The sequence below is a fragment of the Catenuloplanes sp. NPDC051500 genome, from assembly GCF_044454585.1.
In the GTDB taxonomy this organism is placed as follows: Bacteria; Actinomycetota; Actinomycetes; order Mycobacteriales; family Micromonosporaceae; genus Catenuloplanes.
The window spans coordinates 167,379-225,049 of record NZ_JBITDX010000014.1; the positions used below are offsets into that span (position 1 = coordinate 167,379).

At 72.0% G+C, this 57,671-nt stretch carries 39 protein-coding genes and 5 tRNA genes (2 of these 44 cut by a window edge); 26 read left to right on the forward strand and 18 right to left on the reverse strand.

All coding sequences use genetic code 11. The annotated features are described in order from the left end of the window. Nucleotides 1-158, reverse strand: partial view of a hypothetical protein gene (locus ACIA8K_RS26660; RefSeq protein WP_396063863.1) — the start only. 490 nt of this gene lie to the left of the window's left edge; the window shows 158 of its 648 coding nt (coding positions 1-158); its start codon is at nt 156-158; its stop codon lies off the left edge, out of view. A gap of 354 nt (nt 159-512) precedes the next feature. On the opposite strand from ACIA8K_RS26660, the gene ACIA8K_RS26665 reads away from it, so the two are divergent. The 6 genes from ACIA8K_RS26665 to ACIA8K_RS26690 all read left to right on the forward strand — a co-directional run bounded on the left by ACIA8K_RS26665 (nt 513) and on the right by ACIA8K_RS26690 (nt 1,468). Then, nucleotides 513-585, forward strand: a tRNA-Trp gene (locus ACIA8K_RS26665). Nucleotides 586-642: 57 nt separating this feature from the next. Continuing rightward, nucleotides 643-717, forward strand: a tRNA-Pro gene (locus tag ACIA8K_RS26670). Nucleotides 718-721: 4 nt separating this feature from the next. Then, nucleotides 722-792 (forward strand) — tRNA-Gly (locus ACIA8K_RS26675). A gap of 31 nt (nt 793-823) precedes the next feature. Further along, the gene (locus tag ACIA8K_RS26680) at nt 824-1,261 is read left to right on the forward strand and encodes an HNH endonuclease (protein WP_396063865.1); all 438 of its coding nucleotides are present in this window, start codon (nt 824-826) and stop codon (nt 1,259-1,261) included. A gap of 38 nt (nt 1,262-1,299) precedes the next feature. Beyond that, nucleotides 1,300-1,371, forward strand: a tRNA-Gln gene (locus ACIA8K_RS26685). A 3-nt stretch (nt 1,372-1,374) separates the two neighbouring features. Next, nucleotides 1,375-1,468, forward strand: a tRNA-Ser gene (locus tag ACIA8K_RS26690). A 57-nt stretch (nt 1,469-1,525) separates the two neighbouring features. Here the strand turns inward: ACIA8K_RS26690 and ACIA8K_RS26695 are convergent. Then, nucleotides 1,526-3,331, reverse strand: coding sequence for an RICIN domain-containing protein (locus tag ACIA8K_RS26695; protein WP_396063867.1), 1,806 nt, complete (start codon nt 3,329-3,331; stop codon nt 1,526-1,528). A gap of 144 nt (nt 3,332-3,475) precedes the next feature. Between ACIA8K_RS26695 and ACIA8K_RS26700 the strand changes: the two genes are divergently transcribed. From ACIA8K_RS26700 to ACIA8K_RS26715, 4 genes are all read left to right on the forward strand, one after another. Next, nucleotides 3,476-4,474 carry a LacI family DNA-binding transcriptional regulator gene (locus tag ACIA8K_RS26700; RefSeq protein ID WP_396063869.1) on the forward strand — a complete coding sequence of 333 codons (999 nt, stop codon included), beginning with the start codon at nt 3,476-3,478 and terminating at the stop codon, nt 4,472-4,474. A 386-nt stretch (nt 4,475-4,860) separates the two neighbouring features. Further along, nucleotides 4,861-5,979 carry a transcriptional regulator protein gene (locus ACIA8K_RS26705; protein ID WP_396063871.1) on the forward strand — a complete coding sequence of 373 codons (1,119 nt, stop codon included), beginning with the start codon at nt 4,861-4,863 and terminating at the stop codon, nt 5,977-5,979. A 384-nt stretch (nt 5,980-6,363) separates the two neighbouring features. Next, a complete protein-coding gene (locus ACIA8K_RS26710; protein WP_396063874.1) occupies nt 6,364-8,214 on the forward strand; it encodes a BTAD domain-containing putative transcriptional regulator in 1,851 nt (616 codons plus the stop codon). 48 nt (nt 8,215-8,262) lie between these two features. Then, complete coding sequence (locus ACIA8K_RS26715) at nt 8,263-9,273, forward strand: aldo/keto reductase family protein (RefSeq protein ID WP_396063876.1); 1,011 nt, start codon at nt 8,263-8,265, stop codon at nt 9,271-9,273. Between the two features lie 278 nt (nt 9,274-9,551). Here the strand turns inward: ACIA8K_RS26715 and ACIA8K_RS26720 are convergent, their stop codons facing one another. Together ACIA8K_RS26720 and ACIA8K_RS26725 are read right to left on the reverse strand one after the other, a co-directional pair. Next, entirely contained in the window at nt 9,552-10,547 is a 996-nt protein-coding gene (locus ACIA8K_RS26720) for a glycosyltransferase family 2 protein (protein WP_396063878.1), read from the reverse strand. Nucleotides 10,548-10,556: 9 nt separating this feature from the next. After that, on the reverse strand, nt 10,557-11,600 hold the full coding sequence (locus tag ACIA8K_RS26725; RefSeq protein ID WP_396063880.1) for a glycosyltransferase family 2 protein: 1,044 nt from the start codon (nt 11,598-11,600) through the stop codon (nt 10,557-10,559). 150 nt (nt 11,601-11,750) lie between these two features. Between ACIA8K_RS26725 and ACIA8K_RS26730 the strand changes: the two genes are divergently transcribed. From ACIA8K_RS26730 to ACIA8K_RS26760, 7 genes are read left to right on the forward strand one after another with little or no spacing between them, the layout of a single operon-like run. Further along, a complete protein-coding gene (locus ACIA8K_RS26730; RefSeq protein ID WP_396063882.1) occupies nt 11,751-12,818 on the forward strand; it encodes a glycosyltransferase family 2 protein in 1,068 nt (355 codons plus the stop codon). Then, nucleotides 12,815-13,810 carry a lysylphosphatidylglycerol synthase domain-containing protein gene (locus ACIA8K_RS26735; protein ID WP_396063884.1) on the forward strand — a complete coding sequence of 332 codons (996 nt, stop codon included), beginning with the start codon at nt 12,815-12,817 and terminating at the stop codon, nt 13,808-13,810. The genes ACIA8K_RS26730 and ACIA8K_RS26735 overlap by 4 nt, the downstream gene beginning before the upstream one ends. Further along, on the forward strand, nt 13,803-15,224 hold the full coding sequence (locus ACIA8K_RS26740; protein ID WP_396063886.1) for an aspartate aminotransferase family protein: 1,422 nt from the start codon (nt 13,803-13,805) through the stop codon (nt 15,222-15,224). The genes ACIA8K_RS26735 and ACIA8K_RS26740 overlap by 8 nt, the downstream gene beginning before the upstream one ends. Then, nucleotides 15,218-16,258: an NAD-dependent epimerase/dehydratase family protein gene (locus tag ACIA8K_RS26745; RefSeq protein ID WP_396063888.1), complete on the forward strand. Its 1,041-nt coding sequence runs from the start codon at nt 15,218-15,220 to the stop codon at nt 16,256-16,258. Before ACIA8K_RS26740 ends, ACIA8K_RS26745 begins: the two co-directional genes overlap by 7 nt. After that, the gene (locus ACIA8K_RS26750; RefSeq protein WP_396063890.1) at nt 16,258-17,199 is read left to right on the forward strand and encodes a UbiA prenyltransferase family protein; all 942 of its coding nucleotides are present in this window, start codon (nt 16,258-16,260) and stop codon (nt 17,197-17,199) included. Before ACIA8K_RS26745 ends, ACIA8K_RS26750 begins: the two co-directional genes overlap by 1 nt. An 8-nt stretch (nt 17,200-17,207) precedes the next feature. After that, a complete protein-coding gene (locus tag ACIA8K_RS26755) occupies nt 17,208-18,347 on the forward strand; it encodes an endonuclease/exonuclease/phosphatase family protein (protein ID WP_396063892.1) in 1,140 nt (379 codons plus the stop codon). Between the two features lie 21 nt (nt 18,348-18,368). Continuing rightward, the gene (locus ACIA8K_RS26760) at nt 18,369-18,731 is read left to right on the forward strand and encodes a peptidase inhibitor family I36 protein (RefSeq protein ID WP_396063894.1); all 363 of its coding nucleotides are present in this window, start codon (nt 18,369-18,371) and stop codon (nt 18,729-18,731) included. Here ACIA8K_RS26760 and ACIA8K_RS26765 read toward each other — a convergent pair. After that, the gene (locus ACIA8K_RS26765) at nt 18,725-19,174 is read right to left on the reverse strand and encodes a dCMP deaminase (protein WP_396063896.1); all 450 of its coding nucleotides are present in this window, start codon (nt 19,172-19,174) and stop codon (nt 18,725-18,727) included. The two genes, ACIA8K_RS26760 and ACIA8K_RS26765, sit on opposite strands and share 7 nt — an antisense overlap. 110 nt (nt 19,175-19,284) lie before the next feature. Between ACIA8K_RS26765 and ACIA8K_RS26770 the strand changes: the two genes are divergently transcribed. The 5 genes from ACIA8K_RS26770 to ACIA8K_RS26790 are packed head-to-tail and all read left to right on the forward strand — an operon-like array spanning nt 19,285 to nt 25,006. Beyond that, nucleotides 19,285-20,448 (forward strand): glycosyltransferase, encoded by a 1,164-nt coding sequence (locus ACIA8K_RS26770; protein WP_396063898.1) that lies wholly within the window; start codon nt 19,285-19,287, stop codon nt 20,446-20,448. 8 nt (nt 20,449-20,456) lie between these two features. Further along, entirely contained in the window at nt 20,457-22,256 is a 1,800-nt protein-coding gene (locus ACIA8K_RS26775; protein WP_396063900.1) for a WD40 repeat domain-containing protein, read from the forward strand. Continuing rightward, a complete protein-coding gene (gene ribA / locus ACIA8K_RS26780) occupies nt 22,253-22,888 on the forward strand; it encodes a GTP cyclohydrolase II (RefSeq protein WP_396063902.1) in 636 nt (211 codons plus the stop codon). The genes ACIA8K_RS26775 and ribA overlap by 4 nt, the downstream gene beginning before the upstream one ends. Before the next feature lie 7 nt (nt 22,889-22,895). After that, nucleotides 22,896-23,768, forward strand: a complete 873-nt coding sequence (locus tag ACIA8K_RS26785) for a formylglycine-generating enzyme family protein (RefSeq protein ID WP_396063904.1) — start codon at nt 22,896-22,898, stop codon at nt 23,766-23,768. After that, nucleotides 23,765-25,006 carry an MFS transporter gene (locus ACIA8K_RS26790; RefSeq protein WP_396063906.1) on the forward strand — a complete coding sequence of 414 codons (1,242 nt, stop codon included), beginning with the start codon at nt 23,765-23,767 and terminating at the stop codon, nt 25,004-25,006. The genes ACIA8K_RS26785 and ACIA8K_RS26790 overlap by 4 nt, the downstream gene beginning before the upstream one ends. A 254-nt stretch (nt 25,007-25,260) precedes the next feature. On the opposite strand, the gene ACIA8K_RS26795 is transcribed toward ACIA8K_RS26790, so the two are convergent. The 10 genes from ACIA8K_RS26795 to ACIA8K_RS26840 form a co-directional block, all read right to left on the reverse strand. Then, entirely contained in the window at nt 25,261-26,064 is an 804-nt protein-coding gene (locus ACIA8K_RS26795; protein ID WP_396063908.1) for an HAD family hydrolase, read from the reverse strand. Nucleotide 26,065: 1 nt separating this feature from the next. Further along, nucleotides 26,066-26,905, reverse strand: coding sequence for an ABC transporter permease (locus ACIA8K_RS26800; RefSeq protein ID WP_396063910.1), 840 nt, complete (start codon nt 26,903-26,905; stop codon nt 26,066-26,068). Nucleotides 26,906-26,909: 4 nt separating this feature from the next. Continuing rightward, entirely contained in the window at nt 26,910-27,728 is an 819-nt protein-coding gene (locus ACIA8K_RS26805) for an ABC transporter permease (protein WP_396063913.1), read from the reverse strand. Continuing rightward, the gene (locus ACIA8K_RS26810; protein ID WP_396063915.1) at nt 27,725-28,723 is read right to left on the reverse strand and encodes an ATP-binding cassette domain-containing protein; all 999 of its coding nucleotides are present in this window, start codon (nt 28,721-28,723) and stop codon (nt 27,725-27,727) included. The genes ACIA8K_RS26805 and ACIA8K_RS26810 overlap by 4 nt, the downstream gene beginning before the upstream one ends. Further along, nucleotides 28,681-29,967: an FAD-dependent oxidoreductase gene (locus ACIA8K_RS26815; RefSeq protein ID WP_396063918.1), complete on the reverse strand. Its 1,287-nt coding sequence runs from the start codon at nt 29,965-29,967 to the stop codon at nt 28,681-28,683. The genes ACIA8K_RS26810 and ACIA8K_RS26815 overlap by 43 nt, the downstream gene beginning before the upstream one ends. After that, nucleotides 29,954-30,199 carry a hypothetical protein gene (locus tag ACIA8K_RS26820; protein WP_396063920.1) on the reverse strand — a complete coding sequence of 82 codons (246 nt, stop codon included), beginning with the start codon at nt 30,197-30,199 and terminating at the stop codon, nt 29,954-29,956. Before ACIA8K_RS26820 ends, ACIA8K_RS26815 begins: the two co-directional genes overlap by 14 nt. Further along, nucleotides 30,189-30,719 (reverse strand): NUDIX domain-containing protein, encoded by a 531-nt coding sequence (locus ACIA8K_RS26825; protein ID WP_396063922.1) that lies wholly within the window; start codon nt 30,717-30,719, stop codon nt 30,189-30,191. Before ACIA8K_RS26825 ends, ACIA8K_RS26820 begins: the two co-directional genes overlap by 11 nt. 11 nt (nt 30,720-30,730) lie before the next feature. After that, nucleotides 30,731-31,627 carry an aminotransferase class IV gene (locus ACIA8K_RS26830; protein ID WP_396063924.1) on the reverse strand — a complete coding sequence of 299 codons (897 nt, stop codon included), beginning with the start codon at nt 31,625-31,627 and terminating at the stop codon, nt 30,731-30,733. A 37-nt stretch (nt 31,628-31,664) separates the two neighbouring features. Further along, nucleotides 31,665-34,178: a glycoside hydrolase family 3 N-terminal domain-containing protein gene (locus ACIA8K_RS26835; RefSeq protein ID WP_396063927.1), complete on the reverse strand. Its 2,514-nt coding sequence runs from the start codon at nt 34,176-34,178 to the stop codon at nt 31,665-31,667. 391 nt (nt 34,179-34,569) lie between these two features. Continuing rightward, on the reverse strand, nt 34,570-35,520 hold the full coding sequence (locus ACIA8K_RS26840) for a methionyl-tRNA formyltransferase (protein WP_396063930.1): 951 nt from the start codon (nt 35,518-35,520) through the stop codon (nt 34,570-34,572). A 204-nt stretch (nt 35,521-35,724) separates the two neighbouring features. On the opposite strand from ACIA8K_RS26840, the gene ACIA8K_RS26845 reads away from it, so the two are divergent. After that, nucleotides 35,725-37,071 (forward strand): lysine N(6)-hydroxylase/L-ornithine N(5)-oxygenase family protein, encoded by a 1,347-nt coding sequence (locus ACIA8K_RS26845; protein ID WP_396063932.1) that lies wholly within the window; start codon nt 35,725-35,727, stop codon nt 37,069-37,071. Nucleotides 37,072-37,086: 15 nt separating this feature from the next. Here the strand turns inward: ACIA8K_RS26845 and ACIA8K_RS26850 are convergent, their stop codons facing one another. From ACIA8K_RS26850 to ACIA8K_RS26860, 3 genes are read right to left on the reverse strand one after another with little or no spacing between them, the layout of a single operon-like run. Next, a complete protein-coding gene (locus ACIA8K_RS26850; protein ID WP_396063934.1) occupies nt 37,087-37,893 on the reverse strand; it encodes an ABC transporter ATP-binding protein in 807 nt (268 codons plus the stop codon). 2 nt (nt 37,894-37,895) lie between these two features. Beyond that, the gene (locus tag ACIA8K_RS26855) at nt 37,896-38,951 is read right to left on the reverse strand and encodes a FecCD family ABC transporter permease (protein WP_396063936.1); all 1,056 of its coding nucleotides are present in this window, start codon (nt 38,949-38,951) and stop codon (nt 37,896-37,898) included. Further along, nucleotides 38,951-39,988, reverse strand: coding sequence for a FecCD family ABC transporter permease (locus ACIA8K_RS26860; RefSeq protein ID WP_396063938.1), 1,038 nt, complete (start codon nt 39,986-39,988; stop codon nt 38,951-38,953). The genes ACIA8K_RS26855 and ACIA8K_RS26860 overlap by 1 nt, the downstream gene beginning before the upstream one ends. 211 nt (nt 39,989-40,199) lie before the next feature. Here ACIA8K_RS26860 and ACIA8K_RS26865 point away from each other — a divergent pair, with 211 nt between their 5' ends. From ACIA8K_RS26865 to ACIA8K_RS26875, 3 genes are all read left to right on the forward strand, one after another. Continuing rightward, nucleotides 40,200-41,174, forward strand: a complete 975-nt coding sequence (locus ACIA8K_RS26865) for an iron-siderophore ABC transporter substrate-binding protein (protein ID WP_396063940.1) — start codon at nt 40,200-40,202, stop codon at nt 41,172-41,174. Nucleotides 41,175-41,263: 89 nt separating this feature from the next. Next, on the forward strand, nt 41,264-57,556 hold the full coding sequence (locus tag ACIA8K_RS26870) for an amino acid adenylation domain-containing protein (RefSeq protein ID WP_396063942.1): 16,293 nt from the start codon (nt 41,264-41,266) through the stop codon (nt 57,554-57,556). Then, nucleotides 57,556-57,671: the 5' portion of an MbtH family protein gene (locus ACIA8K_RS26875; protein ID WP_396063944.1), read on the forward strand. Its footprint extends 97 nt past the window's final position; the window shows 116 of its 213 coding nt (coding positions 1-116); it begins with the start codon at nt 57,556-57,558; its stop codon lies off the right edge, out of view. The genes ACIA8K_RS26870 and ACIA8K_RS26875 overlap by 1 nt, the downstream gene beginning before the upstream one ends.

A 57,671-nucleotide genomic window follows, 5' to 3' on the forward strand; every position in this document is an offset into this window, starting at 1 on the left:
AGGACCTCCAGCGTGGCGCGGACGGTATCCAGCGTGGCGTGGACGGCCGCGGCCTCGGCGCGCAGGGACGCGACCTCGGCGAGGAGGGCGGCAACCCCGGCGGGCGGGAGGGCCGGGTCCCGGCGGGCGCGCATCTGCTTCCTGAGCCGCATGCTCATGATCACCGATCCTAGCAGCGGTTATCGGCGCGCTCCCGGCCGTACCGTGGGAATGGCATTTAATTGGTTGTGTGTGTTGCATGCGGTGGTTAACGTATGTCCCAGCACCGAGCAAGACGGACTGAGAGAGGAGGCGGTGATGTCGAAGGCAGTAATGTTCCAGAATGCCGCAGTGTGGCATCTGCCGCACAGTTCGTCCGTGGCGACGGAGCAACCCGTCTCATCCGTCCGAGGTCCGGTGAGTTTCCGTGGCCGGCGACAGCGGCGCAGCCTGGGGTAAGGCGACTTCCCCGGCTTCACGCGCCGCCTGAGTCCGAGACCGGACCGGGCGGCTTTTCAGTGCGGAAATCGCAGACGGGTGTAGCTCAACTGGCAGAGCAACGGCCTCCAAAGCCGTAGGTTGCGGGTTCGACTCCTGCCGCCCGTGCGTATTTTAAATGCATGCAGAAGCGACAATGGAGAATTACGCGGCGGACTGTTGAAACGGGATGTGGCGTAGCTTGGTCAACGCGTCCGCTTTGGGAGCGGAAGATCCCCGGTTCGAATCCGGGCATCCCGACGATGCGGTTGTAGCACAACGGAAGTGCGGCTGCCTGCCATGCAGTAGACCGGGGTTCGACTCCCCGTAACCGCTCTCACGACGACAAACCTGAAGGGAGGATCCGGTGGACGTGCTGGTGCTGAACGCCGACCTCGGCCCGTTGCACCGGGTCAGTCTCCGCCACGCGGTGCGGATGCTCGTGCGCCGCGTGGCAGAGGTTCACGAGGCGCACCCCGACACGCAGATAGGTGTCTGGCCGGTGCCGACGGTGGTGCGGCTGGTCAGCTACGTGGTGACGCGCTGGCGTCATTCACGCGGCCCCGGCTGGTCGCGGGCCGGTGTGCTGGTCCGGGACGGCCGCCGCTGCGCCTACTGCGGCGGCCACGCCTCGACGATCGACCACGTGCTGCCCCGCTCCCGCGGCGGCCGCAACTCGTGGGTGAACACCGCCGCCGCGTGCGGCGCATGCAACCAGCGCAAGGGTGACCGCACGCCTTCCGAGGCGCGCATGCCCCTGCGATTCCGGCCGGCCGCTCCCACCTGGGCGGCAATGGCCCTGTGACGTCCCGGGCCGTGTTGAGCGCGGCCCGGGACGCCCGGTGCGGGCTGGTGCAATCGGCAGCACATCCGGCTCTGACCCGGACGATGGAGGTTCGAATCCTCCGCCCGCAGCATGGAGAGTTGGCCGAGTGGTCCAAGGCGGCGGTTTGCTACACCGCTGCAGGGGTGCACACCTCTGCCGAGGGTTCGAATCCCTCACTCTCCTCCACACCTCTGGACAGTGCGCCACCCTGCGAAGCCGGCTGCGGAGGGGCCGGCCGCCGGGTCAGGAGACCTTGATCAGGCCCCAGACCCGGTCGGCGAGGCCGCCGGACGAGTCGCCGCCCTGGTAAGGCTGCTGGGTGACGTTCGCGCCGGTGAGCAGGGACGCGGCCTGCCCGGTGGCCACGTTGATGAAGCCGTACCGGGTGTCGGCGTACCGGCGGACGGTCCAGTTCTGGTCGTTCGTGGTGCCGCAGGTGTACTGCTGCAACCGCAGGCCCGCGGTCGTCGCGGTGGTCTCCGGCCGCAGGCACAGGCCGGTGGACGCGTTGACGATCCGGAAGCGCCCGGCCGCGTTGCCGGCCTGCAGTGTCCACCGCTGGGTGGTCGCGGTGCTGATCGCCGCGTGCGTGACGAACGCGCCGGCCGTGGCGTTCGGTACCGACATGTTCGTACCGTGCCGGCTGGTGAACGTGTATGTGCTGCCGGCCGCCGGTGCGGTCTCGGTCACCGGCGTGAGCGTGAACTGCTGGGTCAGATCACCTGTGTACGGGTACTGCGCCAGCTTCGCCGGGTGCACGCCCTGACTGGTCAGCGCGTACCCGGTCAGGTAGTTGATCATCGCGTAGCGGCCGTTGCCGACCGGCTGCAGCGCCCACGCCATGCCGTTCGACTGCTCGCAGTAGTACTGCAGTGACGTGGTGCCCTGCGCGGTCTGGCTGTAGTAGTCGTCCAGGCACAGCTGGCTGGCCACGTTGACCACCTGCCAGCCGGTCGCGTAGTTGAGCAGCCAGCGCTGCGTCTGCGCGCCGGAGATCGGCCGCTGGCTGATCTCGGTCAGCGGCGCGGTGCTGCCGTTCAGCGGTTCCATCGCGTGCCCGGTCGCCGCGTTGGTGATCACGTACGACTTACCGCCGCGCAGGTGCCCGTCGTCGTTGTCCGGCGTGCTCGCCTTGATCAGGAACTCGCTGTTCGCCGAGTTCCAGTGCGTAGCCAGGTAACTGCCGGCCGCCGGGTTGGTGTGGAAGTAGTCGTCGTTGCCACAGTCGAGCAGCCGGTCGTCGTCCTTCTCCCCGCAGGTGTAGGCGCTGACCGCGGAGCCGTAACACATCAGGTCCCACTCCTCGACGCAGTGCCCGGCCCCGTCCGCGTGCGGCGCGGAGTCGCGCACCGCGCCGAACAGGTGCCCGAGCTCGTGCGCGGCCGCGTTTGCACCCCAGCAGCCGGGGCCGACCTCCAGGTAGCGAGGGCCGAGGTTCCACCGGCTGGACGAGCCCGGTGTCTCGTCGTTGTCCGGGTCGGCGCCGCCGCAGGCCGCACTGTTCTCGTCGAAGAGCATGTACTTGCGGTCGGTGCGGTTGTAGCCCTGCGCCGCCACCGCGGCCTTGATGGTGGCCCAGTCGTTGCCGGTGAACGTGCCGTTCGGCACCGTGACGTCGCGGACCACGGCCTGGCAGCCGGTACCGGCCGTCTCGGTCACGAAGCGCACGTGCCTGCTGCCGCCGGTCTTCGCGGCGCTGTCGTTGAACGCGTCGTCGACGTTCGCCATCCAGGTACGGATCGTCGGCGCGTAGAGCGGGTAGCGGCTGGCCTGGGCGGCCTCGCGGACGTAGAGCACCTCGACCCGCTTGCCGGTGACGCCGTCGCCCTCGCAGCGGACCGCGTTTGCGGCCATCTCGGCCTGTGCCACGGCGGCCGGCAGCGGCGCTGGCGCGACGCCGTCGAAGCCCGGCGGCAGCGGCTCGCGGACCATGTCGGACGGTGCGAATGCGGATGCGGGCGGTTCGGCGTGCGCCGGGCCGGCGATGGCGGCGCCGGTGGCGGCCGTCAGCACGGTGAGGACGGCGAGTACGCGTCGCGACAACGACACAGAAATCCCCCGATTTCGTCGCTTGGTCCACGATGGACCGTCGAGGATCCTACGGCCTGTGCCGGACGCATGTCGATGCGTTGATGTGCAAACCCTGCAACCAGGGCATTCGGGATGAAACGGCGGTAGCTATATGATTGTCCAATGTCTTCTAAGCGGCCGACACTCGCCGACGTCGCCGCGGATGCGGGCGTGTCCAAGGCCGCCGTCTCCCGGGTGATCAACGATGCCCCCGGCGTCGCGGACCAGACGCGCGCCCGCGTGCGGGAGGTGATCAGCCGCCTCGGCTACCGGCCGGATCCGGTGGCACGGGCCCTGGCCGCCGGGCGTGGTGAGGTCGTGGAGATGGTCGTGGTCGAGGACGCCGCGACGTTCGGGACGAGCCCGTACTACGGCCGGGTGACCGCCGGAATACTTCAGGAACTCGCCGGGAGCAACCTCCAGCTACAGGTCCACCTGGTGGATGAGTCCGGCGTGGCCGCGCTCCTCGAGCGGATCGCCGGCACCGTGAGCGTGGGTGCGGTGCTGCTCAACGTGCCGCCGGAGCGCGCGTGCGAGTTCTACGCCCGCTGCGACCGGGTGGTGTCGATGGCGACGCGTGCCCCGGCCGTGCCGTTCGTCGGTGTGGACAACGCCGGCGGGGCCTATGCGGCGGTCCGGCACCTGTTCGAGACCGGCCGCCGCCGTATCGCCGCGCTACACGGCCCGGAGGGCAACACCGACGCTGACGGGCGGCGCGAGGGTTACCGGCGTGCGGTGCACGAGTTCGGCTTGCCGGACGTCTCCGTGACCGGCACGTTCCACCGCGATTCCGGGTACGACCTGACCGCCCGGCTGTTGCACCGGGAGCCGGCGCTGGACGCGATCTTCGCCGCCAGTGACTCGCAGGCGGCGGGCGCGATGCAGGCGCTTGCCGACGCGGGCCGGCCGGTGCCGCAGGACGTGGCGATCGTGGGCTTCGACGACAGCGTGATCGCGCTGTGCACCACCCCGCCGATGTCCTCGGTCCGCCAGCCGGTCGAGGAGATGGCGGCCGCCGCGGTCCGCGCGCTGGTGAAGCGGCAATTCGCCGCGCACTGGCGTGGAGAGTTCCCCGCGGTGCTGCAGGTGCGGCGGAGTTCCGGCCCGTCAGGTCATTCTTGATCTTTGTGCGCGCGCCCGCGTACCCCCGGAAATGAGTGTGCAGAACCGCCGGGGCATCACTGTCGAATGACTCGGCGGATGGAACTTGCAATCGACGGGAACACGCTCTCCCGCAATGTGCCGGTTAGCGGTATTGTCTGTTGCTCGGGCGGTCGGACCGTGCGGCAATCGGCGTGCAGTCCGTCCGAAGCCATCCAAGCACGGGGGCCTGGAATGGATGCAATGGGATTTGCGCTGCTCGCTGTCGCGACGACGATTGAGAGATCATCACCATCGATCACCGCGCCCGCCGGCCGGGCTGGACACGGCCCGGCCGCAACGGCGCCGCACTGCGAGGCGACGCACCCGCCTGCCACCGGGCTACCGGCGGGACACCCGGCTCGGTCATGCGCGCCGTGATCCCGCCCGGCCTGGTCACGTCACCCGCGGGGCCGCGCGCGGACGCCACCGCCCAGAACCCGTCGCCGGAGGGGAGATCGATGTCCGTCCAGGCGGGCGACAGTCCACGTCAGTCCATCGGCCGGCGAATGGAACAGGTGCCGCTGTCCCTGCTCTCCGCCGTCGACTCGCCGCGGCTGGCCGGGATCGACGAGGAACACCTGCGCCTGCTTGTGCAGACGGCGGCGGAGCTGCCGCCGATCCTTGTGCACCGGGACACCCTGCGGGTCATCGACGGCGTGCACCGCCTGCGCGCCGCGGTGCTGCGCGGCGATCAGAGCATCGCGGTGCAATTCCTGGACGGCTCGCCGGACGAGGCATTCGTGCTGGGCGTGCAGGTGAACGCGCAGCATGGGCTGCCGTTGTCGCTCGCTGACCGGAAGGCGGCCGCGGCGCGCATCCTCGACGCGTTCCCGGCCTGGTCGGACCGGGCCGTCGCGCGGGTGGCCGGCCTGTCCGCGGCCACCGTCGCGACGCTTCGCATCGTCCCGGAGGCCGGCTCCGCCGGGCGTCTCGGGCAGGACGGCCGGGTCCGGCCCACGGACATGAGCCACCGGCGCCGGCTGGCCAGTGAGATGATCGCCCGGGAACCCGGGGCGTCGCTGCGGCAGGTCGCCACCGCCTGCGGGATCTCACCGATGACGGTGCGCGACGTCCGGGCGCGGATGATGCGGGGCGAGGACCCGGTGCCGAAGCCGCAGCGCGCCCGCGAGGCCGGTGTCGCCCGGCCGGACCCGCCGCGGCCTGACGAATCGCCCCGACCCGTGCGCCGCGAGCCGGACCGGAGTCCGGAGGAGGGGACCGGCGCGATCCTTCGTGGTCTGCGCAGCGATCCGTCACTGCGGTTCACCGAGCACGGGCGCGCGCTGCTGCGCTGGCTGACCCCGCGGGTCAGCGGACCGCACGGGTGGTCGCAGTTCGACGGCCAGGTGCCGCCGCACTCGCACTACGCGCTCGCCGACCTGGCCCGGGCCTGTGCCCGGGAGTGGCTGGAGTTCGCCGAGCGGCTGGAGGAGGGGGCCGTGGCCCCCGGCGCCCGGTCCGAGGACCGCCGGACGGCGGCGTGACCCGGTGTCCAACAGCTCGGAATGAGCGCTTGTACACGGGGCCGGTCTCCGATTTACGGGAACCAGTTAATTGACGCGGGAACACAAGCATTGAAGTCACGTAGAGTACCGCATTGGTATCGGCGTTTATGTATACTTTCGGCTTGGCGTCGCTTCTCGAATGCGTCCAGCCAATCACGTTTCATGAGGTCAGCCGGGGTGCTGACGGTAACTGTTCGCATAACGCGTGAGTTGCGGCGCCCGCAATGCATCTCTTACGCGTAGTCACGTGGCGGGCCGGGCCAAGGGCGTCCCGCCGCAGTATGTCAACGGGGAAAGCGGGAGAACGATGCTTAACGCACATGACGACCGGCGGAACGGACGTCCAAGGGAATCAGGCGCACGATGACCGTCCTGCAACGCGCCGGGCTCCAGGCGGAGCCACACCCCACCGGGTCTCCGACACTACGACTGTTCGGGCCGGTCGAGGTCGACGTGGGCGGCCGCTCGCTCGACCTCGGCCCACCGCAGCGCCGCGCGGTCCTGGCCTGCCTCGCGGTCTACGCCGAGACGCCGGTGCCGATCGGCCTGCTCGTGGAGCGGGTCTGGGGCGACCACCCGCCGGACGGCGCCCGCCAGGCTCTGCACGCACACATCGCCCGGTTGCGCCGCGTCCTCTCCGGTACACCGGCCGGCCCGGCCCTGCTGAACCGGCGCAATCAGGGCTACCTGCTCGACTTGGGCCGCGACAGCGTCGACATCCACCACTTCCAGCGCCTCTTCGCCGAGGCCAAGGACCCGGCGGCCGGAGACCCGCAGCGGCTGCGGCTGCTCCGCGAGGCGCTGCGGCTGTGGCGGGGCCGGCCACTGGCGGCGGTCCCGGGCGACTGGGCGTCCCGGGTACGCGAGGGGATCGACAAGCAGATCATCAGTGCTGGCGTGCTGTGGGCGCAGACCGAGCTGAGATCCGGGCAGGCCGAGGCCGCGATCGACGGGCTCAGCCGCCTGACCAGCCTCTACCCGCTGTCCGAGCCGCTGACCGCGGCCCTGATGCGTTCGCTGTGGGCGGCCGAGCGCCGCGCCGAGGCACTCCAGCACTACGCGGCCACCCGCATCCGCTTCCGGGAGGAGTTCGGCGCGGAACCGGGCCCGGCACTGAGCAACCTGCACACCGCGATCCTGCGCGGCGAGCTGGACCCGGCCGACCCGCCCGGCTCGGCAGTCACGGTCACCACGACCGCTGCCCCACCGCGCCAGCTCCCGACCGCATCCACCGGGCTGCTCGGCCGTGCCAGGGAACTCGGCGTGATCGAGGAGGCGTTCGAGTCGGCCGGCCGGATCGGCTCGGTGGCGATGGTGGCGATCGACGGCCACGCCGGTGTGGGCAAATCGGCGCTCGCGGTGCACGCCGCGCACCGGCTCGCCGACCGCTTCCCGGACGGTCAGCTCTACGTGGACCTCGGCGGCGGTGTCGTCGGCGGGCGGGGACTGGACACGGCCGAGGTGCTGAAGCGGTTCCTGCGCGCGTACGGGGTGCTGGCGGAGGAGCACCCGGACACGCCCGCCGAGGCGGCCGCGCTGTTCCGCACCGTGACCGCGGACCGGCGGCTGCTCATGGTCCTCGACCACGCGCGCGACGTCGAGCAGGTCCACCAGCTCGTGCCCGGCACGCCGGGCAGCGGTGTCCTGGTGACCAGCCGCCGGGTGCTGGCCGGCCTGGACGGCGCGACCCACCTGCCGCTCGGTGTGCTGTCCCGGCCGGCCGCGGTGGACATGCTCGCGCAGTTGATCGGCGAGGCCCGGGTCGCCGAGGCGCCGGAGGCAGCTGCTGCGCTCGCCGACCACTGCGAGAACCTTCCGCTCGCGATCCGGGTGGCCGGCGCACGACTGGCCGCGCGTCCACAGTGGCCGGTCGACGCGCTGGTCCGGCGGATGGAGTCCGTGTCGTCGCGCCTTGACGAGCTTGAGTTCGCGGGACTGAGTGTGCGGCGCAGCTTCGCCGCCTCCCACCGCGAACTGCTCGACAGTGACGACCCGGTCGACCGGCTGGCCGCCGCCGCCTTCGCCCGGCTCGGCCGATGGGACGGCCCGGCACTGACGCTGCACGATGCGGCGGCACTGCTCGCCCGCCCGGTCTGGGAGACGGAACGACTGCTTGAGCGCGTGGTCGACGTGCGACTGCTGGACAGTGCGGAGCCGGGCGTGTACCGGATGCCGCACCTGCTGCGGTCGTACGCGCACGAACAGGCACGGTGACCCACGCGGGCGATGGTCGCCCGCGGCACGACCCGAAAGGATCTACACGTGGAGATCAGACGTCTCGGCCGGTCCGGCCTGTTCGTCAGCGAGATTTCGTACGGCAACTGGATCACCCACGGCTCACAGGTGTCCGAGGAGACGGCGCACGCCTGCGTCCGTACCGCGCTGGAGCTGGGCATCAGCACCTTCGACACCGCCGACGTCTACGGCGGTGAGGGCGTCAAGGCCGAGGATGTACTCGGCCGCGCGCTGCAGGGCGTCCGCCGCGAGTCGGTGGAGATCCTGACCAAGGTCTACTGGCGCAACGGCGACGCGCCGAACGACGTCGGGCTGTCCCGCAAGCACATCATGGAATCCATCGACGCGTCCCTGCGCCGCCTGCGCACCGACCACGTCGACGTCTACCAGGCACACCGCTACGACAGGTTCACCCCGCTTGAGGAGACCATGTCGGCCTTCGCCGACGTGATCCACTCGGGCAAGGCCCACTACATCGGCGTCTCCGAGTGGCGGGGCGAGGCGATCCGCGAGGCGCATGCGCTGGCCAAGGAGTACCGCATACCGCTGATCTCCAGCCAGCCGCAGTACTCGATGCTGTGGCGGGTGCCGGAGGCCGAGGTGCTGCCGGTCTGCGAGGAACTCGGGATCAGCCAGATCGTCTGGTCACCCATGGCCCAGGGCGTGCTGACCGGCAAGTACCTGCCCGGACAGCACGTGGCCGGCTCCCGCGCCGACGAGACCGGCGGCGGCTCGATGGCCCGCTTCATGAAGGAGGAGATCCTCACCCGTGTGCAGCGCCTGCGCCCGCTGGCCGATCAGGCCGGCCTGACCATGGCGCAGCTCTCGGTCGCCTGGGTGCTGCAGAACCCGAACGTGGCCTCCGCGATCGTCGGTGCCAGCCGCCCCGACCAGCTCCGCGAGACGGTCGCGGCCGCCGGCGTCACGCTCGACGCCGACCTGATGAAGGCCATCGACGAGGTCATCGACCCGGTCGCCGAGCGTGACCCCGACCTGACCCTGATCGACCGCGGCTGGCCGCTCCCCGAGGAGGACTGACCCTCATTCGCCGTCGAAGGCGCCGTCGACATCGGACGGCGCCTTCTTCGTCGAAACAGAACCATGAGCCACAAACGCTTTTCCCGCTTCCGGCGTGGCCACTCAGCGTTGCTCCCGCGGGCAACGGTCGTCGCTGGCGCTCCTCCCTGCCGGTGCCGTCGCCGGTCACCGAAAAGCCAGAACCGGTGGCGAAAAGCCATAGCCGGCGCCGAAATGAGGAAGCGGGAGGATCGGCACCGATCCTCCCGCTCTCCTCGGCCGCGCCGCCGCGCGGCCGGTCAGCCGGCCTGGAGGGCCGGACGGCGGGGGCGGGTCAGTACCCGCTGGAGGACGCCGAGGCCGCCGCCGATCGTGCCGGCCAGCGTGACAAGTACGTGCACGCCGCTGAAGTAGACGCCGAAGACCGGCCCTTCGGAGGCGAACGCGTGCCGGTAGGTGCCCGCGTCCAGCGCGACCCCGGTGGCCGCGAGGGCCGCCGAGGGGATCGCGCCGACCGGGCCGAGCAAGGCCGGCAGCGGCAGTGCGGCGACCGCACCGACCAACAGCACGCCGCCGATGGCGCGGGGGAGCGAGTCGCCGGGCAGCTCACCCTTGCGCCAGGCGATCGTGCTGGCCCGGGCGCGGATGAACACTTTCCGCAGGATCATGCCGACCCGGTGGTCGTGCTCATGCCGGCCGCTGACCACGTCCGTGATCTTGACGGGGTAGTTGTCCGCGAGCCGGTTCCGGTAGTCGGCGGACTCGATCTCCCGCAGGTTCTCGTTGAAGCCGCCGATCTGCGCGTAGACCTTGGCCGGCACCGCGATCAGGCACGAGTGCAGTTCAAGGGTCGGCCGGTGGGTCGGCATCCACCACTTGTACATCTGCACGGCCCGGTACCGGGCCGCGGGCGTCCGCGAGTGCAGCGACTCCGGCCGCAGGATGCCGCCCACCGCCCCCAGCTCCGGGTGGTCGCGCAGCATCGTGACAGTGTTGCCGACCGCGTCCGGGTCGAGCGCGATGTCTGAGTCGACGAACAGCAGGATGTCGCCCTTGGCGTGCTCGGCGCCCCGGTTCCGCGCGGCGGACGGGCCGCGGTTCACCGGGCTGTGCACGACCGTGGTACCCATCGACGCGGCGACCTGCCGGGAGTCGTCGGTGCTGGCGTCGTCGGAGAGGATCACCTCGATCGGCGCGTAGTTCTGCGCCGCGAGCGCCGCAAGCGTGATGCGCAGCAGGTGGGCGCGGTTGTAGTGCGGAAGAATGACCGAGACCAGGGGATTGTCGCTGCTCATGGACGTCTCCTACTTCTGCGCGACCGCGATGCGGCGGCGGCCGGCGGGTTTGACGGGGACACCGGCGCGGTGGCCGCCGGTCAGCAGGTACTGCAGGATGCCGGTGCCGGCGGCGACTGCCGTGGTGAGGACCACGGCGATCCGGACCGCGGTGAAGTACAGCCCGAACAGCAGGCCGCCGTCGGTGAACGCGTACCGGTACATCCGCGGGTCCAGCCCGATGGTCAGCAGGACCAGCAGCGGGGTGGCGAGCGCCCCGAGCGGGCCGACAAGCAGCGGCAGTGGCAGCGCGAGCGCGGCGGCGAGCGCGGTCACGCTTGACAGCGCACGGTTCGGGGCGGCGGCACCACCGGGCAACTGCCGGAAGTGGGTCCAGAGCTGGATGCCGAGCCGGGTCCGCTGCCACACCTTCCGGAAGATGGTGTAGAGCGTGCGGTCGTGGTCGTGCCGGCCGTGGATGTCGCGGCTCACCCACATCTCGTACCGCTGAAGGATCCGGATGCCGTATTCCATGTCCTCGGTCCAGCGGAGCCGGGTGTTGAACGGGCCGATCGCGCGGAACGTCTCCTTCCGGGTCGCGAAGATGGCGCTGTAGAGGCCGCGGATCGGCCCGGCCTCGATCTCGTTGAACCACACGCCCTGCTCGATCGTGCGGTACCGCCCGGCCATCGTGGTCGGGATCAGCGGCACCGGTTCGTACGCGCCGCAGAACACGCCGACGTGCGGCATGCTTTCCAGGAGCGTGACGGCGGTGTCCACCGCGCGCGGGTCCATGGCGAGGTCGGAGTCCAGGAAGAACAGGATCTCGCCGGAGGCCGCGTCGACGCCCATGTTGCGGGCGACCGCCACGCCGCTGTTGACGCCGGTGCGCACGAGCGTCGCACCGAGTTCCTCGGCGATCGCGTCGGAACCGTCGGTGCTCTCGTCGTCGACCACGATCATCTGGATCGGCGTGTACGTCTGGGCGCGGATCGACTCCAGGCACAGGCGCAGTGTCCGGATGCTGTTGTAGCTGGGGACTATGACGGACACCAGCGTGTTCGCATGGCTCATGGCGGCTCCTGGGCACGATCGTTCGTCAGGCGGTTCATGGCTGCCCCACGCTAGACGCGGCCCCTGGTGCGTTTCCTTGTCGCGAGTCCACAGTCGACAAACAATCGACAAGCCCTGATCCGTACGTTGTGTTCCGACGGAAGGATCGACATGGTGCAACAGCGCGAGGATGTCGCGGTCATCGTTCCCAACTACAACAAGAAGAAGACGATCCAGGCCTGCCTCGACTCGGTGTACGCGCAGACGTACCGGCCGGCCGAGGTGATCGTTGTCGACGATGCCAGCACGGACGGGTCCCGGCAGATCGCCGAGCGCTATCCGGCCCGGATCCTGCGGCTGTCCGGCAATACCGGTGCGGCCGGCGCGCGCAACGTGGGCGTGGCACACACCACCGCGCCGCTGATCTTCTTCCTGGACTCGGACACCGCACTCGCCCCGGACGCGATAGAGAACGCGGTCCACGCGTACCGGGAGACCCCGGACTGCGCGATGGTGCAGGGCGTATACGCCCCCGACCCGCTCTACGACGACGGCCTGGTCGAGGCGTACCGGGTGGCGTACGAGCACTTCGACCGCAAGCAGTGCACCGCCACCTTCCTGTCCAACACGCTCGTCTCGCGCAGCGCGTTCGACGAGGCCGGCGGGCTTGACGAACGGCTTCGCGACGGCGAGGACTTCGAGCTCGGCAGCCGGATGCCCGCGCGGTACCGGCTTGTGGTGACGGACCGGGTGGTCACCCGCGCGGACGACGAGGACACGTTCTGGGGCTGCATCGTCGAGCGGTTCTGGCGGGCCAGCACGATCCCGGTGATCCTGACCCGGACCCGGCGGCTGCCCCGGGACCGGGAGATCGGCTTCCGGCTGGACATGATCGGGCCGCATCGGCACACCCGGCGCCGCCCGCCGCTGCTCGGAGCCGTGCTGGCCGCGCTGACGGCGCTGAGCGTGCCGGTCGCCGTCGTGCAGCCGTGGGCGGTGCTGGTGACCGCCGGGTCCGCCGCCGCGTTCGTCGCGGCCAACGCGCCGTTCCTCGGGTTCGCCCGGCGGCACCGTGGCACCGGGTTCATGCTGTTCGTGCTCTGGATGCAGTTCTGCTATCTGCTGGCGTTCTTCTTCGGCGCGGGCTTCGGCCTGCTGCGCGTCGCCTACGAGGCCTCGCGGGGGCAGCTGGACCCGGTGCCGATCGGGCCCGCCACGGCCGCTGCGGCCGCACGATGAGCGAGGGCCGGCGGCGCGTCCTGTGGCGGATCGCCGCTGTGGCGTTCGCGCTCGCCCTGGCCGTCGCGCTGGTGTGGACGCTGCGGCGCCAGGACTGGACGGTCGTCGGCGCGCTGCTCGCCCGGCGCGGCGGGCAGGAGGTCACCCTGCTGCTGCTCGCGTCGCTGGCAGTGAACGTCGCCGGGCTCGCCTTCGGATTCCTCGCCTGGCGGGTCATCCTGCTGGAGCTCGGGCCGCCCGTGGCCGCCGCGCAGGTGATGCGGATCTTCGTGGTGGGGTTCCTCTCCAAGTACGTACCCGGGAAGGTGCTCGGCCTGGCCGCGACCGCCCGGGTGGCACACAACGGCGGTGTCGGGCTGATCCGGCTCGCCAGCGCGGGCGCGCTGTCGATGAGCCTGGGACTGCTTACCGCACTGACGATCGGGCTGTTCGCAGGTGCCGAGGTGATGGGCGACCAGGCCGGCTGGCTGGCATTGGCCCCGGCGGTGCTGCTCGCGGTGCTGATCTGGCCGCAGGCGGTCAACCGGGTGGCGCACCTGATGCTGCGGGTGATGCGCCGCGAACCGGCCGACCGGATGGCCGCGCCGCGGTCGATCCGGCTGACCGTGGCCTGGCAGAGCGTGTCCTGGGTGATCACCGGCCTGCATCTGTGGGTGCTCGCCGTGGCGATGGGCGCGCCTCCGCTGCGCTCCCTGGCACTCACCGTCGGCGCGTTCTCGCTTGCGACAGCGGTCGGGCTGGTGGCGGTGTTCACGCCGGACGGCATCGGGGTCCGGGAGGCGGTGCTTACCGCGGCGCTTGCGGTGGTGCTGCCGGTGCCCGCGGCCGCGGTGGTCGCGCTGGCCAGCCGGCTGGTCTGCACGGTCGCCGAGATCGGGATGGGAAGCGTCGCCCTGGTGGCGGTCGAGATCGCGCGACGGCGATCCCGGGCCGCGACCGGTGCGGCAGGAACGGAAGCATCGACCACGACGGGAGACGAGCAGTATGTCTGAACTGATCGGGCTGGACGAGTGCGAGCAGCTCACCACCAAACAGGTCCATGACCTCTACAAGAAGTACGTCAGCCGGAGCCAGGTGTCGCTGATGACCACGTTCGGCTTCGGCCGGGAGCTGGTCGACAGCGCGGAGGGTGCCTACGTCACCATGCGGGACGGCAGCCGAGTGCTCGACCTGTCCGGCGGCGTCGGCGTGCTCAACCACGGCCACAACCACCCGCGGATCCTCGCGGCCCGCCAGCGCTTCGCCCAGGAGAAGCGGCTGGAGGTGCACAAGGCGTTCTTCTCGCCGTACCTCGCGGCGCTGAGCCACAACGTCGCCTCGGTGCTGCCTGGCGACCTGTCCATCTCCTACTTCCCGAACTCGGGTGCGGAGGCGAATGAGGGCGCCATCAAGATGGCGTACAAGTACCACGGTGGCACCCGGCAGACGATCCTGCGCGCCGACATCAGCTTCCACGGCAAGACGCTCGGCGCGGGCAGCCTGACCGGTTCGTCGGAGAACCACTTCCGGTTCCCCGGTCTGCCGAACATCGAGATCCATCCGTACGGCGACGTCGCGGCCGTGAAGGAGATCGTCGAGCGGACCCGGAAGGCGAACGGCGACAGCGACGTCTACGCCGTGATGGTCGAGCCGTACAGCGCGTCGAGCCTGCGGCAGTGGTCCGAGGAGGCACTGCGGGAACTGCGGCGGCTGTGCGACCTCGAGGACATCATCCTGATCTTCGACGAGGTCTACACCGGCTGGGGCAAGACCGGAAACCTCTTCTACTTCATGCGGTACGACTGGCTGCTTCCGGACATCCTGACCTATTCCAAGTCGCTCGGCGGCGGGAAGGCCTCGATCTCCGGGTACACCGCGCGGGAGAAGCTGTTCCGCAAGGCCTACGACCGGCTCGCCGACGTGATCCTGCACAGCACCACGTACTACGGCTTCGGCGAGGAGACGGCCACCGCGATCGAGGCGGTGAACATCGTGGTCGAGGACGACTTCCCGGCCCGGGCCCGGCAGGTCGAGGCGATCCTCACCCCAGGCCTGGAACGGCTCCGCAAGACCCACCCCGACGTCATCGACCGCGTCGCCGGCGTCGGCTCGCTGCACGGCGTGTTCCTCAAGGCCGGCCCGTCGCTGCTCAACCTGGCGTCCCGGCTGGTGCCCGGCTTCTCCGGGGACCCGCACTTCAGCACGAAGCTGATAACGCTGTCCGTCATCTCGCACCTCTACCGCGAGCACAAGATCATGACCTACTACAGCCCGAACGTCGAGAACCCGCTGATGGTGGCGCCGACGCTGATGGTCGAGCCGGCCGACCTGGAGCGGTTCCTCGCCGCGCTCGACGAGACGCTGTCGGTCGGGCTGCGGCGGCTGCTCACCGAGTTCGTCAAGGAGAAGGTGGCCTCCCGATGGTGAACCACACGGTAGTGACGGGCGCCAGCGGCATGCTCGGCAGCTTCGTCGTCCAGCGGCTCAGCGACGCCGGCGTACCCGTGCTGGGGTTTGATCTCCGCGCGCCGACCGAGTCGCCGGCCGGCACCACGCACGTCATCGCGGACGTGCGCGACCCCGAGGCGATGGCGAAGGCGGTGGCCGGCGCACGGGCCGTGGTCCACTGCGCCGCCGCGCTGCCCAGTTACGCGGCCGATCAGATCCGGTCGGTGATCGTCGACGGCACCCGCAACGTGCTCACCACGGCGCACCGCGCCGGCGTGGAGCGCGTCGTGCACATCTCCACCACCGCGGTCTACGGGCTGCCGACGGTCGTGCCGACCACTGAGGACTATCCGCCGACGCCCGTCGACGACTACGGCCGGGCCAAGGTCGCGGCCGAGGAACTGTGCGAGAAGTTCCGCGCGGACGGGCTGTGCGTGCCGATCCTGCGGCCCAAGACGTTCGTCGGGCCGGGCCGCATGGGCCTGTTCGCGATGCTGTTCGAGTGGGCCGAGGAGGGCCGGCACTTCCCGCTGCTCGGCCGGGGTCAGGTGCGGATCCAGATGTGCGCCGTCGAGGACCTGGTCGAATTCGTGCACACAGTGCTGCGCGCCGACCCGCTGATCGCCAACGACACGTTCAACGTGGCGGCCAGCGAGTTCGGCACGTTCCGCGAGGACGTGCAGGCGATCCTGGACGAGGCCGGGCACGGGCGCCGTGCCGTCTCCATCCCGGCGCGGCCGGCCGTGGCCGTGCTGCACCTGCTGCAGCGCGCGCGGCTGTCCCCGGTCTACGGCCGCCTGCTGCACAAGCTGCTTGACGACTCGTTCGTCAGCACCGAGAAGGCGCGCCGCCAGCTCGGATTCACCGCCACCTACTCCAACCAGGAGGCGCTGATCCGCACGTACCACTGGTGGCGCACGCAACGGTCGGTGGCCGCGCCCGGCGGCACCGGACGTACCAGCCGGGAGGCGTGGAGCCAGGGCGCGCTGCGATTCGCGAAGGTGTTCTTCTGATGGTGGCCTCGACGAGCACGCTCACCGTCCCCACGCTGCGCACCCCGGTCCGGCCCTTGCGCCGGGCGAAGTACCTGCTGCACCTGTCCCGGCCGGGGCAGTGGCCGAAGAATCTGCTCGTGGTCTCCGTACCGCTGCTGGATCTGCGGGTCTGGGCGCCGGACGTGGTCTGGAAACTGGCCTGGGGCATCGCCACGTTCACGATCGCGGCCGTCATCGTCTACGTCCTCAACGACCTGGCCGACCGCGAGCGGGACGCCGGGCATCCGAAGAAGTGGCACCGCCCGATCGCGTCCGGGCGGGTCTCGCCGCGCGCCGCGACAGTCTTCGCGGTCACGCTGCTGGCCGTGCTGCTCGGCGCGTTCAGCCTGCAGCCGTGGTCCTGGTCCTGGCCGATCGTGGTCTACCTGCTGCTCAACGTCGGCTACTCGGCCGGGCTGAAACACACGCCGCTGCTCGACGTGTTCATGGTGGCTGCCGGTTTCGGGCTGCGGCTGCTCGAGGGCTATCTGGTGCTTGACACGCCGATCTCCGGCTGGCTCTTCACCACCGTGTTCACGGCCTGCCTGCTGCTCGCGGTCGGCAAGCGGCGGCAGGAGCTGGTGTCAACCGGCGGCGCGTACCGGCCGGCGCTGCGCGGCTACTCGGTCCCGCTCACCGAGCAGCTCATGATGCTGAGCGGAGTGCTGGCCGCCGTCTCCTACCTGCTGTACCTGCGGTCGGAGGCGCCACTGGGCGCGCTGGCACCGGCCGCCGCAGCGATCCTGGCGCCGCTGATGCTGTTCACGTTGTTCCGGTACCTGCAACTGGTGATGGTGCGCGGCAAGGGCGAGAACCCGGTCCGCACGCTGCTGCGCGACCGCGCCATCGTGGTCAACGCACTTGTGTGGGCGGCACTGTCCACTTGCTTCCTCGTCGTGACCAGGATGTCGTACCTCTGATGGACACCATGACGACGACAGTGACGACGCCCTCGACGACCCGCCGGTGGACGTGGCGTACCCGGTCGATCCTGTTTCTGATCGGGGCCTGGCTGGCCTTTGTGCTTCTGCACCGGCTGCTCTCCGGGCGGGTGTGGTGGTGGGGTGTGCCGGAGTTGGCGCCGCCGATCGTGTTCGTGCTGTTCCCGGTGATCGGGCTCGGGCTGGCCGCGCTCGCCCGCCCGGTCCGGTGGCCGGCCGCGGCGCTCGCCGTGCTGTCGCTCGCGGCCGGCGCCTCGCTGGGTGGGCTCAACCCGGGCGTGCTGTGGCACCGGCCGCCGCCCGCCCCGGCGGACGCGATAGACGTGTTCTCCTGGAACACCTGGTACTGGGACACGCCCGGGAACGCCGGCACCGAGCCGCCGGCGGGTGGCACCCCGGCCGCGGACGTCGACGCTTTCTACGCCTACCTGCACGAGCAGGACGCCGACGTCTACCTGCTCCAGGAGTACATCTACTTCAACCGGGACGGGCGGCCGGTCCGGGTCGACGCGGACGCGCGGCTGCGGCAGGAGTTCCCCGGATACCGCATCGACGTGGTGGGGGAGCTGGTGACGCTCTCCCGGCTGCCGGTCGTGGAGGCCCGGCCGATCAACCTGGAGCCGTTCCTGCCGGCCGGCCGGACGCTGAGCAAACCCGGCCCGGCCGACATCGCCGGCACCTACTACACGGACAAGGCGCTGCGTACCGACATCGACGTGTACGGCACGGTCGTCTCGTTCTACAACTCGCACGTCCCGACGCCGGTGGAGATGAACGCCGCCAGCTTCACCCCGGAGCGGATGAGCGAGGCGCACGACTCGCGGGAGGCGTCGTTCCGCGCGCTCGCCGCCGACCTGGCCGGCAACCCACGCCCGGCGTTCGTCGCCGGGGACCTCAACACCTCGCCGGTGATGGGCATCCAGCGGCTCATTCCCGACCGGCTGCGCGACGCCGGCCCGGCACTGCGCTCGCCGTACCCGGTGAGCTGGGACGACCGGCGGCTGGGCCTGTGGCGCATCGACTGGGTCTTCACGACCCCGGACGTCACCGTCCACAGGTACGAACTGATCCCGACCCGGGGTCAGTCGGACCACCGAGGGCAGTCACTGCTGCTCTCGCTCTCCTGACCAGATTGGGGACCAGACACCATGAACCGCATCCTCTCCCTCGCCCTGACCGCCGTGGCCGTCACCGGTGCGGTGGCCCTGCCCGGCACCGCGTCGGCCGCCTCGGCCGACTGTTCCTTCACCCGCACCGTCTGCCTGTGGGACGGCACCGACTACACCGGCGCCCGCTTCACCGTCCAGGCGATCGACCCGAACACCGGGACCTGCGTCGATCTGGCCGCGCACGGCTGGGGTAACGGACGGGCGGAGTCCGGGCTGAACACCGGCACCCGGACCGCGGTGCTCTACACCGGCACCAACTGCACGGGGACGGCGTACCAGCTCGTCCCGCAGGGCGGCTACGGCAGCATCTCGTTCGGGTCGAACAGCATCCGGGTCTACTGACCCCGGAGCACGGCCGCGTTTATCGAACGTACCTGTTCGGCCAGCTCCGGCAGCTCGACCACCTGGACGCCGGCCCGCCGTAGCAGCGCGACGCCCTCGCAGCGGACGAAGACCGGCGGCTCGCGCAGGACCATCACCACCCGGCGGATCCCGGCCGCGATCACCAGCTCCGTGCAGGTGCGCGGCCGGGAACGGCGGCTGCTGCACGGCTCAAGTGAGCTGTAGAGCGTCGCGCCCCGCAGGTCGGTGCCGGGAGCCAGCCGGGACAGCGCGACCTCCTCGGCGTGCTCGTGCGGGCCGGACTCCCGGGACCGGCCGCGGGCCAGCTCCCGTCCGGCCGGGTCGACGATCACGGCGCCGACCGCGTACGCCGTGGCGGACGGCGGGCAGTCGCGCGACAACTCGACGGCGATCCGCGACCAGTGCCGATCGCGTTCCGCCATAGTGGATTCCCCCATTTCATAAGGCTTTCCGATTACCGATCCGGGGTCAATCGCGCGTTGCAGAAACATTTCCGGACGTGAATACTTCGGCTCGAACGGAGGTGGTCGTGATGACCGAATCCATGCCGGTGCGCCCGAGTCGCGGTCACCGGATCGCGGACTGCCTGGTGATCCGCACCGATCCGGGTGCCGAGGCGGCCAATCCCTACTATCTGCACCGGGTGCGGCCGCTGTGCGACGAGGTTGCGGCCCGCCTCGGCCGGACCGGGGACACGGCGGTCCGCCGGCTCGCCGAGCTGCTCCAGCGGGACACCACTGATGTCGCCGCGTACCGTGCGCTTGTCACTGCCCTGGACCGGTCGGCCGAGGCCGGTGAGGCCGACGAGGTGGCCCGGACGGCGGCGCGGCGGTCCCGGATCGGCTACCGCGTCGGCGACGACTACCGGCCGCACCGGGCGATCGGCCCGGACGAGCTGCTGACCGAGGCGACCGGCCGAGGCGGCACGGACGCGGACGTGCTCGTCGTCATCCCGTTCCGGGACGCCACGGCCACCCGCGGCCGGTTCCGTAACCTGCTCGCCTGCCTGCGCACACTGCAGCGGCAGAGCCTGCCGCGGTCCCGGTACCGCATCTGCGTTGTGGAGTCGGATGAGCGGCCCCGGTGGCGCGACGAGATCCCCGCACTTGCGGACGACTACCTGTTCGCGGCGAAGGCCGGGCCGTTCAACAAGTCGTGGGCAGTCAACGTGGGCGTGGTCAACGCAGGCGGCGCCGCGGAACTGTTGTGCGTGCTCGACGCGGACGCCCTCGTCGACAACTATTTCCTGGAACGCAACGTGCGCCGTTTCGACCGGCCGGGAACCGGTGCGTTCCTGCCGTTCCGCGACCTTACCTATCTGGACGCACATGCGACGAATCAGGCCGTCGAGAGCCGATGTCTCGACGGCGCGGCGGACTTCGACCACCGGCGCATTCGTGCATTCCTGGTCCACCGTTCGCCAGGCGTCTGCGTCTGGCTGCACCGCGAGGTCTTCGACGCTGTCGACGGCATGGACGAGCGATTCGAGGGCTGGGGCGGCGAGGACATCGCGTTCGTCACCCGGCTGCAACTCGCCGCGCCGTTTCTCGTGTTCGACGACGTGATGTACCACGCCCACCACGAGCCGTCGAGCCACCTCGTCGGCGGCGAGACGGTCAACGCGCACATCCCCCGGTTCGACTGGAAGCCGCAGGTACCGATCGGCGACGTCGACCGGTTCCGGACCTCTTTCTAGGGAGAAACATGTATCAGGTAGGTGTTCGCCGTCAGGACGGCGTCTCCACGGGCCACGCGGCACCGCAGACCGCTGTGGCGTTCTCCCCGGACGCCACCCGCTACGCCAGCGGCGGCTATGACGGGCGGGTCGTGGTCTGGGACCGCGCCACCGGCGGGCAACTGTGGTCCGGCAGCCACGTCCGCCTGGTCAACGCGGTCCGCTTCGCCTCGTCCGGCCGGCTGCTGGCGAGCGCGTCCGCGGACAAGACCTGCCGGATCTGGGACGCGGCCGACGGCAGCCTGGTCCAGCAGTTCGCCCGCCAGCCCGACGACCTCAACTCGCTGGCGTGGATCGACGACGACCTGATCGTCACGGTCAGCCAGGACGGCACCGGCCGGATCTGGAACCTGTCCACCGGCACGCTTGACGCGCGCGTCCTCTTCCACAGCGACCACCTCATGTCGGTGGACGTCGCAGACGGGCTGCTGGTCACCTGCGGCGAGGACGCGAAGATCAAATTCTGGCAGCCGGACGGTACGTTGCACCGCGTCGTCGCCACGGCCGGGCACGCCGAGATGTGCCGCTGGTCGCCGAGCGGAATGCGGCTCGCGGCCAGCTGCGACGACGGCTTCGTGCACATCCTCGACCGGGAGGGAGAGCTGGTCACCAAGATCGGCCCGTACGTCGCGGCGGTCAAGGCCGTGGCCTGGTCCCCGGACGGCACCCGGATCGCGGTCGGCGCCTACGACAGCACCGTCTGCCTCTGGGACGTCGAGTCCGGCGAGCTGATCTCCCGCTGGCACGGCGGGCAGCTCTGGCCACGCTCGCTCGACTACGCCGCGGACGGCAGCGCGCTGATCGTCGGCACGATCGCCACCACCCCGCGGGTCATCGAGATCGGCACCACAGCGGAGGCGATCGAGCCCGCGGCCCCGACGCGCGGTGTGAACCACCTGAGCGTGAACGGCGGCCTGCTCGCGGCCGGTTGCGACGACAGCACGATCCGGGTGTGGGACGACCCGGCGCGGCCGGCGCGGCTGATCGAGGTCGGCGACGGCAGCCTGATCAACACGGTGGGCGTCGCCCCGGACGCGGCCCGGATCGCGTACGGCACGTTCTCCGGCCGGATCGGCGTGGCGGACAGCCGCACCGGCGAGGTGCTCGTCGAGGAACGCCGGGAGCACCCGATCAACCGGGTGGCGTGGTCGCCGTCCGGCCGGTTCCTCGCGGTCGCCGACTACGAGGGGGTGCTCGACATCTACGAGGTGTCCGGCACCCGGCTCGCACCGCACACCAGCTACGCCGGCCACGACGGTGCGATCAAGGACGTGAGCTGGCTCGACGACGAGCACCTGACCACGTACTCGACGGATCGCACCACCCGGCTGGTCACGCTGTCCGGGGGGATGCTTCACGTGTTCACCGGACACGGCGAGCTGATCAACGGTGGTTCGGTGACAGTGATCGGCGGCCGGCGGGTGCTCGCCACAGTCGCCCGCGACCGCAGCGCCCGGGTGTACGACGTGGACACCGGCGCGCTGCTGACAGTGCTCTCCGGCCACGACGAGTCGGTCAAGTCGGTCGCCTGGCACCCGGGCGGGGAACCGGTGCTGCTGACCGGCTCCTACGACTTCACCGCCCGGCTGTGGACACTCGACCCGCAGACCTGGCGGACCACCGCGATCACGCCGCTGACCGGCCACGAGAACGCGATCCCCACCGTGTGCTGGCTCAGCGACACACCGGTGACAGGCAGCTGGGACGGCACCGTGCGAGTGTGGTCGGTGCCGGACGGCGGCGCGCCGGTCGCCCGCGAGCTGGCATGAGCGCTCCCGCGATCCGCACCCGGGTCCCGATGTCGCTGCACCGGCCGGCCGGGCGGTCACCGGCCGCCTCGCCCGGTGAGCTGGTCACATTCACCGGGCTGGCCGACGCGGGCGAGCACATCGCCTACCTGGTCCGCCCATGGACCGGCACGCCACTGGTCCGGCTGCACAGCGAATGCCTGACCGGCGACGTGCTCGGCTCGACCCGGTGCGACTGCGGGCCACAGCTCGGCGAAGCGCTCGACCGGATCACCGGCAGCGGCGGCATCGTCATCTACCTGCGGCAGGAGGGACGCGGCATCGGCCTCTACAACAAGATCGATGCGTACCGGCTGCAGGACGACGGCGCCGACACGTTCGAGGCGAACCGGATGCTCGGCCGCGGCGAGGACGAGCGCGACTACCGCGTCGCGGCCGAAATGCTCCAGGCGCTCGGCGTACCCCGGATCCGGCTGCTGACAAACAACCCCGACAAGGCACGAGCGCTGCGCCGGTACGGCATCGAGGTCGTTGCCGTGCACCCGACCGACGTATACCTTATGCCGGCCAACGAGGGGTATCTGACCGCCAAGGTCGTCAAGGCGGGGCACCGCATCCGCATCGACGGCACCAGCCCAGCGGAGAGGGACTGAACGCCACGTGCTGCCGGACGGAATCGAACGGGACACGCTGACCGGGATCGTCGACGATCCGGACCGGCCGTTGGACGAGCGGCTCGCCGCCGGCGCGATCCTCGGCCTGGTCGGCGATCCACGGGTCCCGCCGATCCCGGGCGTGGTCGAGATCCCCGGCGGCGAGTTCGAGATGGGCACCGGCGACGCACGCCTGGACCGGGCGCTGCACGACTGGGCACACCTCGGCCTGCAACGGTCCTGGCTGGCCAAGGAGACGCCGGCGCACCGGGTCAGGGTCGGTGACTTCCGGCTCGGCCGCTATCCGGTGACCAACGGGCAGTATTACGCGTTCCTCACCGCCACCGGGCACGAGCCGCGACCGTCCACCTGGTACCTCGGTGCCTACCCGTGGGACCGGTCCAACCACCCGGTCGCCGGGATCGGTGCCGCGGACGCGGACGCGTACACGGCCTGGCTCGCCGCGACCACCGGCCGGGCGTTCCGGCTGCCCACCGAGGCCGAATGGGAGTACGCGGCCCGCGGCGGCGACGACCGGGAGTATCCCTGGGGTGAGCGGTTCGACGCCGCACACGCGAACGTGCACGAGACCGGGGTGGGCACCACCACCCCGGTCGGCGCGTTCCCGGCCGGGCGTTCCGTACACGGCGTCGACGACCTGGCCGGCAACATCGAGGAGTACGTGTCCGATGAGTACGCGCCGTACCCCGGCGGACCCGCACCGGACCAGCGGGACGACCTCGTCCGCACCCTCGGCACCTACCGGATCACCCGCGGCGGCAGCTTCGCCCGGTCCGGCGATCTCGCCCGCACCCGCCGCCGGCACGGGCCGTACCCAGGCCCGGAATATCCGCCAGGCCTCCGGGTGGCCTGCTCATGACGGCCCGCGGCATCCCGGTCCTGCTTGTGGCCGGCATGGTCATCGACGCGCTCGGCAGCGGCATGACCGCGCCGTTCATCCTGACCGTCGGGCACCTGCTCGTCGGCCTCTCGCTGCCGGTCACCGGCCTCGCCGCGGCGGCCGGCGCGCTCGTCGGCATCATCGGCGGCCCGCTCGCCGGTGCCGCCGTCGACCGCTTCGGCCCGGCCCGCACCGTCGTCGCGGCCAACCTGATCTGCGCACTCGGCAACGTCGGCCTGCTGCTCGCCCAGGACGCGATCGCGTTCGGCATCGCCTCCGGCGTGTGCGCGTTCGCGGTCCGGGCGTTCTACGCCGCATTCGCCCCGCTGGTCTCGTCGCTGGCCCGGCCGGAGGACCGGGAGACCTGGTTCGGCCTGCTGCGCGCGGCCCGCAACATCGGCCTGGCCGTGGGTGGGGGGCTCGCGTCGGTGGCCATGCTCGCCGGCGAACACACCGGACTGCGCCTCATCCTCGCCTCCGACGCCGGGTCCTATCTGCTCGCGGCCACCCTGATCACGCTCGCCGCCCGCTCGGCGATGCCCGCCTGGCAGCGGCCCGCGACGACCACCGCCCCCACCGGGTACGCCGCCGCGCTCGCCGACCGTGCCAACGCCGTGCTCGCACTGCTCAACGTGGCCTGCACGGTGGTGGCCACCACCGCCCTGCTGGCCATGCCGGTATACGTGCTTGACCGGTTCCCCGGCGCGCTGTGGCTGCCCGGCGTGCTGACCGCGACCGTGTCGACGGTGCTTACCCTGATGGTCGCGGTCGCGCCGCGCCTGTCCGCCGGCCGACGGCGCCTGCGCATCCTTGCCTTCTGCGCCACGCTGTGGGCGGCGGGTGGCGTGGTCCTCACGCTGGCCGGGCTGATTCCGCCGGTCGCGGGCATCGCGCTGCTGCTGCTCGCCGCGGTGCTGCTCGGCCTGGCCGAAGCACTGTACGCACCGACCGCCGACGCGTTGCCGCTCTACCTGGCGCCACCCGGCCAGGCCGGGCGGTACTCCGCCCTGCACCAGCTCGCCTGGGGCGTGGCAAGCGTGGCCGGGCCGCTTCTCGCGGGCGGGCTGTCCGCGCTGGACCCGGGCGCGGTGTGGCCGGTGCTGGCCACTGTGGCGCTGGGCACGGCCGTGGCGTACACCGCGCTCGGCCCGCGCCTCGGCCACCGCGCCGGCCGCGCCGGCACCACCGAGAACGACCGGGTCGCCGAGCCTGCGTAGGCGCGGTAACGGCGTGGGGTGCTGGGCTGCGGCGAGGCCCAGGCGACCCCTTGACCGACGCCCACGTCGATACAGCGCTTGGAGTGTCGGCGCGGCCGGGAGCCGGGAGCGCGGAGTCGCGTGGTTGTTCCGGGACCACGGCGGTACCGGCTCCGCCGGTGCTCCGAAGCGGAGCGCCAGCGGAGTCTTCGGAGCACCGGAGGTTTGCCCGCGGGAGCATGCGGGCCGGACCACGCTGGAAGCGGGAAACCGCTCTATGCCGTGAAGATCTGGTCGAGGACCACCGCGACGCCGTCGTCGTCGTTGCCGGGGGCGACCTCGTCCGCGATCGCCTTCAGCTCCGGATGGGCGTTGCCCATCGCCACGCCGTGCCCGGCCCAGGCGAGCATCGGCGCGTCGTTCGGCATGTCGCCGAACGCGATCGTCTCCGCGGCGGACACCCCCAGCAGGCCCGCCACCTGGGCCAGTCCGGTCGCCTTGGACAGTCCGAGCGGCAGGATCTCGATCTCGCCGGGCCCGGCCTTCGTGGTGGTCACCAGGTGCCCGGCGAGCCGCGACGCCACCTCGTGCAGCCGGTCCTCGTCCAGCTCCGGGTGCTGGACGTAGAACTTGCGCACCGGCCTCGCCCACAGCGCTTCCGCGTCCGACGGCACCACAGGCAGACCACCGACCGGGTCGTGCCGGTAGCCGGGGCCGGTCAGCACAGCGCCGTCCACGCCGTCGCGGTCCGCGGCCAGCCACAGCGGTCCGGTCACCGCCTCGATCGCGTCGAGCGCCCGCCGGGCGACACCCAGATCCAGCGGGTACGAGGTCAGCTCCCGATGCGCTGCGGCGTCGTAGACCTGCCCGCCCTGCCCGCAGACGGCCAGGCCGGTGTAGCCCAGCTCGTCGAGCAGCGGCCGGGTCCAGGTGACCGAGCGGCCGGTGACCACGACGTGCCGGGCGCCCCGCGTCGCGGCCCGGGCCAGCGCGGCCCGGGTACGCCCGCCGACCGTGCAGTCCGAGCGCAGCAGCGTGCCGTCCAGGTCGGTGGCGACAAGCGAGTATCGGATCGTCATGTCAGCCACCGATGCTTGTGTATCGGGTCAGGTTCCATGTCCAGAACCGCTTGGCGCACAGGTACAGCAGGTAGCAGACGACAGGTGACCCCACCATGATCCAGGCCGTCGGCCCCTGTTCCGGCGCCCGGCCCAGCAGCACCAGGACGGGGAAGTAGGCGATGAACGCGACCGGCAGCAGGAACGTGAACGCGATCCGCAGCGCAAGCGGCAGAATCGACAGCGGGTAGTTGCCGACGGTGGCCATGATGTCGTCGAGCCATTTGCCGACGCCGTGCGCGAGTGGCGAGCGCAGCATCAGCGCGGCGATCGGCAGCTGCACCGCCGCCTCCAGGTACATCCCGCCGAGGATGGCGGCGCCGAGGTAGAGCAGCCGCGCCGGGGTCCAGTCGATCGGCACCCGGGCGATGCCCACCGCGCATACCACGACGCCCACTGTGAAGTCGCCGAACGCGTTGATGTTGAAGCGGCTGATCAGGATCTGGGTGAGGACGGTCAGCGGGCGCAGGAAGTACCCCTCTACCCGGCCCTCCTCGACGAGCTCGGCGAGCGCGTCGGAGAGGTTGCCGTAGACCATGGTGAACAGGCCGTGCGCCATCAGCCGCATACCGACGATGAGCAGCACGCCGCTGGCCGGGAAGTCGCCGATGCCGTTGAACCGGGTGATCAGGACCGCGGCGAACGCCAGCGTCGACGACTGCCACAGGATGCCGAACACGATCTCGAACGCGAAGTCGCCGGGGTATTCCAGACGGCCCCGGATGTTGATCAGCGTGGCCTTCACCGCGACGCGGGCGGTGTGCAGCGCGCGGGCCAGCCGGCCCTGGACCAGCGTTGTCATCGGGTCAGCCTCCCTGTGCGGTGACGCGCCGGGCCGCGCGCGACCACATGAACCGGGTCAGGACGGCCAGCACCAACGTCCAGCCGGCGGCGTACGCGAGCTGTGTCGATGCCTCGTCCAGCGGGATCCGCCCGACGTAGACGGAGACGGGCAGGTGGATGGTGGCCGCGAACGGAAGCACCGTGGCCGTGGTGAGCAGCCAGCCGGGCAGGAACCACAGCGGTACGAACACTCCGGAGAGCAGGTCCTGGACGAACGAGTACATCCGGGTCAGGCCGGTGTTGGACACCAGCCAGAAGGTGATCACGTCGATGAGCTGCCCGAGGTAGTAGAGGATCATCTGCCCGAGTACGAGCCCGGCCAGGAACACGGCACCGGCCGCGGCCGAGACCGGCGGGCCGATCATGCCGGTGGCCAGCACGAGCAGGTAACCGATCAGGGCCCACACGGCGCCGTACGCCATGTCGCCGAGCGCGCGGAACAGGTAGTAGCGGCCCGGTGAGATCGGGCGCAGGAACCAGTAGACGATCGTGCCCTCGCGGGTGCGTTGCGGCAACGAGTCCTTGGAGACCATCCGGTTGGTCCAGCGGATCCGGCCGAGCAGAATGGCGAGCGTGGCGTAGGTGACGGTCTGTTCCACGTCCAGACCGGCCACGCTGCCCCGGCCGGAGTAGACCGCGGTCCACAGCAGGTAGTAGACGTACACCTGCACCGCGAGCATGAACGGGGCCAGGAAGAACCGGCCGCGGTAGGCGACGGTCTGGTAGAGCGGGATGATCCGCCAGATCCGCCACGCCCGGCCGGCCAACGGTGCCGTACTCATACATGCGCCTCCGCCTGGTACGCGTCCCGCATCAGTTCCTCGAGGTCGGTCTCCGCGACGGTCAACCCGACCACCGGGAACCGGGCGATGACCGCGCGCACCACGTCCTCGGGTGTGGTGCCGTCGTCCGGCGCGAGCGTGGCGCGGGCGCCCTCGTGCGACAGCAGCGTGGCCCCCGGCACGGCCACCTCCGCGACCGGCTCGCCGAAGGTGACGTGCACGCGCGGCCGGGCGCCGTGCTTGCGCTTCATCTCCTCGAGCGTGCCGTCGAACATCAGCCGGCCGTGGTTGATCAGCAGGACCCGCTCGCACAGCCGTGCCACGTCGGTCATGTCGTGGGTGGTGAGCACGACCGCGCGGCCCCGCTCCCGTACCTGCTGGAGCAGGAACTCGCGGGTCTTCTCCTTCGCCACCACGTCCATGCCGATCGTCGGCTCGTCAAGGAAGAGGATCGGCGGATCGTGCAGCACCGCGGCGGCCATGTCGCAGCGCACCCGCTGGCCGAGCGACATCAGCCGCACCGGCGTGTCCCAGAACTCGGAGATGCCGAGGATCTGGTCGACGTCGCGCAGTTGCCGCTCGTAGTCGGCTGTGGACAGATTGAAGATGTCCCGGATCAGCCCGAACGAGTGCCGGGCCGGCAGGTCCCACCACAACTGCGTCTTCTGCCCGAAGACCGCGCCGACCGAGTGCGCGTTCGCAAGCCGGTCCGTGTGCGGCACCCGGCCGTCGACCCACACCTCGCCCGAGGTCGGCGTGAGGATCCCGGTCAGCATCTTGATCGTGGTGGACTTGCCGGCGCCGTTCGGCCCGAGCAGCCCGACCAACTCCCCGCGGGCGACGGAGAGCGAGAGATCACTGACCACTGTGCGCTCGTCGTACACCGGCGCGAACAGCGTGCGCAGGCCGGCGAGCCGGCCGGTCCGCGGGCGCGTGACCCGGTAGGCCTTCGTCAGCCCGCGGGTGACGATTGCCGCGGAATCCCTGTCGGGCATGGCGGTTCCTTTCCTGCGTGCGTTACATAGAGCCGGCTGAGCGCGCCGATGTCCGGCACCGCGCCGGGCAGATCGGGCCGGTGCAGCACGGCCGCGGGTGTCTCCCACGCCTCCCGCGCCGGGGCCGGCCGCGGCGGTACGGCAGGGATCGCGTCCCAACCGGCGTCGGCGGCCGGGACGCCGAGCCGGGCACCGACGGTGAGCACCGCACGGCGGGCGGCCAGAGGTGCCAGCGTCAGCTTGGACGGAGTGCACACTACGGCCCGGCCGCCGAGCACCTCCCGGCCGAACTCGTGCGCGACGGTCCCGCTGTGCGGTCGCAGCCCGGACTTCGTGGCCGCATAGCCGGAGACCTCGTCCACCTCGGCGAGCACGGCCGGGTCGACCACCTGCCGCAGCGTCAGCAGCAGCCTGCGCGCCCACCAGCCCGCGAGCTGGCCGGGGTGCGCGTCACCGCTGTCGAACGACTGGAAATCCGAGGCCAGCCAGGTGACACGCCCGTCCCGGCCGATTCGGCTGGCCAGGAACAGCCCGTGTTCCTCGCGCTCCGGGAACAGTGCGCTGACCGCGGGCAGCCGGCCGCGCAGCACAAGCATGAACGCCCGGCGCAACTGCACCGCGGCGGGCAGCCCGGACCGGGCCAGCAGCTCCGGCGTGCCGGCTCCGGCGGCCAGGACCGCGGCCCGCGCCCGGACCGGCACGGCGGTGCTGTCGGGCTCGACGATCCGGGCGCACACGCCGTCGCCTGATTCCTCGATCCGCTCGACGGTGCCTGGCCGCGTCTCGATTCCGGCCGTGCGGACTTGCGCCCACAGCCCGCACAGCAGGTCGCCGATGTCGTACGTCGGCTCCGCGCCTTGGAAGCAGGCCACGGGCGCGTCGCGCAGCCACGGGGGAGTGGCCCGTGGGCGGACCGTCAGCCCGCAGTCCCGCCAGAAGCGCTCGGCGCGACGCCTCGCGGCCGTGTCCGAGAAGACGATCGCGGACTCCGCGGTGACCGGGGTGAACCGGGCGAGCAGGCCGTTCCAGTGTTCGCGGGCGCTGCCGAGCAGTGCGGGCAGGCGCGGTTCACCCGGGCCGTACGCGTACCCCCGGTGCAGGTATCCGTGCGACTGCCCGGACTGGCCGCCACCGGCCCGCACCGGCTCGACGAGCATCACCTGCGCGCCGAGACGGGCCAGGGCCAGCGCGGTCAGCAGTCCGGTCATGCCGGCCCCGGCCACGACCACGTCACAGTGCCGCATCGGCCGGTTCCAGCGCGGCGACCAGCCCGGAGACCGGTGACATCCGGACCAGCCAGCGCTCCCCGGACGGCGTCTCCAGCAGCAGCGTGTGCTCACCGGCCCGGCACGCGGAGCGCAGCGGTCCCAGGCCGGCCAGCAGCAGCCGGTCCCGGGCCGTCAGGTCGCCGGTGCGCAGACTGACGCGGATCTCGGTGGCGAGGCCGACGACGACCTCCGCGGTGTCAACGAGCATCGCCGGACGCTCCGATCACGGCCATCGCGGCGAGCGTCGCCGAGTCCCGGATCCGGCCGGTCACCGCGAGGTCGCACAGTTCCGGCCAGGAGAGGTGGTGCACGGTCAGGCCGGTCTCGAACGGGTCGCGGTCCGGCGTGCCGGTGCCGGCGACGTCCGCCGTGAACGCGTGGCAGGACGACGTCGCGAAGCCGTTGCTCTCCGCGAAGGTGACAAGGGGCCGCAGACCTGTCAGTTCCAGGCCGGTCTCCTCGCGGGCCTCCCGCCGGGCGGCCGCCTCGGGCGTCTCGCCCGCCGTCATGCCACCCTGCGGGAACTCCAGGCTCGGCGCGCCGCCCATCGTCGGCCGGGACAGCTCGACCACCACGTACCGGCCGTCTCGGCGCGGGGCGACGAGCACCGAGTCCGGCCGGCAGACCATGTAGTACGGATGCCGGGTGCCGTCCGCGGACTCGTACCGCCGCTGCTCGACAGTGAACCACGGGTTCCGGTGCGCCGTGCCGCGCTCGACCAGGCGCATGGCCGCCCCGCTCATCGCAGCGGGGCCAGGTAGTCCGGCGCGAGCGGGTGCTCACCCCGGCACAACCGGGCGTACCCGTCGGCGAGTGCGCAGACGGTCGCCGCGGCCGCGTCGTCGCCACCCGTTTTACCGTCCACACTGTCCACCGACCGCAGGCCGAGCAGCGTACCGGCCAGCACCACCCGCGCCTGGTAGAGCTCGTCACGCGGGACCGGCCGCTCGTCGACCCGGTAACCGAGCCGCCGGGCGAGGTCCAGCACGATCCGCTTGGTGATCGAGTCGAGCACGCCGGAATCCACCGACGGCGTTGTCACCGACCCGTCCCGCACCAGCAGGACCGCGGCGCCGTCCGCCTCGGCCACGTGCCCGCGGTCATTCAGGAAGAGGACGTGCTCCACCCCGTGCTCAATCCGCTCGCGCTCGAAGAGGCGGAAGTCCAGATAGGAACCGCCTGACTTCGCCTGCGCGCCGATCGGGCCGCCGAACCGCCGGTGCCCGCTCACGATCGCCCGTACGGCCGGCGGCGTGGTGGGCCGGAACGGGAAGCCACCGATATACATGGCGCCCGCGCTGTCCGGTGCCAGCGACGACCGGCCGTACCGGGCGTAGAACGTCGGGCGCAGATAGACGTCGACGCCGCTGAGCCGCGCCGCGACCGTGCCGAGCGCGCCGCGCACCTCCGCGCGCGTCATCGGCGCCGGGATGTCCGCCAACCGGGCGGAGTCGAAGAGCCGGTCGAGGTGCGCGTCCCCGGCCAGCACCTGGTGGCAGCCCTGCCCGGCGTCCCAGAACGCCGTGATGCCCTCGAATACATTGGCGCCGCGCAGCGCCAGCTCGTCCCAGACGTGGACCCGCGCGTCCTCCCACGGCACGCAGGCACCGTCGAACCACATCACCCGATCAGACATCGGCGTGCTTCCCCGTTTCGTCGTTCGGTGTTCGTCGTCAGGCGCCGGCCGGTCCGGTCACCAGTCGCACGGCGCCCAGGTCCAGACGGGCGGCGGCCTCGGTGTGAAACATCAGCGGCACGTCGACGTGCCCGAACTCGATGCCGGCCGCGGCCAGCTCGGCGAGGGGGACCTCCAGCTCGGCCCATTCGCCCGCGGGCAGCGCGGCGAGCCTCGCGGCGATGTCCACGGTCGGCTGCTGCGGGTGGTCGTCGTGGCAGGTGAGGTGGAACGGGCCGGCCGGCGCCTCAAGCACCCGCACCGCGATCCGGAGCCGGCCGTCGTCACGGACGTGCGCGCGCAGGTCGCGCCGGCCACCGTCGGCCGACCGGGCGAACACGAAGACCTGTTCGCCGAGGAACGTCAGCGACATCGCCTCGCCGCCCCCGGCGTCCTCCGTCGGCTCCGCGAGCAGGTAGGCCGTCTTCAGCGGGAGCGGCAACGGCTTCTTGTCCGGGGCACCGGCGGTCAGCACGTACCCGGTGCCGCCCGGCCAGATGTCGACCACACCGTCGACACGCTCGGGGATCGGCACCTCCGGCGTCTCGTCAAGCGGCAGCACGCCCAGGTCCGGGCCGCCGTCACGCATCGTCAGGCCGTAGCCGTACGCGAACAGCGGTGTGTGCTCCCCCTCCGGCAGCACCTCGCCGTCCGGCGGCTCGTACCCCGGGATGTGCTCCGGCACCCGGTTGACGGTCAGGTGGCGGCGTCCGCGCGGCCAGGTGACGCTCAACCGGCCCTGGAAGTCGTGCGCGATGGCGTTGTCCGGGCCCGCGAACAGCACGTCGGTGAGGCCTGTGGCGTCCGGGCCGGGCAGCCAGGCCGCGACGAACGCGTCCGAGGCGTTGAGCTCCGGCGTCACGTAGAGCGGACGGCCGCTGAACAGCACGGTGACCACTGTCGCGCCCGCCGCGCGCAGGCGCCGCAGCGTGTCCCGGTCGCGGGCGTAGCCGGGCTTCAGCCGGGCGTAGTCGATGTCGCGCCACGACTGGAGCGAACCCATCATCTCCGCGTACGGGTCCTCGCCGATCGCCGCGATCACCACGTCGAAGTCGGCCGGGTCGTGCCGCTCCAGGTACGGGTCCACCACGCACCGATCCGCGCCGACCACACCGGCCACCGCCATCGCGACGGTCGAGCCGCCCGGGTAGTCGGTCAGATCGGTGTCGTCGCCCTGCCACGTCACCGTGTAGCCGCCGGTCTGCTTCTGTACCGTGTCCGCCGCACTGCCGGTCACCAGCACCCGCGCGGCCGGCGCGATCGGCAGCGTCGCGCCGTCGTTCTTCAGCAGCACCAGGGACTTGCGGACCGCCTCCCGCGCCAGCGCCCGGTGCTCGGGGCGGCCCAGCACGTCGGTGCGCCCGGCCAGCGTCCTGTCCTGCGGCCGCGGCTTGTCCCACAGCCCGGCGCGCATCTTGACGCGCAGCACGCGGCGGACCGCGTCGTCGACCCGGTCCATCGGGATCGCACCGGAGCGGATCGCCGCGAGCGCCGTGCGGTGCACCGCTGTCCACTTCTCCCGGGACGAGATCATCAGCACGTCGAGGCCGGCCCGGATCACGTTGTCCGCGTCGCCCTCGTCGCAGCCGGGCACGTGCTGGTGGGCATCCCAGTCCCCGACGACGATGCCGTCAAAGCCGAGCTTTTCCTTCAGTACCGTGGTGAGCAGGTACGCGCTGCCGTGCACCCGCTCCTCGGTGTGCCCGGAGCCCACCCAGCCGTTGTAGGCGGCCATCACTGTCTGCGCACCGGCCTCGACTGCCGACAGGAAACCAGCCGCGTGTACGTTGCGCAGCACGTCCTCGGAGCACCAGGCGGTACCGCGGTCCCCACCGTCGCGGGTGCCGCCGTCGCCGAGCCAGTGCTTGGCGCACGCCAGCACGTGCAGGTCGCCGCGCAGGTCCTCCGCGCTGCCCTGGAGGCCACGGACCAGCTCCCGGGCGTACGCGTGCACGATCTCGGGATCCTCGGAGTAACCCTCGTAGGTGCGGCCCCAGCGCCGGTCACGCGGGACCGACACGGTGGGGGCGAAGGTCCAGTCCATCCCGGTCGCGGCCACCTCGGTCGCGGTCGCGGTGCCGATGCGGAACATCAGCTCCGGGTCGCGGGCGGCGCCCAGGCCGATGTTGTGCGGAAACACCGTCGCGCCGTGCACGTTGTTGTGGCCGTGCACCGCGTCGCCCGCCCACATGAACGGGATCCGGAACGGCCGGTCGCGGTACGCCTCCTCGGCCGCCGCCCAGAAACCGCCGATGGTCTCGGCCCACGCGGCCGGGGTCGCCCGCCGGTCACCGCCCGGCCAGCGCCCGGCGCCGTTAAGCGCCGAGCCGATCTTGTATTCGCGTACGTCCTCCGGCGTCAGCTCGACCAGATCCGGCTGGATCATCTGGCCCAGCTTCTCCTCGACGGTCATCTGCGCGAGGATCTCGGCGATCGTCCGCTCGATGCCCGGATCGGCCGGGATCGCGGACGTGAGGGACGGCCAGTCGGCATGGTGGTCGAGCCGCTTCAAGGACTTCTCCTCCGTGATGTCGGCGATCGGGTCACGTGAAACGCATCGATGAAGAGCGTTCTCGAACCCCCCGTGGATCGCCACTGTCACAGTGTCGATCCACGGTGTCAACGATCGTCTGCTATACAGCACGGGCAGCGTTTATGCAGGTCAGCGTTGTGGTCGTCGAGCCCGCGTCCAACCGTCCACTATGGTGCAAGCGGCCGGCCAGCGACATCCTCGGCGGAGCCGGCCAAGCGGTCAGCTCTCGCACGGGCGGGCCGGCTCAGGAAAGCGGCTTCGCCGGAACCGCGGGTCGCGGCGCCCGCGTGTACCGCGTTCCACAGCCGCCCGCCCCACCGGATCGGCGGGACGGGCGGTCGGGGTCAGGGAGAGGATGCGGTGGCGGGCGTCAGGCCTGGTTGGTCAGGTACCCGCCCATTGAGGTGAAGTAGTCCTGGGCGGCCAGTTCGGTGCCGTCGTCGGTACGGACCCTTGTGACAAGCAGGCCGTGGTTGCGGCCGTGCCGGGCGTCCGCGCCGGCGACGATCGCCACGCCGGCGTCACCCTCGCGGTAGAAGATCCGGCCGGGGGTGCCGCCGTAGACGTTCGCCGAGACCTCGGCGGTGACGATCTCCAGCCGCCGGCCGTGGTGGTAGGTGTAGGCGCTCGGGTACGGCTGTGACTGCGCGCGGACGAGCCGGTCGAGGTCCTCCGCCGGCCAGTTCCAGTCGATGCGGCAGTCCTCGTCGGCGCGCTTGTGGAAGAAGCTGGCCTTGGACCGGTCCTGCTTGACCCAGTCGGTGCGCCCGGAGGCGATCAGCGCCAGCCCGTCCACGGTGATCGGGCCGAACAGGTCGAGCGTGGCGTGGAACAGGTCGGTGGTGGTGGCGCGGGGGCCGACCGGGACCGAGCGTTGCAGCACGATGTCGCCGGCGTCGAGGGTGTCGTCCATCATGTGCGCGGTCACGCCGACCTCCTTCTCACCGTTGATCAAAGCCCAGATCAGGGGCGAGAAGCCGGCGTACGCGGGCAGCAGCGAGTCGTGCACGTTGAGGGTGCCCAGCCGGGGCAGGGTGAAGATGCGCGGCGGGATCCAGGTGCGCCAGTTGGTGGCGACTATGACGTCCGGGTCAGCCTCGCGCAGTCGCTCGAGCAGCTCGTCGTCGTCCGGGCGGTTGCGCAGCAGCACCGGTACGTCGTGCTTCTCGGCCAGGTCGGCGACCGAGTCGTCCCAGATCTTCTCGTAGGCGTGGTCGCTCTTGGGGTGGGTGACGACAAGCGTCACCTCGTGTTCGGAGTCGAGCAGTGCCTGCAGGGTGCGGTGACCCCAGGTCTGGTATCCGAACATGGCTACCCGCATGGGCGATGTCCTCCTCTGTGCCGCGGTCCTGCCTGGACGGAGCGGTGCGCAGGCCGAGCCGGGGTGTTCACGATAGATGCGGATCGTACTATAGTTAGCCTAGCCTAACTAAGGCCCTGCAGGGTGCTCAGCTGCACGCATCCCGTGCGGTTGTGCTTTCCGTTTCCGTACCCGGGCGTACCCCGGCCACGTGATGGGACATGTATGTCAGAGGAGCCTTTCGATGGCGAGCGGTCGGTCCACGACCTGATCGGCGTCGGGTTCGGTCCGTCCAATCTGGCTCTGGCGATCGCGATCGCCGAGCACAACGCGGGCCTTCAGCGCACCCCCGGTGGGCGAGCGGTGAGGGCGGCCTTCGTGGAGCGGCAACGGGGATTCGGCTGGCACCGGGGGATGTTGCTCGAGGACGCGACCATGCAGGTCTCGTTCCTCAAGGACCTGGTCACCCTGCGGAATCCGAAGAGCGACTTCAGCTTCCTGTGCTATCTGCAAAGCCGGGACCGGCTTGTCGACTTCATCAATCAGAAGAACTTCTTCCCGTCCCGGGTGGAGTTCCACGACTACCTTCAGTGGGCCGCCGCGCTCGTCGACGGAGACGTCTCCTACGGCCGCGAGGTGGTCGAGATCCGCCCGGTCAGGCGTGGCGACGAGGTGGTCTCCTTCGACGTGGTCTCGGCCGACGTGACAGGTAACGCCGGTCCGCTCGTGCACCGGGCCCGCAATCTGGTGCTTGGCACCGGCCTGACCCCGCGGCTGCCGGACGGCGTGACCGCCGACGACCGCATCTGGCACACCCGCGACCTGCTGCCCAACGCCGAACGCCTCAAGCGGGAGGCGCCGTCCTCCAAGCGGTTCGTCGTGGTGGGCGCCGGGCAGAGCGCCGCCGAGGCCGTCGACTACCTGCACCGGGAGTTCCCGAACGCCGAGGTGAACGCGGTGATCACCCGCTACGGCTACAGCCCGGCCGACGACAGCGCCTTCGCCAACCGGATCTTCGACCCGGCGGCGGTGAACGACTACTTCGCCGCGTCGGACCAGGTCAAGCAGATGATGCTCGCCTATCACGGCAACACCAACTACTCGGTTGTCGACCAGGACCTGATCGAGGACCTCTCCCGCCGGGTCTACCAGGAGAAGGTGCGCGGCGAGGAGCGGCTACGCCTGCTGAACGTGTCAAGGGTGACCGAGGCCGTCCGGATGGGCGACCGGGTGCACACGGTGGTCGAGTCGATGATCAGCGGTGAGCGTCAGGTGTTTGACGCCGACGCCGTGGTGTTCGCCACCGGCTATCGGCAGCCCGACCCGGCCGCGCTGCTCGGTGACCTGGCCGCCGAATGCCTGCGCGACGAGGCCGGCCGGATCGCGGTGCGGCGTGACTACCGCGTGGAGACGACAGCGCACGTCCGCGCCGGTGTCTATCTGCAGGGCGGCACCGAGCACACGCACGGCATCTCGTCCTCGCTGCTGTCCAACACGTCGATCCGGTCCGCCGAGATCCTCAAGGCGGTCGCGGAGGACGCGGAGGCCGGCATGTCCCTGGCCGGGCGGTAGGGCCGGGCGGCCCGGTCAGCCGGCCATGTGATGCCGGCCGGCCGGGATGATCAACGGCGTGCCGCTGATCGGATCGCGGGTCACCTGACAGTCGACGTCGAACACGTCGGCCACCACCTCGGGAGTGATGACGGCGGCCGGATCGCCCTGGGCGACGATCCGGCCCGACTTCATGGCCACCAGGTGATCGGCGTACCGGCCGGCCTGGTTGAGGTCGTGCAACACCATCACCACGGTACGGCCGTCGCGCCTGTTGAGATCGACCACCAGGTCGAGCACGTCGATCTGGTGCGACAGATCGAGGAACGTGGTCGGCTCGTCAAGCAGCAGGACCGGCGTCTCCTGCGCCACCGCCATCGCGATCCAGGCGCGTTGCCGCTGGCCGCCGGAGAGCTCGTCGACGGGACGATGTGCCAGGTCGGTCATGCCGGTGGCGGCGAGCGCGGCGCCGACCGCCGCCTCGTCGGCCGCCGACCACTGCTGCCACCAGGTCTGGTGCGGCGAGCGGCCCCGGCTCACCAGGTCCACGACGGTCAGGCCGGCCGGTGTCACGGGGGACTGGGGCAGGATGCCCACCTGGCGGGCGACCTGGCGGGTCGGAAGCGTGTGGATCGCCGCACCGTCGAGCCGGACGCAGCCCGCGGCCGGCGACATCAGCCGGGCCAGGGCCCGCAGCAGCGTCGACTTGCCGCAGGCGTTGGCGCCGACGATCGCCGTGATCCGGCCGGTGGGCAGGTCGAGGTCGAGGTCGTCGACGACGATCCGGCCGGGGTAGGCCAGTCGCAGCCGTTCGGTGCGCAGATCGGGTTGGTGCAGGACCATGGTCAGCCTCCAGAGCCGGCTCGGTTGGCGCGCGCGAGCAGCCACAGCAGGAAGGCCGCGCCCAACGCACCGGTGACGACGCCGACCGGCAGGTCGGCGTCCGGGAGGAGATAACGGGCGAGCAGGTCGCTCACGAGCACCATGAACGCCCCGGTCAGGGCCGAGACGAGCGGCGGCGGGGCGGGCTGTCCGGCCAGCCGCTGGGCCACCTGTGGCGCGGCGAGGGCGACGAACAGCACCGGCCCGGCGGCCGCGGTGGCGAAGGCGACCAGCCCGACGCCGGCCAGGAGCAGGCAGACCCGGGCGCGCTGGACGGGCGTGCCCAGGCCGCGGGCCACGTCGTCGCCGAGGGACAGGGTGCGGCTCCACCGGGTCAGCAGCAGGGTCACCGGAAGCAGCAGGCCGACCGCGCCGGCGAGCGGAAGCACCGTCTCCCAGCCGCGGCCGTTGATGCTGCCGACCAGCCAGCCGAGCGCGGCCTGCGCCTCGTGCAGCCGAGCGTGGGTGAGCAGATAGTCGGTGGCGCTTGTGCACATCCAGGAGATCCCGATGCCGACGAGCACGATGCGGTATCCGCTCGCGCCGCCTCGCCAGGCCAGCAGATAGATCAGGGCGGCCGTGGTGAGCGCGCCAAGCACGCCGAGGGCCGAGCTGCTCAGGCCGCCCGCGCCGAGCACGATCCCGCCGACGACAGCCGTGGTCGCACCGGCGTTGATGCCGATCATGTCCGGGCTCGCCAGGGGGTTGCGGGTGATCGTCTGGAAGACGGCGCCGGACACCGCGAAGGCGGCACCGACGAGCAGGCCGGTCAGTGCCCGTGGCAGACGCAGCTCACGGATCACGAAGGCCGGTCCGGGGTCGTCGGAGCCGGCCAGCGCACGCAGCACGTCCGGCAGGCTCACCGGGTAGTCGCCGATGGACAGGCTGACGCACAGCACCGCGAACGTGGCCGCGCTCAATGCCAGGCAGACCGCCACGGTACGGGGTGGGAGCACCCCGGAGACCGGCGGGTACGCCAGCCGGAACGCGCCCCGGGGCAGGGCTTCGCGGGCCGTCATCAGAGCTCCACCGCCCGGTGCCGGCGGACCAGCGCGATGAAGAACGGGCCGCCGATGAACGCGACGACGATGCCTGCCTGCACCTCCTCCGGCCGGGCGATCACCCGGCCGACGATGTCGGCGAACAGCAGCAGGCAGGGCGCGAGCAGCGCCGTCGCGGGCAGCAGCAGGCGATGGTCCGGGCCGGTGACCAGCCGGGCGACGTGCGGCACCACCAGTCCGATGAAGACGATCGGCCCGGCGATCGCGACAGCGGTGCCGGCCAGCAGCGTCACCGCGAGCACGGCCTGGAACCGGATGGCGCCGATCCGGCGGCCCAGGGCGATCGCGGTGTCCTCGCCGAGCGCGAGGCTGTTGAGTGCCGGACCGGCCGTGACCGCGAGCGCGACGCCGACGGCCAGGAACGGCGCCATCCGCCACAGCAGGGCCGGGTCCGCGCCGGTCAGTGAGCCGGCCGACCAGAACCGGAACCGGTCCAGCGCCTCGGGTTGCCGGAGCACGATCGCGCTTGTGCACGAGCCCAGCAGGAACGTGAGCGCGATGCCGGCCAGAGCGATCTTCACCGGGGTGGCGCCACCCTGGCCGAGGCTGCCCAGCACCTGCACGGCGACGGCGCCGGCGAAGGATCCGGCGAGGGCGAACCAGACGTATCCGGAGGCGGCGGTCACCCCGAGCGCGGCCACCGCGACGACGATGGCGAGGGAGGCGCCGGCGCTGACGCCGAGCAGCCCGGGATCAGCAAGTGGATTGCGGGTCAGGCCCTGCATCAAGGCCCCGGCGAGGCCGAGTGCGAGTCCGACCAGGACGGCACAGACGGTCCTCGGTACGCGTACGCCCCAGACGATCGCCTCGGCCTGTGGATTGGAGATCCGGGCGGCCGAGCGGTCCAGGAGGGCGTGGAGCACCTCGCCGGGCGGGACCGTCTTGCTTCCGACGGCAAGCGAGATCACGGACAGGAGGGCGAGCAGCGCGACCGCGGTGATCAACAACACTGTCCGCGTCGCCGCGGCAGGCCGGGCCGGGGCGGCTGTGCTCATCCCGCCTCCGATGCTCTATCCAGGAAGGACACGGTAACTATGCTAAGGGTTACCTAACCCTTACCGGCGCGGCGGGGTGTCTTGTGATTAGGTTAGGCTCACCTTACTATAACGGCGTTCGTGTCTCCACGTCGGAGGGAATCCGTTGTATACGTCGCCGCAATCCACCGTCTCCACCGTCCGTAGCAGGCATCGGTCGGTCGCAGGGCGGATGACCGCGGCGCTCGCCGTAGCGGTTCTGGCCCTGACCGGCTGCGCGGGAGGTGACGGCGACGCCTCCGCACCACCGTCCGGGCCGGCCGCCGCCGGGTTCCCGGTCAGCGTGGAGCACAAGTACGGCACCACCGAGATCAAGGCGGCCCCGGCCCGGGTGGTCACGCTCGGCCTCAGCGACCAGGACCCGGTGCTCGCGCTCGGTGTCGTCCCGGTCGGCGCGATCGACTGGTTCCTCGAGCGGCCGTACGGCAAGTGGCCGTGGGCCCAGCCGCTGTGGGCCGGCAAGACGCCGGAGATCGTCGGTGAGCGCGACGACTACAACCTGGAGAAGGTCGCCGCCCTCAAGCCCGACCTGATCATCGGGCTCTACTCGGGCATGACCGAGGACCAGTACGGCAAGCTCTCCAAGATCGCCCCGACAGTGGCCCAGCCCGTCGGGTTCGACGACTACACGGCGCCCTGGCAGGACATGACCAAGCTGGCCGGCAAGGCCCTTGGCAAGCAGGCCGAGGCTGACGCGCTGATCGCCGGCATCGACGCCCGCCTGGCCGACCTCGCGAGCAAGAACCCGGGCTTCGCCGGTAAGTCGGTGGCCGTCGTCGAGCCGTACGAACCGGGCAAGTACGCGATCTTCGCGCCCAGCGACCCCAAGGTCGTGCTGCTGACCAAGCTCGGCTTCGTCACCCCGCAGCCCATCGTGGACGCGGCCGGCCAGGAGTACGCCGCCGAGATCGGCTCGGAGCAGCTGTCCCTTGTGGACGTGGACAAGCTGGTCTTTCTCACCGCCGACGCCGGCACCGAGACCACCGTCAAGGCCGACAAGGTCTACGGCACGCTCAAGGTCGCCCAGGAGAACCGCGCGGTGTTCCTGCCCTACGAGGAGCCGCCGCTCGGCGCGGCGCTGTCGTTCAGCACTGTGCTGAGCATCCCGTACGCGCTCGACCAGCTCGTGCCCCTGCTGGCCGAATAGCCCGGCCGCACGCCCGTCACCATCTCACCGACGTCACCCTCGAGGGGCGGTACTTCGCTGTGCCCGAAATCGCGCGAACCGACGCTGTCGTGACCCTGGCTACCTGGCCCGAGCTGTTCGCGGACCAGGTGCGCCAACGGCCGGAGGCGGTGGCCGTGGTGTACGAGGGCACGACACTCACCTATGCCGCACTCGACGAGCGGGCCAACCGGCTCGCCCACGCGCTGATCGCCCGTGGCGCCGGACCGGAGCAGGTGGTCGGCCTCTGCCTGCCCCGGTCCGCCGACCTGATCGTGGCCGAGGTGGCGGTGCTCAAGGCCGGCGCCGCCTACCTGCCGATCGACCCCGAGTACCCCGCCGAGCGGATCGGCTACCTGCTTGCCGACGCCACGCCGGCCTGCGTGCTCAGCACCACCGAGCTGGCCGGTCTGCTCGCGGCGGACACCGTGCTGCTCGACGACCCCGCCTTCGTGGCCGAGCTCGCCGGCCGCCCCACGACCGATCCCACCCCGTCGCTCACCCCGGGCAACGCCGCGTACGTCATCTACACCTCCGGCTCCACCGGCCGCCCGAAGGGCGTCGTCGTCTCGCACACCGGCGTGACGAAGCTGCTGGCCACCGCTGTCGAACGGCTCGGGGCCGGCCCGGACAGCCGGGTCCTGCAGTTCGCCTCGCCCAGCTTCGACGTGGCGTTCTTCGACCTGTGCAACGGCCTGCTCACCGGCGGGCGGCTGATCGTCGTGCCCGCCGACCGCCGGGTGCCCGGCCCGCCGCTCGCCGACTACGCCCACGAGCACGGCGCCACCTTCATGATCCTCCCGCCCGCGCTGCTCGCCGCGATGCCTGCCGACTGCCCGCTTCCGTCCGGCGCCACGCTGCTGGCCGGGACCGAGCGGGTGTCGGCCGAGCTGGTCAACCGCTGGGCTGCCGACCGGCCGATGTTCAACGCCTACGGGCCGACCGAGGCGACCGTGAACTCCACGCTTGGCCGCTGCGACCCGGCCACCCCGCCCGGCACCACTGTGCCGATCGGCGTGGCCGACCCGGACACCCGCTGCCACGTGCTCGACGCCGCCCTGCGCCAGGTCCCGGCCGGCGCGGTCGGTGAGCTGTACCTCGGCGGACCCGGCCTGGCCCGCGGCTACCTCGGCCGGCCGGCGCTTACCGCGGAACGCTTCGTCGCCGACCCGTACGGCCCGGCGGGCGGCCGCCTCTACCGCACCGGCGACCTCGTGCGCCTGCGCGAGGACGGGCAGCTCGAGTTCGTGGGCCGCGCCGACGACCAGGTGAAGGTCCGCGGCTACCGGATCGAGCCCGGCGAGATCGAGACCGTGATCGGCCAGCACCCGGCGGTGGCCCAGGTCGCCGTGGTGGCCCGCGAGGACCGGCCCGGCGAGGTGCGACTCGCCGCCTACGTGGTCCCCCGGCTGGACGGCCCGGCCGTCACTGAGGACCAGGCCGCCGCGCAGGTCGGGCAGTGGAAACAGCTGCACGAGCTGCTCTACACCGCCGGGCGCACCGAGTCCTGGACGGAGAACTTCACCGGCTGGAACAGCAGCTACGACGGGCTGCCGATCCCGGTCGCGCAGATGCGCGAATGGCGTGACGCCACGGTCGAGGCCGTCCTCGCGCTGCGTCCGCGCCGGGTGCTTGAGATCGGCGTCGGAAGCGGCCTGCTGCTCTCCCGGATCGCGCCGCAGGTGGGGGAGTACTGGGGAACCGACCTCTCCGAGGAGGCGATCCACACGCTGCGGGGGCACTTCCCCGACGTCGAACTGTCGGCCCGGCCCGCCGACGACGTGCACGGGCTGCCCACCGCGTACTTCGACACCGTCGTCATCAACTCGGTGGCGCAGTACTTCCCCGGCGTCGACTACCTGATCGACGTGCTCACCAAGGCGATCGGCCTGCTCGCGCCCGGCGGGTCGGTGTTCCTCGGCGACGTGCGGCACCTGCCGACGCTCCCGGCGCTGCGGGCCGGCATCGAGGCGGTCCGCCACCCCGGCGCCGACCCGGCCGACGCCTGGCCGGCGGTCCGGCGCGCGGTGCAGTGGGAGGGCGAGCTGCTCGTCGACCCCGACCTGTTCGCCACGCTGCCCGGGGTGACCGCCGCCGACGTGCGGGTCAAGCGGGGGCGGTTCCACAACGAACTCACCCGCTACCGGTACGACGTGGTGCTGCACACCGGCCCCGTGCCGGAGGCGCCGCCGGCCGACGAGACCACCTGGGACGCGCTGCGGTTCACCGGCGACCGCCCGGTGCGCGTCTCAGGTCTCCCCAACGCCCGGGTGAGCGCCGACATCGCCGTAATGCATGCCCTCGACCCGTTGCCAGGCCTTCCGGACACCGGCGCCGTCGACCCGGAGGAGCTGTACCGGCTGGCCGAGCGGCACGGCTGGCAGGCCGCTGTCACCTTCGCCGCAGGCGCGCGCGACGGCCGCCTCGACGCCGTCTTCACCCCGCCCGGCGTGCAACCCCCGCAGGCCTACCGGCCCGGAACGACGACGCGGTACGCCAACCGGCCCGCCCCGTTCCGCGACGCCAACGCGCTGATGACGGTGCTGCGCGCGCACGCCCGCAGCTGGCTGCCCGACTACATGGTGCCGTCGTCGTTCGTACCGCTTGACCGCATTCCGATGACGACCGCGGGCAAGGTGGACCGGGCCGCACTGCCGGCCCCCGACTTCGCCGCCCTCACCACCGGCGGTGCCGCCCGCGACGCCCGTGAGGAGGTGCTCTGCGCGCTCTACGCCGAGGTGCTCGGCCTGCCCGAGGTCGGCGTGGACGACGACTTCTTCGCGCTCGGCGGCGACAGCATCGTGTCGATCCAGCTCGTCATCCGGGCCCGTCAGGCCGGTCTGGTCGTCACCCCGCGGCAGGTGTTCCAGCACCGTACCGTGGCGGCATTGGCTCCGGTGCTCACGATGGTCGAGGCCGAGGTGGCCGACGAGCCCGACGCCGGTGTGGGCGAGATGCCGCTGCTGCCGATCATGAGGTGGCTTGACGAGTGCGGCGGCGACTTCCGCGCGTTCAACCAGTGGATGCTGGTCCGGCTGCCGTCCGGCGCCGGCCAGGATGGACTTGTCGCTACATTGCAGGCGATCGCCGACCGGCACGACGCGCTGCGCTCCCGGCTGGTGCGGGCCACAGCCACCGCACCCGGCCGGCTCGTGATCACCGCACCCGGCACCGTGGACGCCGCACGATGGCTGCACCGCATCGACGCATCAGGGCTGCCGGAGAGCCGACTCCGCGAGCTGGCCGACGAGGCGGCACGGCAGGCGGGCGCCCGGCTCGACCCCGAGGCAGGAATCATGGTCCAGGCGGTGTGGCTCGACGCCGGTCCGGGACGGCCTGGTCACCTCGTGCTGGCCGTGCACCACATCGTGGTCGACGGCGTGAGCTGGCGGATCCTGCTGCCCGACCTGGCCGAGGCCGGTGCGGCGGTGGCCGCCGACCGCCCGGCCGCGCTGGCGCCGACCGGTACCCCGCTGCGACGCTGGGCCGAGATCACCACGGCCGACGCCCACCGTCCCGGCCGGATCGCCGAGCTGCCGCACTGGACCGCGCAGCTCACCGGCGACGACCCGGCGTTCGGGCGCCGGCCGCTCGACATGGTCGGCGACCTGGACAGCGTCCGGCGGCTCACCCTGCGACTCCCGGCCGACCGCACCGCCGAGCTGCTGACAAGCGTGCCGGCCGCCTTCCACGCCGGCGTCAACGACGTGCTGCTCACCGCGCTGGCGCTCGCGGTAACCGACTGGCGCCGCCGCCGGCGGGCGAGCACCCCGCCGGTCCTGATCGCCCTCGAGGGGCACGGACGTGAGGAGCAGATCGACGCCGAGGCGCGGCTGTCCCGCACGTTCGGCTGGTTCACAAGCGTCTTCCCGGTCCGGCTCGATCTCGGCGCGGTGGACGTCACCGACGCGCTGGCCGGCGGCCCGGACGCGGGCGCGGCCCTCAAGCGGGTCAAGGAACAACTTCACGCGGTGCCCGACCACGGCCTCGGGTACGGGCTGCTGCGATACCTCAACCCGGAGACGGCGGCGGTGCTCGGCGCGCTGCCCGTCCCGCAGATCAGCTTCAACTACCTGGGCCGGTTCGCGGTCGCGTCCGGCCAGGACGTCCCGTGGACACCGGTGCCGGGCGCGGGCGTGCTGGCCGGCGGCTACGACGCCGAGATGCCGGTGGCGCCGTACACGCTCGAGGTCAACGCCTTCACCGAGGACCTGCCGGACGGGCCGAGACTCGGCGTGACCTGGGCCTACCCGCAGACCCTGATCGACGACGAGAGCGTGGCCGAGCTGGCCGAGGGCTGGTTCGCCGCCCTCGGCGCGCTCGCCGAGCACACGGCGGCACCGGGCGCCGGCGGGCACACCCCGTCGGACTTCCCGCTCGTGCCGCTGACGGCCGACGACGTCGACACGCTGTCGGCGGCTCACCCCGGGCTTGCCGACGTGCTCCCGGCGACGCCGCTCCAGCTCGGCTTCTACTTCCACGCGCACACCGGCGACACCGACGACTACGTGGTGCAGCAGCTCGTCACGCTCGACGGGCCGCTTGACGCCGCCGCGCTGCGCCGCTCGGTGCAGGGAGTGCTCGATCGGCACGCGCCGCTGCGGGCCGGTTTCCGGGAACTGTCAGACGGCCGCGTCGTGCAGGTGATCGTGGACGGCGTCGCGGCGCCGTGGCGGGAGGCGGACGACCTGTCCGGGCTGGAGGAGGAGCGGGCCGCCGGGTTCGACCTCGCCGCGCCGCCACTGCTGCGCTGCCTGCTGGTGCGGCACGCCGCCGACCGGCACACGCTCGTGCTCACCCACCACCACATCGTGACCGACGGCTGGTCGGTGGCGGTGTTCCTGCGCGACCTGCTCGCCGGGTACGCCCCGCACGGCGAACCGCCCCGGCTCACCCCTGTCACCCCGTACCGCAGGTATCTGCACTGGCTGGAAGGGCGCGATCGGCAGGCCGCCACCGACGCCTGGCGCACCGCGCTCGCCGGTCTCGACGCGCCAACCCTGCTCGCCGACCGGGTGAACGCGCCGGAGCCGCTTCGGCAGGCCGCCGTGGAACTGCCGGACGATGTCGCCACCGCGCTGCCGCAACGGCTCCGGGCCCACGGTCTCACCCTCGGCACGGCCCTGCACGGCGTCTGGGGCCTGCTGCTCGGCCGGCTCACCGGCCGGCGCGACGTGGCCTTCGGCAGCACCGTCTCCGGCCGGCAGGCCGACGTCGCCGGGATCGAGTCGATGGTCGGCCTGTTCATCAACACCGTGCCGGTACGACTGCGCTGGCACCCGTCCGAGCCGCTGGCCGGCCTGCTGACCCGGCTCGCCGACGAGCAGGCGGCCCTGCTTGACCACCAGCACCTCGGGCTCGCCGCGATCCAGCGGCTGGCCGGCGCCGGCGGCGACCTGTTCGACTCGCTCGTGGTCATGGAGAACTACCCCGACCACACCGGCCTGCGCGACGCGTCAGGTTCGCTGCGGGTGCACGACGTCAGCTTCCGCGAGGCCACCCACTACCCGGTCACCCTGCTCGTGGCGCCCGGCCCCCGGCCCGCGCTCACGATCGAGTACGACCCGGCCCGCATCGCACCGGCCACAGTGGAACGCCTGCGCACCGGACTCGCCCGGCTGCTGGCCGCCGTCGTGCACGCGCCCGGCGAGCCGGTGGGCCGGATCGCACCGGACCCGGCCGGCCCGCCCGCACTTGACGGACCGCGCTACGACATCCCCGGCACGACGCTGCCCGCCGCGATCGCCGCGCAGGCAGCCAGGACCCCCGACGCGGTGGCGGTCCTCGCGGGGGAGCGCAGCCTCACCTACCGCGAACTCGACGACCGGGCCGCGGAACTGGCCGGCCGGCTGATCGCCCGGGGCGCCGGGCCGGAGCGGATCGTGGCAGTGGCCGTCCCGCACCGGGTGGAGCTGCTCGTCGCGCTGCTCGGCGTGCTGAAGTCGGGCGCGGCGTACCTGCCGCTCGACCCGGCCCAGCCCGCAGACCGGCTGACCGGCGCGCTCGCCGACGCCGACGCGCGGATCGTGGTGACCACCACCGACCTCATCGCCGCGCTGCCGCGTACCGATGCGCTGTCGTGTGTGCTTGTCGGTGACCGGCCAGTGACCGACGCCGTCGCGGTGCCGTCCACCGCCCCGGACCCGGACCACGCCGCCTACCTCATCTTCACCTCCGGCTCGACTGGGCGGCCCAAGGGCGTGCTGGTCAGCCACCGGGCGGTCATCAACCAGCTCGAGTGGTCGCGCCGGCGGTTCCCGCTCGACGCCGGCGACCGGATGCTGCAACTCGCCCCGATCGGCTTCGACACCTCGGTGTGGGAGATCTTCTGGCCGCTGTACTCCGGCGCCGCGGTGGTGCTCCCGCACGCGGGCGCGGCCCAGGACCCGGCCGACCTGGCCGCGCTGATCCGCAGGCACCGGGTCACCGCGCTCACCCTGGTCCCGTCACTTGTCTCCGCGTTCCTGCTCTCCGACCGGGTCCGCGAGGATGTCGGCTGGGCGGAGACGCTGCGCCTGGTGTCAAGCGGCGGTGAGGCGCTCTCCGGCGACCTCGCCCGGCGGTGGCACGCGCTGACCGGCACCCGGCTGGACAACTTCTACGGGCCGACCGAGACCACGGTGCAGGTCACCTGGTGGCCCAACGACGGCACGCACGGTACGGACGTGCCGATCGGCGGCCCGGTCGGCAACACCCGCCTGCACGTTTTGGACGACCACCTGCAACAGGTGCCGGTGGACGTGCCCGGCGAGCTGTACGTGGCCGGCGCCCAACTGGCCCGCGGCTACCTCGGCCGTACCGCCGAGACGGCACTGCGGTTCGTCGCCGACCCGTTCGGGGCGCCGGGGGAGCGGATGTACCGTACCGGCGACCTGGTGCGCCGCCACGCCGACGGCACCCTCACCTACGCCGGCCGCGCCGACGACGAGATCAAGGTGCGGGGCACCCGGGTCGACCCCGCCGAGATCGAGTCCTGGCTGGCCGCACGGCCCGGGGTCGCCCAGGCCGCCGTCGCGGCACGCGCCACCGGCACCGGCGGGGTCCGGGTGATCGCCGCAGTGGTGCCGGGCCCCGGCGCGCCCCGGCCGGACGGCCCGGCCCTGATCGCGGACGCCGCTGCCACCCTGCCGGCCGCGCTCGTCCCGTCCGTGGTGCTTGTCGTCGACGCGCTGCCGCTCACCCCGAACGGCAAGATCGACCGGGCCGCGATCGCCGGTCTCGTGCCCGCCGGCCCTGCCGTCGGCCCGCAGCCGGTCCAGGACGCGCCGCGGGACGACCGTGAGCGGGCGCTGACCGAGGTGTTCGCGGCCGTTCTCGGACTGCCCGATGTGGACCCCTCGGACGACTTCTTCGCGCTCGGCGGGGACAGCATCCTGTCCATCTCCGTCTCCAGCCGGGCCCGCCGCCTCGGCCTGCCTGTCGCACCGCGTGACGTGCTCACCCTGCGCACGCCCCGCGCGCTTGCGGCGCAGCTTCCGGCCGTCGCGGAGCAGGCCCCGGCCGTGCCAGTGCCGGCGGAGTCCGACGGGGTCGGCGAGGTGCCGCTGCTGCCGATCGTGGCCTGGTTGCGCGACACCGGCGCCCCGATCGACAGGTTCACCCTGCCGGTGCTGCTCACCGTGCCACCCCACGCTGACGTGCCCGGGGTGTTGCAGGCGGTGCTCGACCGGCACGACGGGCTGCGGCTGCGGCTGCGGCGCATCGCGTCGGTGCTGTGGACGACCGAGACCACACCGGCCGCCGACGCCGCCGCGCTGGTCCACCGGGTGGACGTCGCCGCGCTGCCCGCCGCCGCGCTCACCGACCTGATCGCCACCGAGGCCACCGCCGCCACCGACCGGCTCGACCCCGACGAGGGCCGGATGCTGCAAGCGGTCTGGTTCGACGCCGGCGACCGGCCGGGACGCCTGCTGCTCGCGGCCCACCATCTCGTCGTGGACGGCGTGTCCTGGCGGATCCTCCTCGACGACCTCGCCACCGCCGCCGCCGGAGTGCCGCTGCCGCCGGCCGGCACCTCACTGCGCCGCTACGCCCAGGCCGTGCAGACCCAGGCCCAGGCCCCGCAACGACTGGCAGAGCTGGAGCACTGGGTACGGGTGCTCGCGCCCGGCGCCGACCTGCTGCCCGGCGCCGCCGTGACACCCGGGTTTCAGGCCCGCCGGCACACCACCCGGCTGAGCGTCGCCGAGACCCGGTCATTGCTCACCACCGTCCCGGCCACGCTGCGGGCCGAGATCACCGACGTGCTGCTCGCGGCCCTGCACCGCGGCGTCGACGCCTGGCGCGGCTCGCCCGGCACGGACCTGCTTGTCGAGGTCGAGCGCCACGGCCGCGAGCAGATCGAGCCGGGCCTGGACCTCGCCCGTACCGTCGGCTGGCTCACCGCGGTCCAACCGGTCCGTCTCGGCGGCGCCGGCGACGACCTGCCCGCCTTGGTCGCCCGCACGGGCGAGTCGCTGCGCGCCGCGCCCGACGGCGGCCTCGGCTACGGCATGCTGCGCTACCTCAATGCGCAGACCGCGCCGATCCTGGCCCGGACGGCCGTACCGCAGGTGCTGTTCAACTACTACGGCCGGTTCCCGGGCGGCACCGGAGCACCGTGGACCCCGGCCGCCGAAACCCTGCCCACCGAGATCAACGGCGGCCTGGACCTCGCGCACCTGCTGCAGGTCGACGTCGTGTGCGAGGAGACCGGTGACGGACCGCGCCTCGTCGCCACCTGGACCTGGGCCGACGGGCCACTGCGACAGGACGACGTCACGGCGCTCGCCGACGGCTGGGCCGCGGCCCTGCGGACGCTCGCCGGCGGATCCACGCTGCTCGCCCTCACCGCTGACGAACTGGCCCGGGTACGGCAGCTCAGCACCGCCCCGATCGGTGACGTCTGGCCGCTCTCCCCGTTGCAGGAGGGGCTGTACTTCCATGCCAGCTACGACGCCGGCGCGCTCGACGTCTACACCGGACAGGACGCGTTCGACCTCGGCTACCGGGTCGACCTGCCGCGGCTGCGCCGGGCCGGGGCGGCGCTGCTGGCCCGCAACGACGGCATGCGTGCCGGGTTCGCAAGCCACGGGCTGAGCCGGCCGGTGCAGTTCGTCCCGGACGGCCTGGCACTGCCGATCGACGAGGTGGACCTGAGCGGCCTCGACGGTGCGGACTGCGCCACGGCCGTCGCCGAGGTGATGGCCGCGGACCGGGCCCGCCAGTTCGACCTCGCGGACCCGCCGCTGTGCCGCCTCACCCTGATCCGGCTGCCGGGCGACCGGGACCGGCTCGTGGTCAGCCACCACCTGATCCTGTGGGACGGCTGGTCCGAGGAGCTCTTCGTCGAGCAGCTGTTCACCCTCTATGAGCGGGACGGCGACGCCGGCGGCCTGCCCGCCGCCGGCTCCTACCGCGACCACCTGGCCTGGCTCGGCGGACAGGACACCGAGGCCGCGATCGCGCACTGGCGCGACGCGCTGACCGGGCTGGCCGAGCCGACGATGATCGGGCCCGCCGACCGCAGCCTGCCGCCCGCGCTGCCCGCCCGGCACGCGGTCGAGCTGCCGGCGGAGCTGTCCGCCCGGCTGCGCGCCGCCGCCCGTGTCCACGGCCTCACCCTCAACACCATGTTCAGCACCGCCTGGGGCCTGGTGCTCGGCGGTCTCACCGGGCGTACCGACGTCGTCTTCGGTATGACTGTGGCGGGCCGGCACGGCGACGTGCCGCTCGTCGACAGCATCATCGGGCTGTTCCTCAACACCGTCCCGGTACGGGTGGCACCCGACCCGCGCGAGTCCGTGCACGACCTGCTGCGGCGCGTGCAGGAACAGCGCCTCACGCTGATGGACTACGACCACGTGGGCCTGGCCGACATCCAGCGCGCGGCCGGGCACGGCCAGCTGTTCGACACGCTCTACGTGATGCAGAACTTCGTCGACGAGGGCGAGTCCGCGGACCTGCAACGCCGGCACGGCATCGAGGCCGTCGGCAGCGTCGACGCCACCCACTACCCGCTGACCCTGGTCGTCGCGCCGGCCGAGCGGTTCCGGATCGCGCTCGACCACCGGCCCGAGGTCGTCGACGGCCCGGCCGCCCGGACACTGCTGGACCGGCTGACCGGCGTGCTCGACCGGATCGCCACCGCCCCGGACCGCCCGGCCGGCGCGCTCGACCTGCTCACCGCGGACGACCGGCGGACGCTCCACGACGACTGGGACCGCACCCGCAACCCGGTCAGCGCCGACACCGTGGCAGACCTGCTCGCCGACCAGGCGGCAGGCACACCGGACGCGGTCGCGCTGGTCGCGGGCGCGCAACGGCTCACCTACGCGCAGCTCGACGCGCGGGTCAACCGGATCGCCCGGCTGCTGCTGGCCCGCGGGGCCGGTCCGGAGCAGGTCGTCGCGCTGGCACTGCCCCGCACCCTGGACATGGTGGCCGCGCTCTTCGCGGTGCTGCGGACCGGGGCCGCGTACCTGCCGCTGGAACTGGACCTGCCGGCCGAGCGGCTCGGGCTGCTGCTTGCCGACACCGCGCCGATGTGCGTGCTCACCGCAGAGTCGGTGGCCGCGCTGCTGCCGCCGACGACGGTGCCGGTGGTGGTGCTCGGCGAGATCGACCTCCCCGGTCACCCGCTGGCCGCCGAGGAGACCCCGCGGTTCGTCCGCGGCGAGGCGGGCCGGCTGGAGCACCCGGCGTACATCATCTACACCTCCGGATCGACCGGGCGGCCCAAGGGCGTCGTCACGCCGTACCGCGGACTGACCAACATGCAGCTGAACCACCGGGCGGCGATCTTCGAGCCGGTGGTGGCCGCGGCCGGGCGGCGACTGCGGATCGCGCACACCGTCTCGTTCGCGTTCGACATGTCGTGGGAGGAGCTGCTCTGGCTCGTCGAGGGCCACGAGGTGCACGTCTGCGACGAGCAGCTGCGCCGCGACGCCGCGGGACTTGTCGCCTACTGCGACGCGCACCGCATCGACGTCGTCAACGTGACCCCGACCTACGCCCACCACCTGATCGAGCAGGGGCTGCTCGACGGAGGACACCGTCCCCCGCTGGTGCTGCTCGGCGGCGAGGCGGTGCCGGACACGGTCTGGAGCAGGCTGCGCGACACCGACGGCGTGACCGGCTACAACCTGTACGGCCCGACCGAGTACACGATCAACACGCTCGGCGGCGGCACCGAGGACAGCGACACCCCGACAGTCGGACGGGCCATCTGGAACACCCGCGCCTACATCCTCGACCCGTTCCTGCGCCCGGCCGCCCCGGGTGCGCCGGGGGAGCTCTACATCGCCGGGATCGGCCTGGCCCGCGGCTACCACAGGCAGACCGGGCTGACCGCGGAACGGTTCGTCGCCGACCCGTACGGCGCGCCGGGCGAGCGGATGTACCGCACCGGTGACCTCGTGCGGCGGCGCCCGGACGGCAACCTCGACTTCCTCGGCCGCACCGACGACCAGGTGAAGATCCGCGGCTACCGGGTCGAGCTGGGCGAGGTCGAGTCGGCGATCGCCGCGCACCCGATGGTGAGCCAGGCCGCGGTGGTGGCGCGGTCCGCGGGTGCGGACGGGGCCAAGCGGCTGGCCGGTTACCTCGTGCGCGGTCCGCAGTGGACCTCCGCAGACGACGACGTGCTGCGTGATGTGCGCGCGCTTCTCAAGCAGCGGCTGCCCGACTACATGGTGCCGGCCGCGATGGTGGCTGTAGACCGGCTTCCGCTTACCGTCAACGGCAAGCTCGACATCCGGGCCCTGCCCGCCGCCACGGTGCAGACCTCGGCCGCGACCCGGCCCCCGTCGACACCGGCCGAGACCGCGCTGTGCGAAATCTACGCCGACCTGCTCGGCGTGCCCGGCGTCGGCGTCGACGACAGCTTCTTCGACCTGGGCGGGCACTCGCTGCTCGCGATCCGCCTGGTCAGCCGGGCCCGGACCGCGCTCGGCGCGGAACTGTCCATCCGCGACCTGTTCGAGGCGCCGAGCGTGGCCGAGCTGGCCGCGCGGACCGCGGGCGGCGCGACCGACCGGCCGGTGCTGCGACCAGTGGACCGTCCCGAGCGGCTGCCGCTGTCGTTCGCGCAGCGCCGCCTGTGGTTCCTCGACCGGATGCAGGGCCCGTCGGCGGCCTACAACTTCCCGCTGACGTTGCGCCTGCGCGGCCCGCTTGACGTCGGGGCGCTGCACGACGCGCTGCACGCGGTGGCCGCGAAGCACGAGATCCTGCGGACCGTCATCGACGCCGAGGACGGCGAGCCGTACCAGCGGATCCTGCCGGTCGAGGCGGCCCGCCCGCCGCTCGAGGTCCTCGACGACGCCGACGTGGCCGAGATCGCCGCCCGCCCGTTCGACCTGGCCGCCGACCTGCCGCTGCGGGCCACGCTGATCCGCCGCGGCCCGGATGAGCACGTGCTCGTCCTGCTGCTGCACCACATCGCGACCGACGAGTGGTCCGACGGGCCGTTCCTGGCCGATCTCGCCGCGGCGTACGAGGGGCGGGAACTCACACCGCTGCCCGTTCAGTACGCCGACTACGCCCAATGGCAGCGTGAGCTGCTCACCCGGGTGGCCGAGGAGCAGTACGCGTTCTGGCGCGCCACCCTCGACGGCGCTCCCGAGGAGATCCCGCTGCCGCTTGACCGCCCCCGCCCGGCCGAGCCGAGCGCGGACGGCGACGAGGTGAGCGTCGACCTGCCCGCCGACGTGGTCCGAGGTCTGCGCCGGCTCGCGGCCGACACCGGCGCCAGCCCGTTCATGGTGGCGCACGCGCTGACCGCGGCCCTGCTGCACCGCCTCGGCGCCGGCGACGACATCCCGCTCGGTGCGCCGATCGCCGGCCGCACCGAGGAGGCACTGCACGAGCTTGTCGGATTCTTCGTCAACACGCTCGTGCTGCGCACCGACCTGCGCGAGGAGCCCAGCTTCGCCACCCTGCTGGCCCGGGTCCGCGACGGTGACCTGGCCGCGTTCGCCAATCAGGACGTGCCGTTCGAGGCGGTCGTCGAGACTGTCAATCCGCCCCGGTCCGCGGCACGGCACCCGCTGTTCCAGGTGATGGTCGTGCACCGCCACCACACGGCCGACGCGTTCACCCTCGCCGGGATCGAGGTCGACGACGAACCGCTTCGCACCGGTACGGCGCAGTTCGACCTCGTGGTGGAACTGGCCGAGCAGGGCGGCGACGCGATGACCTGCCGGTTGATCTATCGCACCGCGCTGTTCGACAGGGAGACGATCCGGGTGCTGGCCCGGCGGCTCGTCGCGCTGGCGACCGCCGCGGTGGACGCCCCGCACACGCCGCTGATCGGGCTGGACGTGCTTGTCGACGACGAACGCGAGCGCGTACTACGCACGTTCAACAGCTCCGGCCGTACCGTGGAGGAATTGAGTCTTTTCGATGCTTTTGCTGCCCGGGCGGCCGCGCGGCCGGACGCGGTGGCGATCGCGGACGGCGACCGCACGCTGACCTATGCCGCGCTCGCGGCCCGTGCCCACCGACTGGCGGGGGTGCTGGCCGCTCGGGGGGTACGGCCGGAGAGCGTGGTCGCCGTGGCGCTGCCGCGGTCGCTTGAGACGATCGTGGCCGTGCTCGGCGTGCTCGAACTCGGCGCCGCGTTCCTGCCGCTCGACCTGCAGCACCCGGCCGACCGGCTGGCCTTCATGCTGACCGACTCCGGGACCCGGCACGTGATCACCTACGACGCGGTCGCGTGCACGCTGCCCGACGTGGACGGCGTCGCGCGGGTGCCGGTCGACGCGGACGGGCCGGTCGCCACGGTGCTGCCGGAGCCGCCGGCCGGGATCGACCACGCCGCGTACGTCATCTACACCTCCGGATCGACCGGCCGGCCCAAGGGCGTCACCGTCACCCACGAGGGCATCGGCAGCCTGGTCGAGACCGCGATCGACCCGATGGGCGTGACTGCCGAGAGCGGCATTCTGCAGTTCGCCTCGATCGGCTTCGACGTGTTCGCGTTCGAGGTGTCGATGGCGCTGGCCACCGGCGCACGGCTGGTGATCGCCCCCGACGACGCCCGCACCCCCGGGCCGGCGCTCACCGGCCTGCTGACCCGGTACCAGGTCAGTCACGCGATCCTGCCGCCGTCGCTTGTGGCCGCGCTCCCGCCGGGCAGTGAGCTGCCGGCCGGACTCACCGTCCTGGTCGGCACCGAACAGGTACCGCCCGAGGTGATCTCCCGCTGGGCCGCCACGCTGCGGCTGTTCGTCGCCTATGGCCTGACCGAGGCGACGGTCAACTCGACGCTCTGGCGGGCCGTGCCCGGCTGGACGGACGCGGTGCCGATCGGCGTCCCCGACCCGAACACGCTCGCCTACGTGCTCGACCGGCACCTGCAGCCGGTGCCGCCCGGTGCGGTCGGCGAGCTCTACATCGGCGGCCGGGGGCTGGCCCGCGGTTACCTCGGGCAGCCGGGCCTGACCGCCGCCCGGTTCGTCGCCGACCCGTACGGCCCGCCCGGGGCCCGGATGTACCGCACCGGGGACCGGGCCCGCTGGCGCGCCGACGGGCTGATCGACTTCCTCGGCCGGGTCGACGACCAGGTCAAGATCCGCGGGCACCGGATCGAGCCCGCCGAGGTGGAGACGGCCCTGACCGCCCACCCGGACGTCGCACAGGCGGTCGTCGTCGTCGACGGCACCGGCGACACCACCCGGCTGATCGGCTACGTCGTCGCCGCGGCCGGGCACGTCGACCCCGCGGTGGTCCGCGCCGACCTGGCCGCCCGGCTGCCCAGCTACCTGGTGCCGGCGCTGATCGTCGCGGTGGACGGCGACCTGCCCCGCACCCCGAACGGCAAGGTCGACAGGCATCGCCTGCCCGCCCCGGACTGGACGGCGCTGGCCGGGGACGCCGCACCTGTCACCGAGGCGCAGACCCGGCTCGCCGCGCTGTTCGCGGACATCCTCGGGCTGCCCCGGGTCGGTGTGGACGACGACTTCTTCGCCCTCGGCGGGCACTCGATGTCGTGCATGCGGCTGATCGGCGCGGTCCGCACCGCGTTCGGCGCCGACCTGCGGGTACGGGACGTGTTCGACTCCCCGACCGTGGCCGGGCTGGCCCGGATCGTCGACCGGCCGGCAGCCACCACCCGGCCCGCGCTCACCGCCCGCCCGGCAGGGGAGGAGCCGGACGGCAGGTCCGCGCCGGTCCAGCGGCACCTGGCGCACGCGCCGGCCGGCGGCTGGGACCTGGCCTTCGCCTTCCACGGCCTGGACGGCGACACGTTCGCCGCGGCGCTCGACGCCGTGGTCGACCGCCACGCGCCACTTCGCACCGGGCACCGCTGGGCCGCGGGCGAACTGTGGCAGGTCGAGACCGACCGGCCCGTGCTGGAACGGGTCGCCAGGACCGGTGAACCACTTGACGCGCAGCTGGCCCGGCTGAGCCGGGAACCTGTCGACCCGATCGGCCGGGCGCCGCTGCGGGCCCGGATGCTCGGCGACGAGGCGATCCTGCTGACCGTGCACCACCTGGGTGTGGACGAATGGTCGGTGGTGCCGCTGATCCGCGACCTGGCCGCCGCGTACCAGGGCCAGCCCTTGACGCCGCTGCCGGTCGACTACGCCGACTACACCCGCTGGCAGTACGCGCTGCTCGGTGACCCGGCCGACCCGGCCTCACTGCACGCCCGCCAGCTCGGCCGGTGGCGGTCGCTGCTGGCCGGCGCACCCCGGCTGGCGCTGCCAGGTGCCCAGGCCTCCTCGCACACGTCCAGCCGCAGCGGGCTGGTGCCGATCGTGCTGGACGCGGCCGTGCACCGCGCCGTGGACGAGCTGGCCCGGCGTACCGGCACCAGTATGTTCATGATCTTCCACGCCGTGACGGCCGCGCTGCTGACCGGCGCCGGCGCCGGAACCGACCTGCCGATCGGCGCGCTCGTCGCCGGACGCGCCGAGCCGGGCCTGGCCGACCTGGTCGGCTGCTTCCTCAACACGGTGGTGCTGCGCACCGACACCGGCGGAGACCCCACGTTCGCCGCACTGCTGGCCCGGGTCCGGGAGACCGACCTCGGCGCGCTTGACCTCCAGGACCTGCCGTTCGACGCGCTGCGGGCGGACGGCGTGCCACCGCCCCAGGTGATGATCGTGCACCACGAGGAGGCCCGGCTTGCCGAGGTCGGCGGCCTCGCGATGGAGTCGCTGACCACCGGGGCGCTGCGCGCCGAGCTGACCCTGAGCTTCTACGAGCCGGCCGGCGACCGCCCGATCCACTGCGACCTGGAGTACGCCGCCGACCTGTTCGACCACGACCGGATTGTCACGCTCGGCGAGACGTTCCAGCGGCTGCTTGCGGCGGCCGTGACCGACCCCGGCCGCACCCTGACCGACCTGTTCACCGACGCGGAAAGGACCATCTGATGACGACAAACCCCTTCGAGGACCCCGACGGCCGGTACGTGGTGCTTGTCAACGACGAGGACCAGCACTCGCTGTGGCCCTCCTTCGTCGACGTGCCCGCCGGCTGGACTGTCGC

What these genes read in the sequence shown, in the direction of transcription:
- ACIA8K_RS26700 (WP_396063869.1), top strand. Translation starts at nt 3,476, where the DNA reads ATGTCTTCTAAGCGGCCGACACTCGCCGACGTCGCCGCGGATGCGGGC.
- ACIA8K_RS26705 (WP_396063871.1), top strand. Translation starts at nt 4,861, where the DNA reads ATGCGCGCCGTGATCCCGCCCGGCCTGGTCACGTCACCCGCGGGGCCG.
- ACIA8K_RS26710 (WP_396063874.1), top strand. Translation starts at nt 6,364, where the DNA reads ATGACCGTCCTGCAACGCGCCGGGCTCCAGGCGGAGCCACACCCCACC.
- ACIA8K_RS26720 (WP_396063878.1), bottom strand. Translation starts at nt 10,547, where the DNA reads ATGAGCAGCGACAATCCCCTGGTCTCGGTCATTCTTCCGCACTACAAC.
- ACIA8K_RS26725 (WP_396063880.1), bottom strand. Translation starts at nt 11,600, where the DNA reads ATGAGCCATGCGAACACGCTGGTGTCCGTCATAGTCCCCAGCTACAAC.
- ACIA8K_RS26730 (WP_396063882.1), top strand. Translation starts at nt 11,751, where the DNA reads ATGGTGCAACAGCGCGAGGATGTCGCGGTCATCGTTCCCAACTACAAC.
- ACIA8K_RS26735 (WP_396063884.1), top strand. Translation starts at nt 12,815, where the DNA reads ATGAGCGAGGGCCGGCGGCGCGTCCTGTGGCGGATCGCCGCTGTGGCG.
- ACIA8K_RS26740 (WP_396063886.1), top strand. Translation starts at nt 13,803, where the DNA reads ATGTCTGAACTGATCGGGCTGGACGAGTGCGAGCAGCTCACCACCAAA.
- ACIA8K_RS26745 (WP_396063888.1), top strand. Translation starts at nt 15,218, where the DNA reads ATGGTGAACCACACGGTAGTGACGGGCGCCAGCGGCATGCTCGGCAGC.
- ACIA8K_RS26750 (WP_396063890.1), top strand. Translation starts at nt 16,258, where the DNA reads ATGGTGGCCTCGACGAGCACGCTCACCGTCCCCACGCTGCGCACCCCG.
- ACIA8K_RS26755 (WP_396063892.1), top strand. Translation starts at nt 17,208, where the DNA reads ATGACGACGACAGTGACGACGCCCTCGACGACCCGCCGGTGGACGTGG.
- ACIA8K_RS26760 (WP_396063894.1), top strand. Translation starts at nt 18,369, where the DNA reads ATGAACCGCATCCTCTCCCTCGCCCTGACCGCCGTGGCCGTCACCGGT.
- ACIA8K_RS26765 (WP_396063896.1), bottom strand. Translation starts at nt 19,174, where the DNA reads ATGGCGGAACGCGATCGGCACTGGTCGCGGATCGCCGTCGAGTTGTCG.
- ACIA8K_RS26770 (WP_396063898.1), top strand. Translation starts at nt 19,285, where the DNA reads ATGACCGAATCCATGCCGGTGCGCCCGAGTCGCGGTCACCGGATCGCG.
- ACIA8K_RS26775 (WP_396063900.1), top strand. Translation starts at nt 20,457, where the DNA reads ATGTATCAGGTAGGTGTTCGCCGTCAGGACGGCGTCTCCACGGGCCAC.
- ribA (WP_396063902.1), top strand. Translation starts at nt 22,253, where the DNA reads ATGAGCGCTCCCGCGATCCGCACCCGGGTCCCGATGTCGCTGCACCGG.
- ACIA8K_RS26790 (WP_396063906.1), top strand. Translation starts at nt 23,765, where the DNA reads ATGACGGCCCGCGGCATCCCGGTCCTGCTTGTGGCCGGCATGGTCATC.
- ACIA8K_RS26795 (WP_396063908.1), bottom strand. Translation starts at nt 26,064, where the DNA reads ATGACGATCCGATACTCGCTTGTCGCCACCGACCTGGACGGCACGCTG.
- ACIA8K_RS26800 (WP_396063910.1), bottom strand. Translation starts at nt 26,905, where the DNA reads ATGACAACGCTGGTCCAGGGCCGGCTGGCCCGCGCGCTGCACACCGCC.
- ACIA8K_RS26805 (WP_396063913.1), bottom strand. Translation starts at nt 27,728, where the DNA reads ATGAGTACGGCACCGTTGGCCGGCCGGGCGTGGCGGATCTGGCGGATC.
- ACIA8K_RS26810 (WP_396063915.1), bottom strand. Translation starts at nt 28,723, where the DNA reads ATGCCCGACAGGGATTCCGCGGCAATCGTCACCCGCGGGCTGACGAAG.
- ACIA8K_RS26815 (WP_396063918.1), bottom strand. Translation starts at nt 29,967, where the DNA reads ATGCGGCACTGTGACGTGGTCGTGGCCGGGGCCGGCATGACCGGACTG.
- ACIA8K_RS26820 (WP_396063920.1), bottom strand. Translation starts at nt 30,199, where the DNA reads ATGCTCGTTGACACCGCGGAGGTCGTCGTCGGCCTCGCCACCGAGATC.
- ACIA8K_RS26825 (WP_396063922.1), bottom strand. Translation starts at nt 30,719, where the DNA reads ATGCGCCTGGTCGAGCGCGGCACGGCGCACCGGAACCCGTGGTTCACT.
- ACIA8K_RS26830 (WP_396063924.1), bottom strand. Translation starts at nt 31,627, where the DNA reads ATGTCTGATCGGGTGATGTGGTTCGACGGTGCCTGCGTGCCGTGGGAG.
- ACIA8K_RS26840 (WP_396063930.1), bottom strand. Translation starts at nt 35,520, where the DNA reads ATGCGGGTAGCCATGTTCGGATACCAGACCTGGGGTCACCGCACCCTG.
- ACIA8K_RS26845 (WP_396063932.1), top strand. Translation starts at nt 35,725, where the DNA reads ATGTCAGAGGAGCCTTTCGATGGCGAGCGGTCGGTCCACGACCTGATC.
- ACIA8K_RS26850 (WP_396063934.1), bottom strand. Translation starts at nt 37,893, where the DNA reads ATGGTCCTGCACCAACCCGATCTGCGCACCGAACGGCTGCGACTGGCC.
- ACIA8K_RS26855 (WP_396063936.1), bottom strand. Translation starts at nt 38,951, where the DNA reads ATGACGGCCCGCGAAGCCCTGCCCCGGGGCGCGTTCCGGCTGGCGTAC.
- ACIA8K_RS26860 (WP_396063938.1), bottom strand. Translation starts at nt 39,988, where the DNA reads ATGAGCACAGCCGCCCCGGCCCGGCCTGCCGCGGCGACGCGGACAGTG.
- ACIA8K_RS26865 (WP_396063940.1), top strand. Translation starts at nt 40,200, where the DNA reads ATGACCGCGGCGCTCGCCGTAGCGGTTCTGGCCCTGACCGGCTGCGCG.